47 protein-coding genes, 4 pseudogenes and 1 riboswitch (2 of these 52 only partly in view) are annotated in these 57,671 nt (G+C 41.7%); of the genes and pseudogenes, 29 read left to right on the forward strand and 22 right to left on the reverse strand.

Features of this window, described 5'->3' with window-relative positions; all coding sequences use genetic code 11:
* Positions 1 to 335, forward strand: the 3' portion of a protein-coding gene (locus A4H00_RS05120; RefSeq protein ID WP_067087889.1) for an ABC-2 family transporter permease. 322 nt of this gene lie to the left of the window's left edge; only the last 335 of its 657 coding nucleotides appear in the window; its start codon lies off the left edge, out of view; it ends in the stop codon at positions 333 to 335.
* 147 nt (positions 336 to 482) lie between these two features.
* Here A4H00_RS05120 and A4H00_RS05125 read toward each other — a convergent pair whose 3' ends face one another.
* Positions 483 to 1,268: an L-threonylcarbamoyladenylate synthase gene (locus A4H00_RS05125; protein WP_067087891.1), complete on the reverse strand. Its 786-nt coding sequence runs from the start codon at positions 1,266 to 1,268 to the stop codon at positions 483 to 485.
* Positions 1,269 to 2,654: 1,386 nt separating this feature from the next.
* Here A4H00_RS05125 and A4H00_RS05135 point away from each other — a divergent pair.
* Complete coding sequence (locus tag A4H00_RS05135) at positions 2,655 to 3,215, forward strand: DUF2892 domain-containing protein (protein ID WP_206281837.1); 561 nt, start codon at positions 2,655 to 2,657, stop codon at positions 3,213 to 3,215.
* Positions 3,216 to 3,219: 4 nt separating this feature from the next.
* On the opposite strand, the gene A4H00_RS12285 is transcribed toward A4H00_RS05135, so the two are convergent.
* Positions 3,220 to 3,348 carry a hypothetical protein gene (locus A4H00_RS12285; protein ID WP_257721993.1) on the reverse strand — a complete coding sequence of 43 codons (129 nt, stop codon included), beginning with the start codon at positions 3,346 to 3,348 and terminating at the stop codon, positions 3,220 to 3,222.
* A gap of 221 nt (positions 3,349 to 3,569) precedes the next feature.
* Between A4H00_RS12285 and A4H00_RS05140 the strand changes: the two genes are divergently transcribed.
* Entirely contained in the window at positions 3,570 to 4,712 is a 1,143-nt protein-coding gene (locus tag A4H00_RS05140) for a YfgM family protein (RefSeq protein ID WP_067087895.1), read from the forward strand.
* Between the two features lie 336 nt (positions 4,713 to 5,048).
* Here A4H00_RS05140 and A4H00_RS05145 read toward each other — a convergent pair whose 3' ends face one another.
* Positions 5,049 to 5,348, reverse strand: a complete 300-nt coding sequence (locus tag A4H00_RS05145) for a YbaB/EbfC family nucleoid-associated protein (protein WP_067087896.1) — start codon at positions 5,346 to 5,348, stop codon at positions 5,049 to 5,051.
* A 464-nt stretch (positions 5,349 to 5,812) separates the two neighbouring features.
* Here A4H00_RS05145 and A4H00_RS05150 point away from each other — a divergent pair, with 464 nt between their 5' ends.
* Together A4H00_RS05150 and A4H00_RS05155 are read left to right on the forward strand one after the other, a co-directional pair.
* Positions 5,813 to 6,979: an SIS domain-containing protein gene (locus A4H00_RS05150; protein ID WP_067087898.1), complete on the forward strand. Its 1,167-nt coding sequence runs from the start codon at positions 5,813 to 5,815 to the stop codon at positions 6,977 to 6,979.
* Between the two features lie 303 nt (positions 6,980 to 7,282).
* Positions 7,283 to 8,539: an ISL3 family transposase gene (locus A4H00_RS05155; RefSeq protein ID WP_067085967.1), complete on the forward strand. Its 1,257-nt coding sequence runs from the start codon at positions 7,283 to 7,285 to the stop codon at positions 8,537 to 8,539.
* 91 nt (positions 8,540 to 8,630) lie between these two features.
* Here the strand turns inward: A4H00_RS05155 and A4H00_RS05160 are convergent, their stop codons facing one another.
* Positions 8,631 to 10,901, reverse strand: a complete 2,271-nt coding sequence (locus A4H00_RS05160; RefSeq protein WP_067087900.1) for a Xaa-Pro dipeptidyl-peptidase — start codon at positions 10,899 to 10,901, stop codon at positions 8,631 to 8,633.
* A gap of 92 nt (positions 10,902 to 10,993) precedes the next feature.
* On the opposite strand from A4H00_RS05160, the gene gla reads away from it, so the two are divergent.
* The 3 genes from gla to A4H00_RS05175 all read left to right on the forward strand — a co-directional run bounded on the left by gla (position 10,994) and on the right by A4H00_RS05175 (position 13,639).
* Positions 10,994 to 11,845 (forward strand): aquaglyceroporin Gla, encoded by an 852-nt coding sequence (gene gla / locus A4H00_RS05165; protein ID WP_067087902.1) that lies wholly within the window; start codon positions 10,994 to 10,996, stop codon positions 11,843 to 11,845.
* A 133-nt stretch (positions 11,846 to 11,978) separates the two neighbouring features.
* Entirely contained in the window at positions 11,979 to 12,710 is a 732-nt protein-coding gene (locus A4H00_RS05170) for a CppA N-terminal domain-containing protein (RefSeq protein ID WP_237334217.1), read from the forward strand.
* Positions 12,707 to 13,639, forward strand: a complete 933-nt coding sequence (locus tag A4H00_RS05175; RefSeq protein WP_067087904.1) for a serine hydrolase domain-containing protein — start codon at positions 12,707 to 12,709, stop codon at positions 13,637 to 13,639. Before A4H00_RS05170 ends, A4H00_RS05175 begins: the two co-directional genes overlap by 4 nt.
* 139 nt (positions 13,640 to 13,778) lie before the next feature.
* Here the strand turns inward: A4H00_RS05175 and pflB are convergent, their stop codons facing one another.
* On the reverse strand, positions 13,779 to 16,121 hold the full coding sequence (gene pflB / locus A4H00_RS05180; protein WP_067087906.1) for a formate C-acetyltransferase: 2,343 nt from the start codon (positions 16,119 to 16,121) through the stop codon (positions 13,779 to 13,781).
* 212 nt (positions 16,122 to 16,333) lie between these two features.
* Here pflB and dinB point away from each other — a divergent pair, with 212 nt between their 5' ends.
* The 3 genes from dinB (at position 16,334) to A4H00_RS05195 (ending at position 18,718) form a co-directional block, all read left to right on the forward strand.
* The gene (gene dinB / locus A4H00_RS05185; protein WP_067091490.1) at positions 16,334 to 17,413 is read left to right on the forward strand and encodes a DNA polymerase IV; all 1,080 of its coding nucleotides are present in this window, start codon (positions 16,334 to 16,336) and stop codon (positions 17,411 to 17,413) included.
* 112 nt (positions 17,414 to 17,525) lie between these two features.
* Positions 17,526 to 18,446 carry a 1-phosphofructokinase family hexose kinase gene (locus A4H00_RS05190; RefSeq protein ID WP_067087908.1) on the forward strand — a complete coding sequence of 307 codons (921 nt, stop codon included), beginning with the start codon at positions 17,526 to 17,528 and terminating at the stop codon, positions 18,444 to 18,446.
* A 20-nt stretch (positions 18,447 to 18,466) separates the two neighbouring features.
* On the forward strand, positions 18,467 to 18,718 hold the full coding sequence (locus A4H00_RS05195) for a DUF4177 domain-containing protein (RefSeq protein ID WP_067087910.1): 252 nt from the start codon (positions 18,467 to 18,469) through the stop codon (positions 18,716 to 18,718).
* Positions 18,719 to 18,779: 61 nt separating this feature from the next.
* On the opposite strand, the gene A4H00_RS05200 is transcribed toward A4H00_RS05195, so the two are convergent.
* The 6 genes from A4H00_RS05200 to rnhC all read right to left on the reverse strand — a co-directional run bounded on the left by A4H00_RS05200 (position 18,780) and on the right by rnhC (position 24,890).
* Positions 18,780 to 19,865, reverse strand: a complete 1,086-nt coding sequence (locus tag A4H00_RS05200; RefSeq protein ID WP_067087912.1) for a DUF4097 family beta strand repeat-containing protein — start codon at positions 19,863 to 19,865, stop codon at positions 18,780 to 18,782.
* Positions 19,862 to 20,449: a DUF1700 domain-containing protein gene (locus A4H00_RS05205; RefSeq protein WP_067087914.1), complete on the reverse strand. Its 588-nt coding sequence runs from the start codon at positions 20,447 to 20,449 to the stop codon at positions 19,862 to 19,864. The genes A4H00_RS05200 and A4H00_RS05205 overlap by 4 nt, the downstream gene beginning before the upstream one ends.
* Positions 20,436 to 20,762 (reverse strand): PadR family transcriptional regulator, encoded by a 327-nt coding sequence (locus A4H00_RS05210; RefSeq protein WP_067087916.1) that lies wholly within the window; start codon positions 20,760 to 20,762, stop codon positions 20,436 to 20,438. Before A4H00_RS05210 ends, A4H00_RS05205 begins: the two co-directional genes overlap by 14 nt.
* Positions 20,763 to 20,934: 172 nt before the next feature.
* On the reverse strand, positions 20,935 to 23,298 hold the full coding sequence (recD2, locus tag A4H00_RS05215; RefSeq protein ID WP_067087918.1) for an SF1B family DNA helicase RecD2: 2,364 nt from the start codon (positions 23,296 to 23,298) through the stop codon (positions 20,935 to 20,937).
* Between the two features lie 88 nt (positions 23,299 to 23,386).
* Positions 23,387 to 23,980: a signal peptidase I gene (lepB, locus tag A4H00_RS05220; protein WP_067087920.1), complete on the reverse strand. Its 594-nt coding sequence runs from the start codon at positions 23,978 to 23,980 to the stop codon at positions 23,387 to 23,389.
* Between the two features lie 10 nt (positions 23,981 to 23,990).
* Positions 23,991 to 24,890 carry a ribonuclease HIII gene (gene rnhC, locus A4H00_RS05225; protein ID WP_067087923.1) on the reverse strand — a complete coding sequence of 300 codons (900 nt, stop codon included), beginning with the start codon at positions 24,888 to 24,890 and terminating at the stop codon, positions 23,991 to 23,993.
* 413 nt (positions 24,891 to 25,303) lie between these two features.
* On the opposite strand from rnhC, the gene A4H00_RS05230 reads away from it, so the two are divergent.
* The 7 genes and pseudogenes from A4H00_RS05230 to trxA all read left to right on the forward strand — a co-directional run bounded on the left by A4H00_RS05230 (position 25,304) and on the right by trxA (position 33,282).
* Positions 25,304 to 25,615, forward strand: coding sequence for a cell division protein ZapA (locus A4H00_RS05230; RefSeq protein WP_067087925.1), 312 nt, complete (start codon positions 25,304 to 25,306; stop codon positions 25,613 to 25,615).
* Complete coding sequence (locus tag A4H00_RS05235; RefSeq protein ID WP_067087926.1) at positions 25,612 to 26,157, forward strand: CvpA family protein; 546 nt, start codon at positions 25,612 to 25,614, stop codon at positions 26,155 to 26,157. Before A4H00_RS05230 ends, A4H00_RS05235 begins: the two co-directional genes overlap by 4 nt.
* A gap of 145 nt (positions 26,158 to 26,302) precedes the next feature.
* Positions 26,303 to 28,636: an endonuclease MutS2 gene (locus tag A4H00_RS05240; protein WP_067087928.1), complete on the forward strand. Its 2,334-nt coding sequence runs from the start codon at positions 26,303 to 26,305 to the stop codon at positions 28,634 to 28,636.
* Positions 28,637 to 29,139: 503 nt separating this feature from the next.
* Positions 29,140 to 31,968, forward strand: coding sequence for a G5 domain-containing protein (locus tag A4H00_RS05245; protein ID WP_067087931.1), 2,829 nt, complete (start codon positions 29,140 to 29,142; stop codon positions 31,966 to 31,968).
* A gap of 39 nt (positions 31,969 to 32,007) precedes the next feature.
* A pseudogene (locus A4H00_RS12440) lies at positions 32,008 to 32,172 on the forward strand (Smr/MutS family protein); the annotation flags it as partial.
* 78 nt (positions 32,173 to 32,250) lie between these two features.
* The gene (locus A4H00_RS05250; protein ID WP_067087933.1) at positions 32,251 to 32,901 is read left to right on the forward strand and encodes a GNAT family N-acetyltransferase; all 651 of its coding nucleotides are present in this window, start codon (positions 32,251 to 32,253) and stop codon (positions 32,899 to 32,901) included.
* A gap of 66 nt (positions 32,902 to 32,967) precedes the next feature.
* On the forward strand, positions 32,968 to 33,282 hold the full coding sequence (gene trxA, locus A4H00_RS05255) for a thioredoxin (RefSeq protein ID WP_067087935.1): 315 nt from the start codon (positions 32,968 to 32,970) through the stop codon (positions 33,280 to 33,282).
* Between the two features lie 198 nt (positions 33,283 to 33,480).
* Here the strand turns inward: trxA and A4H00_RS05260 are convergent.
* Positions 33,481 to 34,360, reverse strand: a pseudogene (locus A4H00_RS05260) (helix-turn-helix domain-containing protein).
* 131 nt (positions 34,361 to 34,491) lie between these two features.
* A pseudogene (locus tag A4H00_RS05265) lies at positions 34,492 to 35,717 on the reverse strand (L-lactate MFS transporter).
* A gap of 223 nt (positions 35,718 to 35,940) precedes the next feature.
* On the opposite strand from A4H00_RS05265, the gene A4H00_RS05270 reads away from it, so the two are divergent.
* Positions 35,941 to 36,543, forward strand: a complete 603-nt coding sequence (locus tag A4H00_RS05270) for an NADPH-dependent FMN reductase (protein ID WP_067087938.1) — start codon at positions 35,941 to 35,943, stop codon at positions 36,541 to 36,543.
* A gap of 12 nt (positions 36,544 to 36,555) precedes the next feature.
* On the forward strand, positions 36,556 to 38,970 hold the full coding sequence (locus tag A4H00_RS05275) for a flavocytochrome c (RefSeq protein WP_067087939.1): 2,415 nt from the start codon (positions 36,556 to 36,558) through the stop codon (positions 38,968 to 38,970).
* Positions 38,971 to 39,234: 264 nt separating this feature from the next.
* On the opposite strand, the pseudogene msrA reads toward A4H00_RS05275, so the two are convergent.
* From msrA to A4H00_RS05295, 4 genes and pseudogenes are all read right to left on the reverse strand, one after another.
* Positions 39,235 to 39,720, reverse strand: a pseudogene (gene msrA / locus A4H00_RS05280) (peptide-methionine (S)-S-oxide reductase MsrA); the annotation flags it as partial.
* A gap of 39 nt (positions 39,721 to 39,759) precedes the next feature.
* A complete protein-coding gene (msrB, locus tag A4H00_RS05285; protein WP_067087943.1) occupies positions 39,760 to 40,197 on the reverse strand; it encodes a peptide-methionine (R)-S-oxide reductase MsrB in 438 nt (145 codons plus the stop codon).
* A 313-nt stretch (positions 40,198 to 40,510) separates the two neighbouring features.
* Positions 40,511 to 40,870, reverse strand: coding sequence for a class Ib ribonucleoside-diphosphate reductase assembly flavoprotein NrdI (locus A4H00_RS05290; protein WP_067087944.1), 360 nt, complete (start codon positions 40,868 to 40,870; stop codon positions 40,511 to 40,513).
* Between the two features lie 6 nt (positions 40,871 to 40,876).
* Positions 40,877 to 41,359: a MarR family winged helix-turn-helix transcriptional regulator gene (locus tag A4H00_RS05295; protein ID WP_067087945.1), complete on the reverse strand. Its 483-nt coding sequence runs from the start codon at positions 41,357 to 41,359 to the stop codon at positions 40,877 to 40,879.
* Positions 41,360 to 41,724: 365 nt separating this feature from the next.
* Positions 41,725 to 41,821: riboswitch (glycine riboswitch) on the forward strand.
* 150 nt (positions 41,822 to 41,971) lie between these two features.
* On the opposite strand from A4H00_RS05295, the gene A4H00_RS05300 reads away from it, so the two are divergent.
* From A4H00_RS05300 to A4H00_RS05310, 3 genes are read left to right on the forward strand one after another with little or no spacing between them, the layout of a single operon-like run.
* On the forward strand, positions 41,972 to 43,303 hold the full coding sequence (locus A4H00_RS05300) for an alanine/glycine:cation symporter family protein (protein ID WP_067087946.1): 1,332 nt from the start codon (positions 41,972 to 41,974) through the stop codon (positions 43,301 to 43,303).
* 56 nt (positions 43,304 to 43,359) lie between these two features.
* Positions 43,360 to 44,190, forward strand: coding sequence for a mechanosensitive ion channel family protein (locus tag A4H00_RS05305; RefSeq protein WP_067087947.1), 831 nt, complete (start codon positions 43,360 to 43,362; stop codon positions 44,188 to 44,190).
* A gap of 14 nt (positions 44,191 to 44,204) precedes the next feature.
* On the forward strand, positions 44,205 to 44,810 hold the full coding sequence (locus A4H00_RS05310) for a DUF4352 domain-containing protein (protein WP_067087948.1): 606 nt from the start codon (positions 44,205 to 44,207) through the stop codon (positions 44,808 to 44,810).
* 60 nt (positions 44,811 to 44,870) lie between these two features.
* On the opposite strand, the gene A4H00_RS05315 is transcribed toward A4H00_RS05310, so the two are convergent.
* Positions 44,871 to 45,770, reverse strand: a complete 900-nt coding sequence (locus A4H00_RS05315) for a cation transporter (RefSeq protein WP_067087950.1) — start codon at positions 45,768 to 45,770, stop codon at positions 44,871 to 44,873.
* Between the two features lie 509 nt (positions 45,771 to 46,279).
* Positions 46,280 to 47,626 (reverse strand): NADP-specific glutamate dehydrogenase, encoded by a 1,347-nt coding sequence (gdhA, locus tag A4H00_RS05320; RefSeq protein WP_067087952.1) that lies wholly within the window; start codon positions 47,624 to 47,626, stop codon positions 46,280 to 46,282.
* Between the two features lie 281 nt (positions 47,627 to 47,907).
* Here gdhA and A4H00_RS05325 point away from each other — a divergent pair, with 281 nt between their 5' ends.
* The 4 genes from A4H00_RS05325 (at position 47,908) to A4H00_RS05340 (ending at position 52,038) form a co-directional block, all read left to right on the forward strand.
* Complete coding sequence (locus tag A4H00_RS05325; protein WP_067087953.1) at positions 47,908 to 48,843, forward strand: dihydroorotate oxidase; 936 nt, start codon at positions 47,908 to 47,910, stop codon at positions 48,841 to 48,843.
* A gap of 102 nt (positions 48,844 to 48,945) precedes the next feature.
* A complete protein-coding gene (locus tag A4H00_RS05330; RefSeq protein WP_067087955.1) occupies positions 48,946 to 50,205 on the forward strand; it encodes a CapA family protein in 1,260 nt (419 codons plus the stop codon).
* A gap of 68 nt (positions 50,206 to 50,273) precedes the next feature.
* Positions 50,274 to 51,119 (forward strand): Cof-type HAD-IIB family hydrolase, encoded by an 846-nt coding sequence (locus tag A4H00_RS05335; protein ID WP_067087957.1) that lies wholly within the window; start codon positions 50,274 to 50,276, stop codon positions 51,117 to 51,119.
* Positions 51,120 to 51,216: 97 nt separating this feature from the next.
* Positions 51,217 to 52,038 (forward strand): alpha/beta hydrolase, encoded by an 822-nt coding sequence (locus A4H00_RS05340; RefSeq protein WP_237334225.1) that lies wholly within the window; start codon positions 51,217 to 51,219, stop codon positions 52,036 to 52,038.
* Positions 52,039 to 53,328: 1,290 nt separating this feature from the next.
* On the opposite strand, the gene A4H00_RS05345 is transcribed toward A4H00_RS05340, so the two are convergent.
* From A4H00_RS05345 to A4H00_RS05355, 3 genes are read right to left on the reverse strand one after another with little or no spacing between them, the layout of a single operon-like run.
* Positions 53,329 to 54,111, reverse strand: a complete 783-nt coding sequence (locus A4H00_RS05345) for an ABC transporter permease (protein WP_067087959.1) — start codon at positions 54,109 to 54,111, stop codon at positions 53,329 to 53,331.
* 1 nt (position 54,112) lies between these two features.
* On the reverse strand, positions 54,113 to 54,892 hold the full coding sequence (locus A4H00_RS05350; protein WP_067087961.1) for an ABC transporter permease: 780 nt from the start codon (positions 54,890 to 54,892) through the stop codon (positions 54,113 to 54,115).
* On the reverse strand, positions 54,885 to 55,868 hold the full coding sequence (locus A4H00_RS05355) for an ABC transporter ATP-binding protein (RefSeq protein ID WP_067087963.1): 984 nt from the start codon (positions 55,866 to 55,868) through the stop codon (positions 54,885 to 54,887). Before A4H00_RS05355 ends, A4H00_RS05350 begins: the two co-directional genes overlap by 8 nt.
* A 276-nt stretch (positions 55,869 to 56,144) precedes the next feature.
* Here A4H00_RS05355 and A4H00_RS05360 point away from each other — a divergent pair, with 276 nt between their 5' ends.
* Complete coding sequence (locus A4H00_RS05360; protein ID WP_067087965.1) at positions 56,145 to 56,276, forward strand: teichoic acid D-Ala incorporation-associated protein DltX; 132 nt, start codon at positions 56,145 to 56,147, stop codon at positions 56,274 to 56,276.
* A gap of 21 nt (positions 56,277 to 56,297) precedes the next feature.
* On the forward strand, positions 56,298 to 57,671 hold the 5' portion of the coding sequence (dltA, locus tag A4H00_RS05365; protein ID WP_067091498.1) for a D-alanine--poly(phosphoribitol) ligase subunit DltA. It continues 162 nt past the right edge of the window; the window shows 1,374 of its 1,536 coding nt (coding positions 1-1,374); the start codon lies at positions 56,298 to 56,300; its stop codon lies beyond the right edge, outside the window.

Below are 57,671 nucleotides of genomic sequence, written 5' to 3' on the forward strand. Positions count from 1 at the left end.
GGTATTTTATTGGTGTCTTTGTCTACAAAGATATACCGTATTTGCTGATTGGTCTTGCGAGTTGGAGTTTGACGATCCTCGTCTATCACGTTCATCTACTGCTCAGTTTATTTCTAGCAAAGGGGATAAATTTTGCATTTGCTTTCCTTGAATGTTTGTTGCTCCTTTTTGCCAGTAATCGAACATTTTTAGGGCACTATTGGTGTCCAATAGTTCTGCCTGCTAACGCCATTATAACCTTGGATTGGTCTTATTTACTAACCTTATGGTGCTGGATCGTAGTGATAACTTGTATTGAACTCTATTTCATGCATTTCAACCGTTACCGCGTTTAGGAGGTGTCTTATGAAATAGAGAAAGGTCCTATTTCTGATTGTTGTGTACCCCTATGGGCAGAAAAGAGAGATGCTGTTTTGTTCGCAATAAAAGTATAAAACCCAGCTCATTTCCAGAGCTGGGTTGACTTGTTTTTATGAAAAAACTTAGTAATACTCACCTTGGCGGTAGTCCCATGAGTTGAAGTGGTCAGACAGGTGCATCATGATTTTATCAATATCAAGACCTTTACGAATGACGACAGGGCATGGAGAGATTGAGCGGCTGTCCTTTCCTTGCTCTGGGATGAGTTTGCCGTCAGCGTCTACCATAGAGACCATGACCCCTTGCTCATAACGGGTTTCAATAGTCTTATCGGGCTGGATAGAGGCCACATAATCGTCTGCTTCGATGACAAGATCAACTTTTGATGCGATACGCTCACCGATACCTTCGACCTTTCCGCGGTTACCTTTACCAGACGGGTTAGCAGAAGAAGCATAGACCATACGACCTTCTTTTTCCCACATTTCTTTAGCAATTTGCTCGCCGGCAACACCAAATTTAATGACAAAGCAGGAAGTCCCACGACTATCTGTCATCAATTCTTCACGGCCGTCACCGTAGGCTTTGAGTTTTGCATAGGCCTCTTCACGCCAAGGAAGGATACAACCGAGCAAAATATCTTCGTCCCAATGCTTTTGGTAGAAGGCTTCAATCTCGGGAGTCATTTGCGCTAATTCACGGAGTTCATCCATGCTGCCACATAGGACAACCCCAGGCTTATTGCGTTTGCGTTCCTTGGCATCAAATTTTCGTTCCAAACCAGCCTTATCAGCGGTCATGATAATATAGCCAACCTTGGTAGGGCAGACAATCACGCCCCCTTCTCCTTTGATAATGTCAAGTCCTTCTTGTGACAGTTGTCCGTCCCAGTGGATTTGTTTTGTCATACAATTAATCTCCTTGTCTAAATTTTCAGATAATTCAATTATATCAGAATTTTTCTGAAAATCAAGGATATTTTTCAAACTTATCCACCAGTCTTATCTGCGAGTAAAATTCAAAGTAGTTTATATGAAAGAGGTTGAGATAAACCAGGATGAGCGGGGCTCGCTCATCCACAAAAAATGTAGTTTGGAAAATTACGTATAAAAAGTGTCTGTCCTTGCTTCTTTTATAGCTTTAGCAGTTTGACGCATATCAATAGTCAGGGGAGTGACTATTGATACCTGAACCTAGAAATAAAGAAGTGAGGGTTGTCTGGTTTTTAAAACGTTGATAAATCAACATTCTAGTAGAGGAGGCTAGCGAACATTTCGCTAGCTCTATTTCCAACCTTTTACAATTCTCAATTGCAAGGGGCGAGCTGCGCTCGTTCTATTTCCAGCCTTCCACAATTCTCAATTGTGAAAGTTAGTCAACTTCTGGGGGTGGGAGTAAACGAATCCAGTGGATTCGTTTAGCCCGAACCTAGAAATAAAGAAGTGAGGTAAATCGATTCCTGCGAAATATCGATTTTTGTTCTGACTCCATTTTTTTATAGGCAGAAACTGCCTTTCCTTATAATTTGTTTTTCTTATCAAATGAGGAACAGTAGCTCTGGTTTTAGAAAAAAATTTTAAAAAAGAGAGCAAAAACTTGACAAATCGCTTGTTATACTACATATAACAAGGCTTGACTTTCCAGCCAAGCCTCTCTAAAAAGCTACAAAAAGGAGAAAAATGATATGAAGCAAAGATAAAGTTGTGAAATCCTTGCTTGAGCTACCGTCATAACGCTAGCTGTTATTTTTGCAACAATAGAAAGCGCTTACTAGATTGTTCGCTCAGCTACATAGCCAGAAACAGCGAAAATGATTCACTTGTTACTTTTCTAGTTATAAGTTGGCAGCGGACACAAAGTCAAGAACGACCAAAACTTGTGATGCCAGTGGCTAAAGCGCCCAAAGCTACTATGCTAGTATCTAAAAAAGCCAATGAGCAGAACAGGGACTATTGCTCAAATAGCTACTGTAAGTGTGGTGACAATGACAACTGCAGAAGGTCAAATAGTCGCTTACTCACGTGTAGGAGGCGCTAAATCCTACCAAACATTGGTTTACAAGATTCGTACTTGGCGGCATGCTCACAGGGGCAAAAAGATGGAGAGATTAGAGAGGATGAAAAGCAGGAAGATACCTATCTTAGTAGCACTTCGGTTTGGTATCTGAATCTTATCAGCTCAAAACTCATGTAGTGGCATATTTCCTGAGCGACTATCTATAAAATCATCGGCAGATAGGACTGAGGAGATGGAATAATGTTTGGATAACACATGGAATATTTAGGAGAAAGAAAATGGAAGTAACAAAAGAAATCGAGAAAAAATTTGCCGTAGCTGTCGTAACACCATGGATTAAAGGAAAAATGGATGTAGATAATTATAATATTATGATTGACATCCCTAATACTATCATTTTTGGTTTAGTTCCAGCAGGTCGTCGGAAATATACAACGCCACTGGGAAACGTTTCAAATGTTTATACAAGTTCTTCTTATAAATTAGGAAAAATCTTTATTGGCCTACTATTAGGATTATTTGGCTTGAATATGCTGAGAGAAAGTTTCTTAGCTGCTTTAGTCGTTTTAGCAGTTGCAGCACTTGTGATTGCTTCAGGTATTTTGACTGTTTTCAGCTATGAGAATAGCGGTAATTCTGTAACTATTCCACTCCCATTTTTCGAAGCGCATCATGCTCAAGAATTTGAAGAAAAAGTTATCGCTAAAATTAATAAATACAATGATGATCGCAATGGATTGCTCAACGCTCAATTAAATGCTCAGTTGATTAATAATCAGCAAGCTCAATCTACTCAACAGCTTGTCGATGCTTTGAAAAATCAAAACAACCAAGAATAGATTTTCAACGACTCTTTACAACTAGTCGTTGTGCAACAGAGTTAATGAAAATCGTTTCTTTCATCAACAACCGATTCGGAAATGTAAGGTAGGCGACGGCTAAGAAGCGACTTTTCAATGCCTGAAATGCCATTTGCCACCTCCTATATCATTTGAACTATTCGCTATAAAAATCAAAATCTGATTTGGCAACGAAACGATAGGCAATCTGGAAATAAGAAAAGTAGTTGCTTTTTCAACAATTCAGCAAGGTAAGTTAACGACAGAAGAAGCTGATTCTTGATGAGTAGTAGCCCAAAATGCAGCCGAAAGGTTTACTATCTGTCTAATAAATATATAAAGGAGATTTGTTTTATGGATACAAATCAAGTTGGAAACCTTTTTGAACAAATAAAGGCATTTGTTCAAAAAAATAAGGTAGCAGCTATCTCAATCGTAGTAGCAGTCATTGCAGTAGGTGGCGGCTACAATTTTTACCAGTCTCAACCCAAAAGTGTTGCCACTGCTGTTAACGTGGAATTTAGTGGTTATGACGGCTATGGCCAATTGGAGTACGATTCGCAAGAGATTAATGTGGAGATTCAGAGAGTTGCGTATCGCAGCGTAGGATTCAATAAAAATCAAGTTGAAGATTTGATAAACCGAGATCCATTGATTCTAGCGGAAATTTCTGCAAGCTCATCGTTGAACAGCAAATATAAGAAGGCAAACGCCATTATTTCAAGTGTTTCATACAATTTTGATAAGACTTCTGAATTAAGCAACGGGGATACCGTAACCTTATCAATTAGTCCGAAATCTAGTAAATCTCCGATTAAGAAAGAGACTAAGAAATTTAAAGTGGAAGGACTTGAAAAAACAGAGACAATCTCGACAAAAGCTTTGCTAGAAGAATATCCAGTTACATTCATTGGCTTTAATAACTATGGAAAAATCAAATTACCAACGGATAAAGATGGAAACCAGCTTTTTACCATTTCTGATACGAAGGAAAATTATAAAAATGGAGAGACAGTCCGCTTAGATGTTGCCCAATCCTATATATCAGGTTTAGAAAAAGAAGGTAAGAAACTAGAATCAAGTGAGATTGAAGTTGAAGTAAAAGACTTGAAGGAGATTTCTGATATTTCCAACATTACAGAAGCTCTCACCAAAAATGACAGCTATGCCAAATCAAAGTATGAAAATTCAGACTATGCAACCTATACTTTGGAAAAGCAATCAGATCATATTTCCTATAATGTTGCTTCATACAGCGATGCAGCTTCTGGTCAAATTTACCTAGTCTCTATTTATAAGATTTCAAAACAAGGTAAATACGATAACAGTGTACAGTATGCTTACTATGGCTATCGCTATTACGTAAATACTGATAATAGTTTGGACTTGGAGACTTCTAACAAGGTATATGGATATGAAACACAAGACCTTGAAAAACTTCGAGCAGAGCTGGAGACAGAGGGTTATAAAGAATATAAAGCATCTAGTGATAAGTAAAGCAGCTTGTCTAATCTTGTGCTAGACTCGAGTCACAATACCAAATTACTGTGCTGAACAACTTCCTTTATGAAACAATAAGGGGAGTTGTTCTGTGTCAAAATGCAGTTCAATATTCGTAAAAGGAGGTAGCGTTTGGAGTTATACTCGTCAGGAATCAACATCTGACGTTGTTAACTCACCTTACTGGCTCACGCTTCTATCTGCGGTTTCGTTACCTAGTCAGGTAATTTTTGGCCCAGTCTCGTTGATTTATCTCGTATCTATCGGAGCCAGACTGGCTTTTAAAGCCACATAATAAACGAAAAACGCGACCAAACGTCGCGTTTACACTTTTTAAAATGGTAATTTTCCAGCGAAAGCGCCCAATTTTTTCTGGGTTGTTTCATCGATTTTGGTGAGGGCTTGATTGACGGCTTGGATGGTCATTTCTTGCAAAGTTTCCAGATCGTCGGCATCTACCACCTCAGGCTTAAAATCAATGGTTATCAGCTTCTTATCACCTGTAAAGGTCACAGAGACCAAGTCTTGGGCAGATGTGCCTGTAAATTCTGTTGCCGCAAGCTCAGCTTGGCTTTTCTCCATTTGTTTTTGTAATTTTTGCGCTTGCTTCATCATCTGTTGCATGTTCATCATAGCTTTTTCTTCCTTTCCTTGTTTGCCTATTTCTTATTATACCATGTCAGACAGGGAATTCAAAAAAGAAATGCAGTTTTGTTAGTGGGGCTCTACAATATAAATCCTTTATTTTGTTGAGGTTTTCAATAGAATGGCCCATGACAGACGCATGAAGAAAATTTTTCCAAATTATTTCTAAAATATGATTTTTATTCTGAAATATTGAAAAACCAGACCCGTAATTGCCGAAAGCGAAACTTTCATGTAGTATTAAAGGATGAAAAACTAGAGAATTTCTCGAAAATCCTTCGAATTTTTTTAAATAAGGTTATCAAAGTAGGCGTTTTGTTGTTTTCACAACTTTTTCAACGAATGATTTTCTTCATGCGTCTGTCGTGAGAATAGCCTATTTTATATTGACGAAAGCGTTTTTATAGGGTATAATAAAAGAAACTGGTTATAACCACCAAGGAGGAAAAGCAATGTTTCATCTACCAAAAGAAGAATTAGAAAGATTTGGGGCTAGTATTACTGTCGCTGAGATTTATCAGCAACCAGATTTGTGGAAGGAAGCCTATCAACTCTACCATGACAAATTAGAGATCATTACAGCCTTTTTAAAGGATATTAAGGCTAAACATGATTTTATTCAGGTTATTTTTACAGGTGCAGGGACCTCCGATTTTGTTGGACAAACGATTGCCAATTATTTGAATCAAGTCAATGATACCAAGCAGATTCGGTTTATTACTATTGGATCCGTTGAGATTGTGGCTCGTCCACATGATTATCTACAAGCAGATATTCCAACGATTCTTGTGTCCTTTGCACGTAGTGGAAATTCTCCAGAGAGTTTAGCAGCTGTCGAAATTGCCAAACAATTAGTGGATACCTTATATCAAGTGACCATCACCTGTGCACCAGAAGGCAAATTGGCACAAGCGGCTGAAGGAGATGCTGCAAATCTTCTCTTACTCCAGCCGGCATTATCAAATGACAAAGGTTTTGCTATGACTGGTAGTTATAGTTGTATGTCTCTGACCGCCTTACTCGTCTTCTCACCAGAAACAGTAGAAGTGAAAGCAAGTTGGGTGGATACCATTGTGGCTCTTGGTCAAGATGTATTAGACAGAGAAGACGATGTGCAAGACTTGGTTGAACTTGATTTTGAGCGTGTCATCTATCTAGGTTCTGGTGGTTTCTATGGTCTAGCTCATGAAGCGCAGTTAAAAATTTTGGAATTGACAGCTGGAAAGATTGCAACCATGTATGAATCTCCACTTGGATTCCGTCATGGGCCAAAATCGTTGATTAATGAGAAGACTGTTGTCATCCTCTTTGCATCAAATGATGCCTACACTAGGCAGTATGATGTGGACTTAGTCAATGAAGTATACGGTGATCAAATCGCAACGCGTATTGTGGTACTTTCTGCTGACAAACTTGCAGGTACGGATGCTCCAAACTTTGTTCTTGCAGAAGGCGGTGTTGACTTGCCTGATGTATTCTTGAGTTTCCCATATATTTTATTTGGTCAAACTTTTGCGACTATGACAGCCTTGAAATGTAAGAATCTCCCAGATACTCCATCACCAACAGGAACAGTGAACCGTGTGGTACAGGGAGTGACAATCCATCCGTTATCATAAAATAAAAGACACACTATTGTTATCTGGATTGCGTACAGCTTCTGTGGTCATCAATAGTGTTTTTCTATCGTAATCTTTATTATTTTTGCTCACTACATGTTATGACATAAGAAAGACAATTAGAGTTGCAGAATTCAATAGAAAAAGTAGGAAACAGAATGTGTTTACCTACTTTTTTTGGCTCTATAATATCTGTAGTGGGTACGCCCGCCACAGAGATTATGGAGCCTTTTTCAGTGTAGAAAAAAAGTTCCATATGACCTATAATGAAAAGCGACAAAACTATCATTTAGAAAGACTCATATGGAACAACTAAATCTTATCACAAATTTTCTCAAAATGAAAGACAAAAATATCACTATCACTAATGAATGCGACATGGGAACACACTTAGAACTCCACGGTCACTTGGATTACACAGCCCCTAAATGCCCTTCCTGCAAGGGACAAATGGCTAAGTACGACTTCCAGAAAGCCTCTAAAATCCCCTACTTAGAAACTGCTGGCTACCCGCTACTTATCCGCCTTCGAAAGCGTCGTTTCAAGTGCAAAGACTGTGGGAAAATAGCGGTCGCTGAAACTCCTATTGTTAAGAAGAACCATCAAATCTCTGTCGCTGTCAACCAGAAAATCGCACAATTACTCATCGAAAAGCAAGCAATGACACATATCGCACACAGACTCTCCATTTCTACATCTACAGTTATTCGAAAACTCAATGAGTTTAAATTTGAAACGGATTGGGATAAGCTTCCAGAAGTCATGTCCTGGGATGAGTATGCCTTCAAGAAAGGGAAAATGAGCTTTATCGCTCAAGATTTTGACACAAATAACATCATCGCTATCCTTGATGGAAGAACGCAAGCAACCATCCGAAATCACTTTCTGAGATACCCTAGAAAGGTCAGAAACCGCGTTAAAATCATCACTATGGACATGTTTAGCCCTTACTATCAACTAGCCAAACAACTTTTTCCTCATGCTAAAATCGTGCTGGATCGCTTCCACGTTGTGCAACATCTCAGCCGTGCTATGAACCGTGTCCGTACCCAAATCATGAATGCTTTTGACCGCAAATCGCATGAATACAAGACGCTCAAACGCTACTGGAAACTGGTACAACAAGATAGCCGTAAACTCAGTGACAAGCGGTTTTATCGCCCTACTTTTCGCATGCATTTGACCAATAAGGAAATCTTAGACAAGCTCCTATCCTACTCAGATGAGTTACGACAACATTATGAACTCTATCAACTTCTTTTATTCCATTTCCAAGAGAAAAACTCAGATCATTTCTTTGACCTAATTGAGCAAGAAATAGCCACTGTTAACCCTATTTTCCAGACGGTATTTAAGACGTTTCTAAAGGATAAGGACAAGGTTTTAAACGCCTTGGAATTGCCTTATTCCAACGCTAAATTGGAAGCTACCAATAATCTTATCAAAGTCATCAAGCGTAATGCCTTTGGATTTCGGAACTTTGAAAACTTCAAAAAGCGGATTTTGATTGCCATCAATATCAAAAAAGAGAAGACCAACTTGGTCCTCTCTAGATGTTAGCTGACATCTACCCACTACAGTTGACAAAGAGCCCTTTTTTTATCTAGTTGTTTTGGAAAACAATCATCTTTTTTAGCTAGTAGATGCGGTTTTATTCATGCGGTAGAGTCAAAGTTGACTGTTCTAAGTCGACGGCTATTTGCCAGTCGCTGTTGTCACGAATGGTGCACTCAAAGTCTGTTGTGTATAGCACCAGTCGTAGTGTGCTATCTTTGCTGAATTTGTAAATGGTTGGCTGCAATTCCCATTCAATGTCCATCCATTCGTCAGCAGGTACTGCTTCGATGGTCAAGAGATCCGTACGGTTTTGTAAGTTTAGGTAGCCCTTGCTGACCACACGGTAGAGGCTTTCTACAAATGGAAGTTCCATTAGATTTTCAGCAGCATAGAAGCGACCATTATCAAGGCTAGCACGGACTTTCATACTAGGGATAGGTGCGAATCGCTTGTTGGCTCCAAAGTCTAGCAATTGAGCAGAAAGAAGTCCTTTTGCTACGCTTGATTTGACGCGGAGATGAAGGCATGCTCGACCATTTAGCTGTAGCTCTTCTGTGATAGGGATGTCAATTGTAATTTGCTGGGCCTTATCGTCAAAGAGGTCTTGTAGGAAGCTCGGATAGGCCTTGCCGTATTTGGTAAATTGCTCCTCAGGATATTGGTTGGAAATGGTGTTCATTCCTTTTCCAAGAGGGAATAATTCTTCCTTTTGTCCCCCAAATTGCTCTAGTTCTACCCAACTTTGCTCTGCACTGTTATCTTGCCAAATGACCTTAGGAAGCTGATAGTGATTCTCTTGGTCGAGCAATCTTTTTGTGAGCAGAGCATTCATCGACTCTCTAAAATCAATAGACTGCCAATTGTTCATGTAGACATGTGCCCCATTGTGGAAAAAGAGGTGTTTGGCCACATGGTCTGGCAGAGCATGGAACATATTCCACACATGAATAGGTTTCACATTCCAATCTTGTGAGCCGTGGGTAAAGACGACCTCGCATTGGACCTTATCTGCATGGAGGAGATAATTTCGGTCATGCCAATATTGATTATAGTCGCCTGATGTGCGATCAAGTGCCTGTATTTCAGCTTCAAATGCAGTTTGGTATTGGGATTTGCTACGTAAGAAATCACCTGCTTGTAGGCTCCGAGAATAGGTGAGAGCTGTTAAACTATCCAAGTCTTCACCAGGATACCCTCCAGGACTTGTCACCAATCCGTTTTCACGATAATAGTCATACCAGGAAGAAATCCCAGCTTCAGCAATGATGACCTCGAGACCTTCTACACCTGTTGTCGCAAGGGCATTTGACAGGGTACCCAAATAAGATAAGCCAGTCGTTGCCACCTTTCCATTTGCCCAGTCAGCCTTCACAATTTGTGAGCGAGTGTGATCTGTATAGGCTCTTGCACGACCATTTAACCAATCAATGACAGCCTTAAAGCTATAAACTTGCTGGTAATCACCGGATGTCATCATACCTGTTGAACCGAGAGTTCCAACACCTGATACATGGATACTCGCAAAGCCACGAGCTAAGAAATAGTCATTGAGTGAGTAAGAGCTGATATGGCCGACCTTCTCAGTTGCAGTGCTAGTAGGAAGCGGGCGCTCATCAGCAGGGAGAGTTTCGATATCGGTTGGCGTAACTGTAATGGTGTGGGGCGCTTTGGTAGCTAATTGGCCTTCCATGTTGTGAAGAGCCTTGTCGCTGGCTTGGTCGTTGACTCCTTGATGATAGGGACTATTGGTGATGACAGCAGGAACTTTTCCTGAAAAAGCAGGGCGTAAAATAGATACCTTGACAATATCTGTCTGTCCGGATTTGGTCGTATCAACGGGTGTTTCAACATACACGACTTCACGGATAATCTGATTTGTTGCAAAAGTTGCTAAGGATTTTCCGTTGAAAAAATGGTAGGTTTGATCCTCTGGGATTAGACCGTCGCTGATTAGTTGATCAATGAGGGTATTGCCAGACTTGGTGCGTGTTGCGAGTAATTGGTAGAGATTTTCAATCAGATTGCCGTAGGTAATCGGAAATTGCGTTCTTGACACAAAGTCCATGACGTCTAGATAGTCGACTCCAGGGACAAAGCCCAATAACTGGAAAGCCACCTGATAAAAAATCTGAGGATCTAATTCGCTCTCTGATTGAAAGAAGGTCAAGAGGTCCGTCTCCCAGTCAGCGATGTGATTGGACAAGGTGATATCCGTATTGGTCGTCAAAAAGAAAACCTTACGGACAAAGTGTTCCAAATTTTCCTTGTTGCTCACTTCAGGTTGGAAGGCAAATCCTAGGCTTTCTAACTCTGCTAGCATGTCTTTTTGGGATGTTTGGATATAAGAAAATTGATTAAAACGCATACATTCTCCTAAATGTTAAAATAGTCTTTACATTACCTATTATAGCTGATACAATAGTGTTTGTCTAAAACTTAATGGAGGAAACGAAAAAAATGGACGTAGCGGTACATGTAAAGTACATTACAGAATTTCTTGCGACAGCGCTCATGATTATTATAGGGAACGGGACTGTAGCAAATGTTGATTTAAAGGGCACAAAAGGAAACAACTCAGGTTGGATCTTGATTGCTATTGGTTATGGGTTAGCGGTCATGATGCCGGCCTTGATGTTTGGGAACGTTTCTGGTAACCACATCAACCCAGCCTTTACAATTGGTTTAGCCGTATCAGGTTATTTTGATTGGGCCTTGGTTCCAGGTTATATTGCAGCACAGTTTCTTGGTGCGATGGCAGGTCAAGCAGTGGTTGTTGGCGTTTACCGCCCTTACTTCTTGAAGACTGAAAATTCAAATCATGTCTTGGGATCATTCTCAACGATTTCAGCATTAGATGACGGCACGACAGCTAGCCGTAAAGCATCATGGGTCAACGGATTCTTGAATGAGTTCTTCGGGTCATTTGTCTTGTTTTTTGGTGCGATGTCGATTACAAAGCACTACTTTGGTGCAGAACTTCTTGGCTTCTTAGCAGAACAAGGTGCAGATTTATCAGATGCAGCAGCAAAAATGCAAATCACACATTACTTGAACCCAGGATTGAACGTAGCTCATATGGGACTAGGTTTCTTGGTAATGGCGCTTGTAGCAGCAGTCGGTGGCCCAACTGGACCAGCGCTTAACCCAGCTCGTGACTTGGGTCCACGTATCTTGCACCAATTATTGCCACAAGCTGTTCTTGGTCAAGCAAAAGCAGATTCAAAATGGTGGTATGCCTGGGTACCCGTTGTTGCACCAATCGCAGCAGGTATCAGCGCTATTGCACTTTATAAACTAATCTACGGATAAAACAAATGAGGTCTTTAGGACCTCTTTTTGTATGCAAAACAATGGAAAATTTGCCTAGATTTACAGTCAATTATTTGTAAAATTTATCGTTTTCCTTTACAATAGAGAAGTATCGAAGTAAGGGAAATGGGGAATGATGAAAGAGAAAAATATGATTCCTGCGATTCGAATTAACAATCGTAGGATAAATCAAGCATTTTTAGAAGGCCATCTAGGTTTTAAGACCCATCTGGAAGATGGCGCCTTTGTTGAACTAGGTGCGACTGCAAGTGCAGTAACCAAGTTGGTCTTGATTGAGTCGCCAAGTATGCGGACAAGGGCTGTTGTGGGCTTGAAAAAGCTCCATAAAGTCGTAATTCAGGTAGTAAATCCGTTAGAAATTGAAGCCTTGCTAGCACGTGGTAGTCGCTTTACCAAACTCTATAAAGGGGCTAATGGCTATGCCTTTGAAAGTATATCGCCAGAAAATGACACTTTTTTGCTTCATGCAGAAGAAGATGTAACAAAACTTGTGGAGATCTTGCCACCAGTAGCCTTTCGCTCCATGGAGGATTTTGAGAAGTTAACAGATTTCTCTGTTGAAAAAATTATTCTCAATACTCCTCAGCCTGAGGTCAGTCGTGCTTTCTATCAAAATATCTTACCAGGACAGGAAGTAGTAGCCTTTCGTGAAGCTGTTGGACAGGACTTATTGGCGGAAGCAGGAAAAACATGGGATATCGATAGTTTGCGGATTCCAGTTGCTGCTGATATGGATTGGTCAAGGTTGGAGGAGAAACTGCAAGTTCCTTTCTTTAAAGACAAGAAAGAGCGCTTTTTACAGACCAGCGATGGAAGCAATATTGAACTGTGGTTTGAAAAATGAAGGCTATCTTAGAAAAAATTGAGCAGCAGATGGCTGAGCGTTTATATCGTGGTGCTAGTTTAGCCCTCTATCACCACGATAGCTGGCACGATTACTATATCGGCCATAGCGAAGAAAATGTCGTGACTCAAGCAGGATTGATCTATGATTTGGCATCTGTTTCCAAGGTTGTCGGAGTAGGCACAGTCCTGATTTTTTTGCTAGAAGAAGGAATTATTGCGCTGGATAAGCCATTAAAAACCTACTATCCACCATTTCATGATGCCAGTATTACCCTTCGCCAACTGGTCACTCATACGACAGGGATTGATCCCTATATTGCCAATCGAGATAGTTTAAGTTTTGAAGAGCTGAAAGCGGCAATTGACCAGATTCAGGTGACGGCTGATAAGGATTTTCACTATACTGACATCAACCTAATTTTGCTTGGCTTTATGTTGGAAGAATTACTGGGGCAGCCCCTTGATAGAATCTTACAGGAGCGTGTTTTTACACCATGGAGCATGGCAGAAACACAATTTGGACCAGTTCAGTCGGCTGTGCCAACGGTCAAGGGAGAGCAGGCAGGTTTGGTACATGATCCCAAAGCTAGGTTGCTAGGGCTTCATTGTGGCTCAGCAGGTCTCTTTTCGACATTGGCAGACTTGAAAAGCTTTCTCAACCATTATTTGAAAGGGAAATTTGCGAGGAATTTGGCTCAGAATATCAGTTTCTCAAAACCCCGTTCAATCGTTTGGAATCTTGAAAATGGCGGTTGGCTAGACCATACAGGTTATACAGGTCCTTTTATCATGGTCAATCCTGAAAAGCAATTGGCAGCCATTTTTCTCACCAATCGCACCTATGATGAAGATAATCGTCCCTTGTGGATTGAGAAGCGAAAAGAGCTGTATCAAGTGATTGTCGAGACCTTGGAGCAAAGTCTCTAGCATAGGATTGACCCCGGTAGCATGAAATAGAAAGAAGAGCAAGAGGGAATTTACAAGCACTCTTGCTCTTTTATATAGATATCACTTACAATGTGAAACACAAAAAGCAGTCCTGAGCAATCAGGGCTGCTTTTTTATATTAGTTACCTGAAATTTCGCGAGCAGCATCGTCCATTGAAAGAACTTCGTGGAAGACACGTTGTGTCAATTCAGTTTTTTGTTCCTTAGTGAGGTACTTGGTGTTTACACAGTAACCAGAGATACGTACGATAACGTCTTCACCGTTCATAATCTTGTCATAAACATCTTGAAGGTCCATAACGTTCAAGTTAACGTGTTGTCCACCATTTTCAAAGTAACCATCAAGGATTGTTACCAAGTTGTTGACTTGCTCATCGAATGTCTTACCGAGTGCTTTTGGTGATACTTGAGTTGTCAATGAAATTCCGTCATTTGCATGTTTGAAGTTCAATTTAGACAATGAGTTCAAGTTTTGTAACCAACCACCGCGAGATTTAGATGTTGGGTTTGCACCTGGTGGGAAGAATTCCACTTTAGAAGTGTTAACAGAACCATCTTCATTGAGGAATACTCCACGGTGAACAGGTGAGTTAGCGGTTTGTTTAGAGTAAGCAACGTTAGAAGTGATAGTCAAGATAGAAACAGTTGCTTCTGCGTTCTTGTACAATTTATGTTTGTTCAAGCGTGAGAAGAATGCTTCCATGAGCCATTTTGCAATGTCATCTACACGGTCATCATCTTCACCGTAACGTGGGAAGTCACCAGTTACTTCGTAGTCGTAGATGAAGCCATCTTCGTCACGGATTGGTTTTACTTGTGCGTATTTAATCGCAGAAAGTGAGTCAACTGTATTGGCAAATCCACAGATACCGAATCCCATGTTTGCACGAAGGAAGGTTGGCAAGAATGCCATTTGTACTGCTTCGTAGTTGTACTTGTCTGTCATGTAGTGGATGATGTTCATCGCATCTACATAGGTATCAGTCAACCAGTCAAGTGCTTTTTCAAAGTTTTTGATAACTTCGTCGTATTCGAAGACTTCAGAATTGTTTGGCTCTACACAGTCAAATACTTTGTAGTCTTTGTGTACATCGTCATAACCGTTGTTCCAGCTTGAAAGAAGGGCTTTAAGAACGTTTACGCGAGCTCCGAAGTATTGGATATTGTGGCGTTTGTCTTCGCTTTCTGGATCAAGTGGTGATACACAGCATGAGATACAGCTCATTTCGCCGTATCCGTCTTTGGCCATTGTTGTTACACCTTCGTATTGGATAGAAGAGTGTTTGTGGCTCATTGACATACAGTAGCGACGGAATGAATATGGAAGTTGGTCAGACCAAAGAACAGTCAAGTTTGGTTCTGGAGAGTTACCGATGTTGTCAAGCGTGTTCAAGAAACGGTAGTCCATTTTTGTAACACGGTGACGGCCGTCGTTACCCATACCTGCCATAGAAGTTGTAAGGAAAGTTGGGTCTCCTGAGTAGATTTCGTCAAATGCTTTTGTACGTGCAAATTTAACAGTACGGAGTTTCAATACGAAATCATCTACGAATTCTTGGATTTCTGATTCAGTAAAGGTACCGCGAGCCAAGTCACGTTCTGCATAGATGTCAAGTACGATTGGCACACGTCCAAGTGAGGTTGCAGCACCGTTAATCACACGACATACTGCCATGAAGGCGATGTTTACCCATTGGATAGCTTCTTTTGTATTCAAAGCAGGACGGCGTACATCTACACCATAGTGGTCACCCAAGCGAACAACTTGTTGCAATGCTTGGTATTGCATGTTGATTTCTTCACGAAGACGGATTGATTCTTCGTCGATTTCATTGATAGAGTTCCAGTCTGCAACTTTTTCTTCCATCAAGTAGTCAGCTCCATAAAGGGCAAGACGAGCGTACATACCGATGATACGTCCACGTGAGTAAGCATCTGGAAGACCAGAAACGTGGTGAGAGTGGCGCGCACGGCGAATGTCAGCAGTGTAAGCACGGAAGATACCATCGTTTACAGTTGTGGCATGTTTTGTGTAAATTTCATGAAGAAGTGGGTCAGGAGTATAGCCGTTTTCAATCAATGTTGTTTCAGCCATACGGATACCACCACGAGGCATGAAGTTCAATTTGAACAACTCATCGTTTTGGATACCGAAGATTACTTCATTATCTTTATCGATGAAACCAGCTGGGATATCGGCGATAGAAGTCGCACGGTCAATATCCATTGGGAAACGAGTGTCTTCGTATCCTGCTTTTGTTTCTTCGATGATTTTCTTGATGTGGAGAGAGCGTTCCGTTGGACCTGCAAGGAAACTTTCGTCTCCATCGTATGGAGTGTAGTTAGCTTGAACGAAGCGAGTTACACTAGCTTTATCTTGCCAGTCAGTACCTTTGAAACCTTCCCAAGCTTGGGCAAAAATGTCTTCAGTTACATTTTTTGTTTTAACTTTTGTTGACATGAGGGTTCTCCTTTTAAATTTAGGCGCCATGCGTCTTTATGCCTATTATTATACCACTTGAGACCACTTTCTACAAGGCTAAAATACTTGAAAATAAATGAAAAGAATTGCAATAGTCTTACATTTTTTCACACCTATTTTCATTTAGTGTATAGCGAATTTTAGCGGAAATAAAAAAGATGCGGTATACTAGAGAAAAGGTGGTAGACGGTATGCTTATTTTTCCTTTAATCAATGATACTTCTCGAAAAATTATCCACATTGATATGGATGCTTTTTTTGCTGCCATTGAAGTACGAGACAATCCTAGCTTGAAAGGAAAGCCAGTGATCATCGGCCATGATCCTCGTTTGTCTGGAGGTCGTGGAGTTGTTTCAACCTGCAATTATGAAGCCAGAAAGTTTGGCGTCCATTCGGCTATGAGTAGTAAAGAAGCCTATGAGCGTTGTCCACAGGCGATCTTTATTGCGGGAAATTATGAAAAGTACCAAGCAGTAGGACAGCAAGTGCGGGAGATTTTTCATCGTTACACAGACTTAGTAGAGCCGATGAGTATTGATGAAGCCTATTTGGATGTGACAGAAAACAAAAAAGGTATTAAATCTGCGGTAAAAATTGCAAAGCTCATCCAGCATGATATCTGGAATGAACTACGCTTAACTGCTTCAGCAGGTGTATCTTATAATAAATTTCTAGCTAAAATCGCTTCAGATATGGAAAAACCGCATGGCTTGACCCTTATTTTGCCAGATGAGGCAGTCGCTATTCTATCCTCCTTACCTGTCGAGAAATTTCATGGGGTGGGTAAGAAAACAGTCGCAAAGTTACATGAGATGGGAGTTTATACAGGTAAGGATCTTCTTGACATTTCAGAGATGACCTTGATTGATACCTTTGGTCGTTTTGGCTATGATTTATACCGCAAGGCGAGAGGGATTTCCAATTCTCCTGTCAAGGTTAATCGTGTTCGCAAGTCAATCGGCAAGGAACGAACTTACCGTAAGCTCTTGTATGTGGAAGCCGATGCTAAAAAGGAGTTAGCAAGTCTAGCTAATCGAGTAGCGGATAGCTTGCAACGCCAGCGGAAAAAAGGAAGGACCATTGTCTTGAAAATCCGTTATGGAGACTTTACAACCCTCACCAAGCGAGTGAGTATGGCTGAAGCAACTGATCAAGCCGAAGTCATCCATCAGCAAGTGGAAAAAATACTGGAGCATATCGCTGATTGGAGTAAGGGGATTCGTCTGCTAGGAGTGACAGTTACGAATTTTCATGAGCAGGTGGAAGACTAGAGAAGCAATTCTTTCTTCCTATTTATATCTATTTTAAATCAGTATAATGATATATACAAACAATGTCAAAGGTGGTACAATAAAAGAAAATGCCTAAGGAGGCTGTTGTGTCATGATTCATTTAGTTTGTCCGAATCCTGCTTTAGATCGAACGCTGTTAGTGGAGCGAATTGAGAAAAATATTCCGCTTCGTCCGAGTGAAGTAAGGGAATACCCTGGTGGAAAAAGTTTCAATGTTGCGTATGCTCTCAAGGAAAATGGGGAATCAGCGTATGTGATTCATACCATTTTGGGAGGCCGAATCGGTCAGTATATTCAAGACTTGAACGCAGATAAGGGCAATGCCTTACAGGTTGTAGAAAATTCGCAAAATACCCGTACCTGTAACATTTATATGGAAACAGAGACAGGCGATGTGACCCTATTTTATGAGAAGGGCTTGGATTTGACAGAAGACCTGCTAGCCCAATTTACCAAGCAATTAGAAGATTGTCTTTCAGAGGGAGATTGGTTGGTCTTTTCAGGCAGTTTAATGAAGGGCATGCCAGATGATTATATCAAGCAATTGATTGACCGCCACCCAGGAGTTCATACGATTGTGGATACCAGCGGAGCAGCTTTGCGAGCAGCCTATCAATCAAAACCTAGTTTGGTCAAGATTAACAATGAGGAACTCAAGGATATTTACCCAGAATTGGATGAGAAAGATCCAGAGCAGATTTTAGCGATTTTAAAAGAAAAAACACCGCATGAAAATATGATTGTCACCATGGGGGCTAAGGGAAGTTTAGCCAAGATAGGGGATCGTTTTTTCCGAGTAGCTCCTCTGCGGGTTGAGGCATTGAATCCGATTGCGTCTGGCGATTTCTACTTGGGAGTCTTGGTCAAGGGCTTGAGCCGCAAAGAAGCCCCTGAGCGCTATCTTAGTGAGGCAGCGGCTTTTTCAGCAGCCAACTGCTTGCAGTATTTCCCAGAGGTGGACAAAGAGCAGTACAAGGCATTACTCGAAAAAGTAACGGTTGAGGAATTGTAGAATAGGAAGAGTCGTATGGGATGAAGGACCAGAGTTCTTTTTCTACAGCTTCTGGCACAGATACCTTACATTACGTGGTTCTTCAGGTGACGCTAAAAGAGAAATTTTTGGGAACAGGTTCTGGGAATTTAACGGAATTAGAAGACGTCATCAATCGGCAAGTTCAAAAAGGCTACAGGCTTCATACGATTACAACAGCTAATGGTGGAAGCAAAGGCTTGGGTGGGGGAGATCGTATCCAGGCTACCATGGTCTTTGAAAAGATTGTCTAAACCAGATAAATAAAAAGTAGCCGGATTTAAGACCGGCTATTCTTTATATCGTTTGACTATCCTATTTGGTCACTGTTCCAACAGTTACTTTTCCGTTGATCGTTTTGATGATGAGTTTATTTTGGGCGTTTTGTGGACCAGATTTTGCTGTTTCACCGTCTTTGTTTTTTTCTATTTTGAGGTCTTTATACTTTGTTCCGACTTCGATCCCCATTTGGTCGAGGTGTTCTGTTTGAAATTCTTTTTCTCGAAGCTTTGCTTCCTCATCTTGTTCGTCTGTTTCAGAGTTGTTATAGTGACCGGGATAGTAGTAAGTGTCGTGTAGCTTTTCCCAGTCATAGGTAACTGTCACATCGAGTTGGGTGTCTTTTTGACTCTTGTCAGATAGTTCGACATTGACTTCAGAGTGGTCGAGGTCTGTTGTTTCTAGGTTCGTTGTACCGAGAATGCTTGTATTTTGCAGATGAACTGTACGGGCTTGGCGTAGGGTGACATTTTCCAGAGTGCTATCTGTATAAAATTGTGTTGCAGTGGCTGCATCAATCGTCATGCCTTTCAAATGCGAATTGCGAAAGGAGATTGCTGCGCCACTAAACGCGTTAAGTTGCCCATTTTCCAGTTTGACATTCTCAGCCTCGATAAAGCCACCCCAGTTAAGGTTTTTGATGTGGACCTTATGGAGCAATAAAGAATCCATATAGTTCCAGCCGCTTAATTTTTCAAGTGTTTTTCCTTTGGGAACAAGGATAGTCAATTCTCTGAGTTCGTGATTGCGTCTCATATTGATAGCCAATTCTTGTCCTAAAAATTGCATGATACCTTGGATATGGAATTTGGGATCTTTTCCCTGGATAGTGAGGGTATGATTGTCCTGTTGCAAAGAGAGGGACCGGTAACGGAAATTATCAAAATTGGCATAGCGGACATGGAATTGATTATCTGGGGATTCGTCTATCTGAACTGTCCGCGTTTGGGCATCAATCGTGATTTCGTTGATGTCTTTGTAGGTTTCTTCTGTTAAGCTAGGAGTAGCAATGGCTTGGATATCTTCAATACCTCCCATAAAGTAGCCAACACCGCAAAGAATTAAGCCTGAAATTAAAGCAATAAAGCCGGTTAATAGGGTGATCGTAACTTTCTTTTTCATGCTGTTTTACCTCGCTTTAAAATCCAGTGAAAGAGGAATCTGACTAGGCGACCTGACCAGTAGGCAAAGAGTCCTGTGATAATGTAGAGAATAGCTGCGCCACCGATAAGGCCAATTCCTGTACCAAAGCCCATGAGAAAAGCTGGGAGGGATTGACCAAGGAGACTAAAGGCTTCCCAGATAAAGTAGCCACCTGTCACGATGAGCCCAAGTCCTAACAGAAAGGCTGAGAGGATGAGTCCTGCAACTCCTGCGATTATCAGAAAGAGTATACCGATTAAAAGGAGCAGCAAAGGAATAGCAACAGGAAGTGACAAGAGTGCAACTACCGCGAGCCAAATGGTTTTGGTTTTGCTTTTTCGTTCTGCGGTCATTTCTTCTTCGATATGACGGTCAAGGATGTTGTTGATAATGTCGCTCGCGGCTTCTTTTGGAGAGCCTAATTCTTCAATCAAGGCTGCTTCACCTTCTGGACCTGCATCGTCAAAGTACTCCTTAAAATAGTTGACGGCTGCCTGATATTCTTTGTGGGGCAATTTTTTCAGGTGTTTTTCTAACTGCTCCATGTATTCAGTTCTTGTCATGACGAATGCTCCCTTCTATAATGCCATTGATTGTAGCTGTGTATATATCCCAATCTTCCTTGAGTTTGACTAGTTGCTCGTGTCCTAATTGGGTTAAACCGTAGTATTTGCGCGTGCGTCCCTGGTATTCTTGGGAATAGGTAGCCAAATAATCATTCTGTTCCATTTTTTTTAAAATGGGATAAAGGGCAGATTCCTTGATATTGGCAATGAGCTTAATTGTCTGACTGATTTCATAACCATAAGAATCCTTGGATTCTAGAATCGCTAGGATGAGAAACTCTGTCAGCACAGCGGGGACAGGAAAGTACATTTCAAGACCTCCTTTGCTTTGGTCTATTTTAAGCATGAATTGTTATTTGATATATATCGAATTTTATTATATATCAAATATACACCTATAAATTAAAAATGTCAATAGATTTTATATGAAAAACAGTAAAAAGAAACTGAAGAAACGGAATGGTCTCTTCAGTTGGGATTAGCTATTTCTTAAAAAATGCCTGAATATCTTCTTCTGTAAGGCCAATCATGGGATCGATGGTCAGGAGATTTTCTTCGGTGAGAAGATAGGCTTCAGGTTTATCTTCTTCTTCGGTGGATATTGGTGCAGTTTCGTGAGGTAATTCTGCATGCCCAGTATCAAAGCGTTCTTTGAGGTAGGTTTTCCGAGTTGTTCCCGCATTTTTAACAGCATAGTCAAAGGCGCTGTAATCTCCCAAGAGAATGAGTTTGCTTTTTGAACGAGTGATGGCGGTGTAGAGGAGGTTTCGTTGGAGCATGCGGTAGCTAGTTCGTGTGATGGGTAAAATAACTACCTGAAACTCGCTCCCCTGTGATTTGTGGATAGACATGGCGTAGGCCAACGTGATTTTGTACCATTCATTTCGTGGATAGACTACCTCGCTACCGTCAAAGTTAATGGTCAGTTCATCTTGCTTGGAATCCGTATACTTGGCAGGCAGGAGATCGGTAATGTACCCCAAGTCTCCATTAAAGACATTGGCTTCGGTATCGTTGACCAAGTGAATGACCCGATCACCCTGACGAAAGTGGACATCGTTTTGGAGAAATTCAATTTGGCCTTCCTTCAAGGGATTGAGGAGAGCTTGAGTGGTGATATTGAGCTGGTCAATGCCTGCCTGACCTCGGTACATAGGGGCTAGGATTTGTACTTCTTGGGCCTTGATTCCTGACTGGACGGCTGCGCTGACAATGCGATCAATCAAGGCAGGAATTTGCTCGTTTTGGGCTTCAAAATAGGAACGATCAGCTTTTTTCTCTCGGAAATCAACAGGAAGTTGTCCTTGGCGGATATGGTTGGCCAAGGTGACAATCGTTGAATCGTCTGACTGGCGAAATATTTTTTCGAGAGTAATGCTCGGAATAGCAGGAATTTTCAGCAAATCAGCCAAGACTTGACCGGGGCTGACAGAGGGTAATTGCTCAGCATCCCCCACAATTAAGACCTGAGTATTGGAAGAAATATGCTGAAAGAGCTGATTGGCGAGCCAGGTATCCACCATGGAAAATTCATCAATAATGATAAATTCAGCGTCTAGATACTCGTCGCGGTAGCTTTCTTCTTGCCCTTCTGTCAAGCCAAGATGCCGGTGAATGGTCGCACTCGGTAGGCCTGTTAACTCATTCATGCGCCTAGCTGCTCGACCGGTTGGTGCAGCTAGTAAAATTGGACAATCCCCTGTTATCTTGGTCAGATTGATACCATGTAGCATGGCGTAAATGGAAATAATGCCATTGATGACCGTTGTTTTTCCAGTCCCTGGTCCTCCTGTTAGGATAAAGAGGGGATTGTTGAGAGCTTGGTGAATGGCCTGTTTCTGAATGGTATCGTATTGAAAGCTAGACTGCTCCTCGACTTCTGCAATGGCTTGGTCAATCTTTTCTGCAGAAAAGGTCTGGACTTCTTGTTTTTCGAGTAAACGATTGAGTTGCTTGTGGATACCTTGTTCTGCAAAGAAGAGGGAATTATCGAAGATTTTGGTGTCAATCTGTTGGACCTTACCGTCTTGAATGAGTCCTGTCAATTCTTGAGCAACCAGAGCTGGGTCAAGTTCAATCTGGCGTGCTGTTTCAAGCACCTCTAGGGTGTGTTCCAGTAAATCGCGTGCTTCCACATAGGTGTCACCCGTCTCCATGGACTGATGAAGCAAACTAAAGAGCATAGCAGCTCGGAAGCGCTGGGGAGAATCGTTTGCAATTCCTAAGTTTTCGGCAATTCTATCGGCAATCGTGAAACCGAGTCCCTGAATATCTTCAACCAGTTGATAAGGATTTTCAGTAATAGCATCTAGTGTTTTTTCCTTGTAGTGGTCCTGGATTTGAAAGGCTAGTTTGTTAGGAATACCGTATTCAGCTAGTTTTGCGAGGGTCACTTCCGTTCCATAGTTGAAGTGTAATTTTTCCAGAAAGGCCTGACGGTGTTTGGCAGAAAGTCCCGTAATTTGCGTTAATTTCTCGGGCTCAGCAAGAATATGATCAATGGTATTTTCACCGTAGAGTTCGACAATTTTTTCAGCTGTTTTCCGACCGATCCCCTTGAATTGTTCGCTTGAAAAATATTTGATTAGCCCTGCAGCAGTTGGTTTGCTTCGTTCATAGCGGGTGATTTGGAGCTGCTGACCATACTTGGGGTGGGTGACGAGGTGACCATAAAACTGATAATCTTCCCCTTCAATGACATCAGCGATTGTACCTGTAACGATGATGTCATAATCTTCGTAGTCACTATCGGTGTCGTCGATTTCAAGCAGGAGAATCTTATAAAAATTGGAGGGATTTTCAAAAATAATCCGATCGATGGTTCCTGTAAAATAGAATTCGCTCATAGTATTTCCTTATGGTATCTGGGTAATGAAAATCCCAAGCTCAGACGTCAGATAAGAAAGAATGCAACGTTTAGCTTGGGAGTTCTAATTAGAATGATTTGATGCGTTTGATAGGCCAGATGCGGAAAACAATTTTCCCTTTAATATTCGTCCGCTTAAATGTGCCGACACTACGACTGTCTAAGGACACGAGACGGTCATCACCTAGCAGATAATACTGTCCGTCTGGTACCTGTGTCGTAAATGTTGGATTGAAGTGTTCATCTTGGGTGAAGGCTTGAGCGGCTTGCGCCCGCTCTTGGAATGATTTATTGTAGGAGTAAGTTGATTGCAATTTATCTTGGGCAAAGGCAGCCTTGTACTCATCAAGATACGGCTCAGGGACTTGTTCGCCATTGATATAGAGCGTGTCATTTTCATAGTGAATCGTATCACCTGGCAGGCCAATAATCCGCTTGACAATGAGCTTTTCCTTACCGCTATCGTCTGTTTCGCTGGCTACGACGATGTCAAATCGGTTGACATCTCCGACTTTGAGCAACACTAATTGTTCATTATCATAGAGTGTCGGATCCATTGAATGCCCCTCCACGCTAACAAGATTCCAGAGAAAGATCTTGGAAAGGATAATGAATATAGTAACAAGGGAGAACAGTCCCCATTCTTTCAAAAAACGTTTCATAGTTGATACCTCATTTACGATGTGATAAAAGCGCCTGTGCCTTTTGAGTATTGGCAAAGTGCAATTTGGCGGTTTGCTCAAGTCCAGCCATGCCAAATTGAGACAGAATATCTCGAGCAACGTGGTCTGATTGTTTTCCTGCACCCGATGGTAGCTTGCGCCCAACTGTTTGACCTAACTGAGCTAGATTTTCCAAAAACATGGCGCGTGCGATAATCGATGATACAGCGACAGCTAGGTATTTTCCTTCGGCTTTTTCTTCTAAGGTGACAGGATTTAGGAAATGATTGCTTTCCTGCGCCAGGTAGCGGTTGTAGTTTTTCTTGCTAGTAAAAGCATCGATAACAATTTCTTGTGGCTGCACCCCTTTTTGTAGGAGCAAGAAGATAGCCTGATTATGTAGCGCAACCTTGACAGAAACTGCATTGTAGCCCTTCTCGATGACTTCATTGTATTTCTTTGGAGTCAATAGCAGAGCTTGGTGCGTGATCTTTTCCTTTAATACCGGTGCGATTTGGCAGATTTTCTGGTCTGTTAGCCGTTTGGAATCATCCACACCGAGCGACTTGAGAAAAGCATGGTCACTTGTTGTCACAAAGCTTGCGACAACAGCCAGTCCTCCGAAATAAGAGCCGTTTCCTACCTCATCTGTCCCAATCATTGGAACCTGTTGGGATTGTGTTTGCGGACGAGGTGGCTCTTTTTCTTGATAGCCCCAGTTCTGCGCCAAAGAGCCAGCCTTTTCCCCTTGAAACATCAGTTTACCTGATTGGTATAGGGTGATACTGACACCATCTACCTTGAAAAAGGCTTCGACATAAGGATTATTATTGGGCAGTTGGTAGTTGGCATACTGCGCTTGTAGCTGTTGCTTTTGGTAGTTATCTATTGTTATCACAAGATTGTTCATCATCTTATTGTACCATAAAAGGGCAAAACTGTGGAAGGAAAGATTAGGAAAGTTAAAAAACAAGAGAGCTAGGCAGAACCTCCGTTCCTACTTGGAGGTAGCAGTTCATCACGGCTTTTCATAAATTGCTATTCGTTAAAAAATAAGAAACTGAGCATAGGTGTCTCAGTTTCTCAAGGAGATTTTATGAAAAAGAAAATTTTTAGGATAGATAAAGTATAACTTGAGAACCTTATATTTTTCTTAACTAGGTAGTTTAATAGGGAGGTTTTGTGTCTTAAAAGATTGTTGAGACAGAAGAGAAAGTATTTCCTAGCGCTGACAAACCTTGTTTTACTAATTGAGGTAGTGGCAGTATGATTTGATTGGATAATATCATTTATTTACGGTATAATATGAGTCGAGGTAATTTTATGGCAAACTTAAATCGATACAAATTTACATTTGGAGAAAAACAGTTAACGCTCACGACAGAGCATGATAATCTCTTTATGGAAGAGATTGAACGCATTGCACAGGAAAAATACCAGGCAATCAAGGAAAAAATGCCGACAGCAGATTCTGAAACTCTGGCCTTGTTGCTGGCTATCAATGCCTTGTCTGTTCAACTAAAGCGAGAGTTGGAGCATGAAAAGGTAGAAGCAGAATTGGCTAGTGTAAAAGAAAAAGTGCTCAAGAAAAATGTAACTCTCTTAGACTTAGATGAGCTTGAGGATCCATCATGATAACATTGCTCTTGTTTGTTATTTTAGCTTGGAGTTTTTATATTGGCTATAGTCGTGGGCTAGTGTTGCAGAGTTATTATACTTTTGCCAGTATCCTTTCCCTTATTATTGCGGCGAGTCAGTACAAAAAATTAGTTAGTCTGTTGTATTTATGGGTACCGTTTGCAACGGCAGGTCAGGGCGCTAGTACCTATTATTTTGACAGCAAGTATTTATTTAGTCTCGATAAGATTTTTTATGCTGGTTTAGCCTTTTTCCTTATCTATGCTGTAGTCTATCTTTTTATGCGGATACTGGGACTGTTGGTGCACTTGCTTCGTTTTGTCGATCCTGATACGACGGTGACCAATGTAATCAGCGGTGTTTTAGCGATGGTTGTGACCGTTATTTCGTTGCAGCTGCTGTTGACCATTGCTGGCACTATTCCCCTAGCAGTGGTACAAGATGCATTGCATAAAAGTTGGTTGGCCAATGCAATTATTCAGCACACACCGATTATGACTGGCTTGTTAAGAAAATTATGGCTTGCTGGTCTAGGTTAATCAGGCAATGTTATTAAGAAAAGGGGTTGAGCACGTGTTGCCCAGTCCCTCTGTTTTTACTTGAAAGAAACCCATCCTTAAAGTTACCAGTACAAACAAGCGACGAAGGTGTCGCATGAAAGAGGATGGAGCTTGGAGAAAGAAAATGAACCAGAAAATTATGGAAACCTTGGAGTTTCACAAGGTCAAGGCCTTGTTGGAACCCTTTATTGTAACAGAACAGGGAATGTTTGAACTACGAGACCTTGCGCCTATGACAGATGCGGTGAAAATTCAGCAAGCCTTTGATGAGATGGCAGATATGGCTCAACTCTTTGTTGAGTATCCGCATTTTAGCATGGGAGCAACAGTTGATATTGCACCGGCCATGAAGCGGTTGGACTTGGAGGCAGATCTCAATATTCCTGAAATCTTAGCCGTTAAAAAGGTGTTAGAAGTCTCAAAAGAATTAGCAGATTTTTACCAGCAATTGGAAAATGTCCAGTTGAGTCAATTGCCGTCCTTGTTTGAAAAAATTGAGCTATTTCCCCATATCCAAGGCAGTTTACAAGCTATTAACAATGCGGGGTTTGTAGAGGATTTTGCTAGTGAGAAATTAGCCAAGATTCGCAGGAATATTCGGGAATCAGAAGATCAAATTAGACAGATTTTACAGGATATGCTGAAAACCAAGAGCGATATGCTGACAGATACCGTTCTAGCTAGTCGGAATGGTCGCAATGTTTTGCCAGTTAAAAATACCTACCGCAATCGTATTTCAGGTGTGGTGCATGATATTTCTGCTTCTGGATCGACCGTTTATATTGAACCTCGTGCGGTCGTTTCCTTGAATGAGGAAATGACCCATGCCAAGGCAGAAGAACGCCATGAAATCAGTCGTATTTTGCAAGAATTATCTGCTATCCTTCGGCCAAATAGCCGCGTCATTCGCAACAATGCTTGGATTATTGGACACCTTGATCTAATCCGTGCCAAGCATGTATTTGCTAGGACATATCAGGCGAGCATTCCTAATCTATCCTTGTCAAAAGATATTGCCCTATTAAATGTTCGGCATCCACTTCTCGCTCATCCTGTTTCCAATGACCTGTATTTCAAAGAAGATTTGACAGCGATTGTCATTACTGGTCCCAACACAGGTGGTAAGACGATTATGTTGAAAACGCTAGGTCTAACTCATCTCATGGCCCAGTCTGGTTTGCCAATCTTAGCAGATAAGGGCAGTCGAGTTGGTTTGTTCCATGAAATGTTTGCGGATATTGGTGATGAGCAATCGATTGAGCAGAGTTTATCAACCTTCTCCAGTCATATGACCCATACGGTTGATATTTTAGCACGGGCTGACCAAGATTCTCTTATCTTATTTGACGAATTGGGAGCAGGAACGGACCCACAGGAGGGAGCGTCGCTTGCCATGGCCATTTTAGAAGATTTGCGCTTACGAGGCATTAAAACAATGGCAACAACCCATTATCCTGAGTTAAAAGCCTACGGGATTGAGACAATTGGTGTGGAAAATGCCAGCATGGAATTTGATAGCCAGAGCCTGCGGCCAACTTACAAATTTATGCAGGGTGTTCCAGGACGTTCCAATGCCTTTGAGATTGCAAAGCGTCTCGGCTTATCAACAGCTATTATCAGGGATGCGGAAAACATGACCAGCACCGATAGTGATGTGAATCACATTATTGAAAAGCTAGAAGCGCAAACAGTAGAAAGTCGTAAGCGTTTAGATACCATTCGTGAAGTCGAGCAGGAAAATCTCAAGATGAACCGAGCCTTGAAGAAACTCTATCACGAATTTTCACGAGAAAAAGAAACAGAGTTAAATAAGGCACGTTTAGAGGCACAAGAGATTGTGACCATGGCGCTAGCAGAAAGTGATGAGATTCTGAAAAATCTTCACAGCCAGGCTAGCTTGAAGCCACACCAAATCATTGAAGCCAAAAGCAAGCTGAAAAAATTAGCACCAGAAGTGGTTGACCTTTCTAAAAACAAGGTCTTGAAAAAAGCGAAAAAAGAAAAGGCTGCGCGCGTGGGAGATGATATTTTAGTGACCAGCTATGGACAGCGAGGCACTTTGACCAAGCAGTTAAAAGACGGACGTTGGGAAGCCCAAGTTGGTTTGATTAAGATGACCCTAAAAGCAGATGAATTTACCCTTGTTAAGGCTGAAAAAGAAGAAAAGCTAAAACAAAAACAGGTCCATGTGGTCAAACGAACGGCTGGTAAAGGGCCAAAGGCCCGTCTTGATTTACGTGGCAAACGCTATGAAGAAGCCATGCAGGAATTGGATGAATTTATTGATCAGGCCTTGCTGAACAATCTGTCTCAGGTTGATATTATCCACGGTATCGGGACAGGTGTCATCCGTGAGGGAGTGACCAAGTATCTTCGCCGCAACAAGCAGGTTAAAGAATTTGGCTATGCCCCGCAGAATGCTGGAGGCAGCGGTGCTACCATTGTGACCTTTAAATAGGACAGAGACTGAGACAGAAGTGTCTAGCCTCAACTCCTTTATAGGTTTAACAGTTTGACTTATATCAATAGTCAGGGGAGTGACTATTGATACCTGAGCCTAGAAATAAGAAAGCGAAATTGACAAAATCGATTTCTGTGAAATACCGATTTTGTCTTACTCCCCAAATTTCTACTCTTGAGAATGAGGCTGGACGCAAGTCCAGCTTTTCTTATGAGAGTTGTCAAAACATTTTGAGTGGCATCTGGTTTTCAGGAAATTTGTTTTAAAACGCCAAAGATAGTTTATACTTAATGAAAATTAAAGTTAGCTTTTTTGCGACCTACTTAGACGGTTCGGACGTATTTTGGTCTGTCTCCCCCTCAACATCTTTTTTCAATGAATTTTAGTTCATTTCATCCCTGGTGAGGGGGTAGAAAACTTGTTGATTTAAGTTGACTTTTTAAAGTGCAAAGTGCTATAATTAAATATAATTGCAAACGATATAATAGGAGGGATATACTATGAATAATCAATTTCATAAGTATGCAATTCGCACACTTGCGGTTGGAGTGGCATCGGTTACAATAGGTTTAACAGGTGTTTCTCATGTATCAGCTGATACAGAGCCAGCTAATTCGGTAACAATGGAGGATACAGTCGAGACGAGGATTCCGATTCCGTATACGACTGAATATATAACGGATTTTAATTTATTAAGCGGTGAAGAGATCATAGAACAAGCTGGGGTTGATGGTTATAAGGATGCGGCGACAGGTGAGATTCTTCAAGAACCTGTGACAAAAATTATTCGACAGGGAATGGCTCAAAAGATTGGGTTAGAAGTTACACCTGTTCATGTTGTAGGGTATGGAGAAAATAATGATGCACTTTTAGATCCTGAGAAGGCGGCAGATCCATTTGCATACGATGAACTTTATGATGAACAGAGATATTTTCATGGACTTTCGGGTGATCTTAGACCTATAGAGTTGAAAGATATGAATGGGAAACCTGTTGTTGCCACCTTGGATAAAGAAGTTCCCTTCCCTCAGTATGAGACTCGAACCGTGACCTTGCCTAAATTTGCAGTAGATGCAGATGGAAAAGAGTATATATTAGCAACGTTTGATGCTTCAGAATACGGTACTGGAACAGATGAGTCATATTTTATTCCTTCATCTTACTACCCGACGTGGAGTTTTGAGAATATAGAAAAATATGCACGGAATATAAATGAGGGGATTGAAAATAAATTACCAAGTGATATAACGTATAATTTTTATAGCGGTGGAAAAGTGGAATTTGATGCGTCGGCGTCTGATACTGTTGCTATCAAACTTAACCTCTTGGGTGAAAATTATTATCGTGATGGTCAAATATTTAGAATTTTACCAATTTATTCTAGACTTTTCGATATACCATTTGGTACGGTATACGCAGAAGATAGAAATTTAGATGCTGGTGAATCGCGTGTAGTTGATGGTCGTTTAGGAAAGACTGCAATTACTCATGGTGTAACCGGAGATGCTACATTTTATGGTGTCGGTTATACCGTCTTTAAACCAGTGGATAGTGTTATTTACAGAGGTGTAAGACCGAAAGTTGTAGAGGAGGAACTTCCTTTTGATACGGTTCGTCGTCCAAATCCGAACTTAGCTGAAGGCATTGAGCGTGTGGTGACTGAAGGCGTAGCTGGCCACAAGAAAACAACCACTACTTACGTGTTGAACGTGGAAACTGGTGAAGTAACCCCAAACGAACCAGTTGTTGAAGTGACAGAAAAAGTAGATAAGATTGTTGAGTATGGTACAGGTCGTAGAGAAGTACCAGGTAATTTCCCAACAGTCAAATTACCAGTCTCTCCAATCTCAGATGACGTTATTCAGCAGGTTTTACATCCGAAAGTTGAAGAGGAGGAACTTCCTTTTGACACGATTCGTCGTCCCAATCCGAACTTAGCTGAAGGTACTGAGCGTGTGGTGACTGAAGGCGTAGCTGGCCACAAGAAAACGACAACCACCTACACATTCAATATTGAAACAGGCGAAGCGATAGCAAACGAACCGGTTGTTGAGGTGACAGAAAAAGTAGATAAGATTGTTGAGTATGGTACAGGTCGTAGAGAAGTGCCAGGTAATTTCCCGACAGTCAAATTACCAGTCTCTCCAATCTCAGATGACGTTATTCAGCAGGTTTTACATCCGAAAGTTGAAGAGGAGGAACTTCCTTTTGACACGATTCGTCGTCCCAATCCGAACTTAGCTGAAGGTACTGAGCGTGTGGTGACTGAAGGCGTAGCTGGCCACAAGAAAACGACAACCACTTATACATTCAATATTGAAACAGGCGAAGCGATAGCAAACGAACCAGTTGTTGAGGTGACAGAAAAAGTAGATAAGATTGTTGAGTATGGTACAGGTCGTAGAGAAGTGCCAGGTAATTTCCCAACAGTCAAATTACCAGTCTCTCCAATCTCAGATGACGTTATTCAGCAGGATTTACATCCGAAAGTTGAAGAGGAGGAACTTCCTTTTGACACGATTCGTCGTCCCAATCCGAACTTAGCTGAAGGTACTGAGCGTGTGGTGACTGAAGGCGTAGCTGGCCACAAGAAAACGACAACCACTTATACATTCAATATTGAAACAGGCGAAGCGATAGCAAACGAACCAGTTGTTGAGGTGACAGAAAAAGTAGATAAGATTGTTGAGTATGGTACAGGTCGTAGAGAAGTACCAGGTAATTTCCCAACAGTCAAATTACCAGTCTCTCCAATCTCAGATGACGTTATTCAGCAGGATTTACATCCGAAAGTTGAAGAGGAGGAACTTCCTTTTGACACGATTCGTCGTCCCAATCCGAACCTAGCTGAAGGCATTGAGCGTGTGGTGACTGAAGGCGTAGCTGGCCACAAGAAAACGACAACCACCTACACATTCAATATTGAAACAGGTGAAGCGATAGCAAACGAACCAGTTGTTGAGGTGACAGAAAAAGTAGATAAGATTGTTGAGTATGGTACAGGTCGTAGAGAAGTACCAGGTAATTTCCCGACAGTCAAATTACCAGTAGCCACTATCCCAAGTAAGCCTGAACCCCACCGACCTCAGCAGGGAGGGGCGATTCAGATTTCCGAAAGGCCGGTAACTAGTAAAAACAAGGAGATGGAATCAGCTCCGATGAAACAGACAAGCACTATCAAGCAAACGTCTCCAGCAGTAACGACTAAAGAAGAAAAGGTCTCTCTGCCAAAAACAGGTACCAAGCATTCTAGTCTAGCGTTATACGGTTTAAGTCTATTGGGCATGACTAGTTTAGTATCCTTCGGTGGTAAGCGTCGCAAAAAATAATACTCGTTAAAAATTAACTTCTTCCGTTGTTAACGCATCTTGCTGAACAATCTGTCGCAGGTTGATACTATCCACGGTATCGGGACAGGTGTCATCCGTGAGGGAGTGACCAAGTATCTTCGCCGTAACAAGCAGGTCAAGGAATTTGGCTATGCCCCGCAGAATGCTGGGGGCAGCGGTGCAACCATTGTGACCTTTAAATAATATATCCCTTGACAAACTTGATTTTTTTTGGGGGGGGGGGTAAAATAGTGGTATCTTTTAAAGCAAGGAGTAGGAAATATGCTTATCAGGAAATACAAGTCGAGTGATGAAAAAGGTTGGGTCTATACTAAGGCACTTAGCTATCTCTTTTCTCCCTTTTTTGATGATAGAGAGACAACCAAGCCTACCTTGAATAGGGATATCTATGATGACCGCATTGAGTGGGTAGCAGAAAAAGATGGTCAGATTGTTGGTTTGCTAGATATAGACATTTACAATCAAGAATGTAGCCAGTCCTATCTGTATGCACCCGCAGACAAAGTGGCCTATTTTACCAATCTAGCAGTTCATCCAGACTATCAAGGACAGGGAATCGCTCAAGCTCTCTACGCTCAAGCCTTGAGCGAATTGCGGGAGTATCGGGTGGAAAAGCTAGCGATTTTCACACGTGAGGGAGATGTGGCTAATCATCTCTATCAAAAATGGGGTGGCAAGTTGGTATGTAGCGATTACTTAGTCGTCGGTCAGCCAAAGGATACGCCTACTTTCCGTTTCGGTGTTGATGTAGAAAAGGCTAGCCTATCTTTGACAGACATGGCTGGACAGCCACTGCCTTACTACCTCAGAGAGGGGATTTATATAGTTGCTAATCAGGCGGATTTGGACTTGTTTGACATTGAGGAATGCTACCAAGAATTCACCTATGTCATAGATATTTGCCTTGCGTAGCAAATATTTTGAAAAAGCTTTCTTTTGGTGTAGAATAACAGTACCAATAAAAAAAGGAGAACAATAATGGTTCAAGCAGTTACTGATGCAAACTTTGTCGAAGAAACCAAAGAAGGTCTTGTTTTGATTGATTTTTGGGCAACTTGGTGTGGTCCATGCCGCATGCAAGCACCTATTTTGGAGCAATTAGCAGAAGAAATTCATGAAGATGAATTGAAAATTTTGAAAATGGATGTGGATGAAAATCCAAATACAGCTCGTGAATTTGGCATTATGTCCATTCCAACTCTTCTCTTTAAAAAAGATGGAGAAGTTGTCAAGCAAGTTGCTGGTGTCCACAGCAAAGACCAAATCAAAGCAATTATTGCTGAGTTTGCATAATAAAAATAGACCGAGAACAGCTCATGTTCTCGGTCTATTTTGTGGCTCTATAATTTTTGTAGTGGGTAACTCCACCGCAGAGGTTATAGAGCTTTTTCAGTAAATGCAACGGATAGTAAAAATAGCTAGCTTCTGTTCAAACTATCTAAGTAAGTTGCAAAAATGCCAACTTTAATCTTCATTGAGTATAAAATGAAGTTATACTTGAGCCCTATTCCCCTTTTGTTTGCGGTACTGTCTAGGAGTTACTTGAAAGTGTTTCTTGAAATGTCGATTAAAATTTGATAAATTATCAAAACCGATAAGGGGAGCAATTTCAGCAATCGGTAAGCTGGTCTGGAGTAAGAGCTCACAGGCCTTATTGAGTCGTTTTTGCAAAATAAACTCCCCGCAGGAACTCCCGGTGTGCTTTTTGAAAATACTCATAAAATGATTTCGACTGTACCCGAAGTAATCCGCCAGTAAATCAATCGTGAGTGGTTCAGCTAAATGCTCCTCTATATATTGGATTAAATCACGTAATTTCTCATATTTGTGATACGTGTCATCCGTATAATGGCGATTGACATGTCGATACTTAAACAAAAGATAAAAGAGTTCATACAGTTTTGATTTTAGTAACATATCGTAATAGAGACGCTGATCATAAATCAATGAAAAAATGGATAGGAGACAGGTTTTGATTTCCTCATAGCCGTCCATACTGGGTTGAATCCGTGGGGTCAGATAGAAGTGCCCGGTGTGAATCGGTTGAATATAGCGCTGACTGAACAATTCAATTTGTGATCGACCTAGATGATCTAAATGGATTTGAAATGTTTGATACTGTTGTTCTTTTCCGACGATAGGCTTTATAGCATAAAAATGTTGGTTGAATGAGGATGATATCACCTGGGGAACTGATAAAGGATTCGGTGTGGATATGGTAGTGGGCACTTCCTTTTTGGACATAAATTAATTCCAATTCTGGGTGCCAATGATACATGTTATCAGGATCGTGAAGTGTCAGGTAGGCATTTTCATAATAATAGGGAAAACCAGACGGATTATCCTTGATATATCGCGAGTATCTTGCCATATTCCCTCCTTAAGTTCTTTTTTTCATTAGGGTCGTTCGGAAATCTTCCATTTTGAAACACAAGCAGTTCAAAAGCTCCTCTATATTGATCGGTTTAAAATGAAGCGAACAAGTCTATTATATCAAAAATGCTAGGTTTGAACAGAAGTGGTCAGTTTATTTTTATGCATTTTCATATAGAGAAGATTTAAGGCAAGTCCTACCACTGCAAAGGCAATAGAGAGATAAAAGGCCTTACCGTAGTTTCCGTTGTTGGCATTGGCTAATTGAATCGCTAGGCGAGGAGCAAAAAAGGCTGCTAAAGAATAGCCGGTAAAGATAATACCGTAGTTGACTCCTTGGTTGGCTGGTCCGTAGTTTTCCATGACAATAGATGGAAAGACCCCCATAACCCCTCCGAAAAAATTCCAAGCCCGATGATTCCCATTGAGAAACCGACTTGACCAGGTATGAGAGTAAGAATAAGAAGGGAGACAATGACGACAGAGAAAATAATCAGAAGAGTCTGGCTACGGCCGATTTTATCAGACAGGCTTCCCCAAATAAAACGACCACTTGAATTACTAATAGAATACAGGCTGACATAAAGTGCCGCTGTTCCAGCTGAGAGTCCAAACATAGTTTGACCAATTGGCGAAGCTTGTGAAGCAATCATTAAGCCTGAAAATGCACCAACAAAGAACATAGAAAGAATAACATAGAAGATAGGGGTTGTAAGCATTTCTTTCCAAGTTTTGTTTACAACAGCATTTCCAGTCCGTACGGGAGGATTCCACCCCTCTGGTTTGTAGTCAGCTGGGGCTGCTTTGATAAAGAAACTAGCGATTAGTACGATGATGAGGTAAACGAACCCAAGTGCTTTGAAAGCAAAGCTAGCGCTATGGTGCTGGATAAGATAGCTGGCAATTGGAGACGCAATGACGGCAGCAAACCCCATACCTGCTGTTAAAATGCCAGATGCCAACCCTCTTTTATCAGGAAAGAGGCGAATGGTATTGCTAAGAGCGCCAGAATAAGCAAATCCCTGTCCTAAGCCTGCTAGCAAACCGTAACTGAAATAGAGCATACCGGGAGTAGTGGACAATCCTGTCAGTATAAAGCCGACTGCAAAAAGGAGAGCACCACAAGCAATTGTCCATTTGACATAACCCTTATCGACTAAGTAACCTCCTAAAATCATTGGGATTGGGCCAATAGCGGAGTTGATAGCAAAGGCCAACATAATTTGCGGCATGGACCAGCCCGTCTCGAGGCTTAAAGGTTTTGCAAAGACACTAAAGGAATAGATGGCGCCTGTACATAGTAAGATAGCAGTGGAAGCTAGAATGACTTGCCAACGATTGAGTGAACGATTCATAGCGAACCTCCTTTTGAGATTGTTTATTTTTTCACAAACACTATAACAAAAAGTAAATATCGGTGTCAATATTTCTTTGAAAAATTCCTTATATTTTTCATGAGAATGATAGAATTATCAGCAAAACCAATACAATAACACTGAAAACAAGAGAAAAACGTTTACAAATCCGTGCTAAATAGTATAATGGTATCATCAAAAAGATTGTGAAAGGAGTAACAATATGAAGTTGGTAGCTATTGTTGGGACGAATTCAGCTCGTTCAACCAATCGAAAATTGTTGCAGTTTATGTCAAAGCATTTTCGCGATAAGGCGGAAATTGAGGTGTTGGAAATCAAGGATCTTCCTGCTTTCAATGAGCCAGCAGATAAGATAGCACCGGCAGCGGTAGCGGATTTTTCACAGAAAATTTTGGGGGCAGAAGGAGTGATTATTGCGACACCTGAGTATGACCATACGATTCCCGCACCATTGGCCTCAGCCTTAGAATGGATTGCCTACACCAGTCGTGCCCTCATCAATAAGCCAACGATGATTGTAGGAGCTTCCCTTGGTTCCTTGGGAACTTCTCGTGCTCAAGCTCATTTGCGTCAAATCTTAGATGCGCCTGAATTAAAAGCACGCGTCATGCCAGGGACGGAGTTCTTTTTAGGACACTCAGAACAAGTTCTGGATGACGAATATCACTTGCACAATGAAGAGAAGGTACTCGAGTTAGAAGAGCATTTTGCAGAATTTCAACAATTTGTCCTGCTGACGAATCAACTAGTGCAACAGGCAGATACAGATAGCAAACGAGCTTTTGCTTGGGAGACAGAAGAATAGGAGGTATGTTTGATGAAATTAATAGGTATCGTAGGTACAAATGCTGAAAAATCATTGAATCGTCAGCTTTTACAGTTCATGCGGACTCATTTTGCCAATAAGGCGGAGATTGAGATTTTGGAAATCAAAGATGTTCCTATGTTCAATGAAACAGATGATCAGACAGACTCTCCTGTCATTCAACTGTTTCATACAAAGATTACAGCAGCAGATGGAGTGATTATTGCAACACCTGAGCATAATCATACGATTCCATCTAGTTTAAATAGCTTAATTGAATGGCTGTCGTTTAACGTGCATCCGCTTGATGGGAAGCCGGTAATGATTGTCGGAGCATCGTACAATATTCAAGGTTCCTCACGTGCGCAGCTCCATCTTCGTCAAATTTTGGATGCTCCTGGAGTCAATGCATTAGTCATGCCAGGAAGTGAATTTTTACTTGGTAGAGCTCATCAGGCATTTGATGAAAATGGTCGTTTAAAATCTGAAGGAACTATTGACTTTTTAGAATCGTGTTTTTACCGCTTTTTACGCTTTGTTACCGTTGCCAGTCAATTAAGCATTCCGGAAGAAATCCGCTTTGAACCAGGGACCTACTCGGTGACCACCCAAGGGCATAATGGTCAATTACCAATGTTGGTCACTTTATCAGAAGAAAAGATTGAAAAAATTGACATTGATTCCTCAGGTGAATCTTCAGGAATTGCGGATATTGTCTTTACTCGGATTCCAAATGAAATCATTGAAGGGCAGACCTTGAACGTGGACACCATTTCAGGTGCTTCTGTCACGTCTCAAGGGGTATTAGATGGTGTGGCGCGTGCAGTTAAGCTAGCAGGTGCTAATCCAGATATTTTACGGAAACGCAGTAAGGCGCCATCTGCTTTGGATAAAGAAGACAAGGAATATGAAACTGATGTCGTTGTCGTTGGTGGTGGTGGTGCTGGTCTTGCGGCGGCCGCTGCTGTATTGCAAGAGGGCAAGCAAGTGATAGTCGTTGAGAAGTTCCCAGCGATTGGTGGAAATACTGTGCGGGCAGGTGGGCCAATGAATGCCCCGGATCCTCAGTGGCAAAAAGGTTTCGCAGCTCATCCAGGTGAAGATCACAATTTGAGAGATTTAATCAATCTTGATGAGACAGAAATTGATCCTGAATTTCTGGAAGATTTCCGTGCTTTGAAGCTAGAGGTAGAGCAGTATCTGCAAAATCCAAGTTATCTGTTTGACTCAACACTCTTATATCGTATTCAGACCTATATTGGAGGCAAGCGACGTGATTTACAAGGGCAAGAAATTCATGGAGACTATGATCTCTTGAAAATCTTGACAGAAAAAGCCTTGGAATCTGTACGCTGGTTAGAAGATATTGGGGTTGAATTTGATCATTCAGATGTCACAATGCCTGTTGGAGCTCTTTGGCGCCGTGGTCATAAACCGGTTCAGCCGATGGGCTATGCCTTCATCTCTGTTTTGGAACGCTTTGTTAAGGAGCAAGGCGGCCAGATTTTAACAGACTCTCCAGTGAAGGAGCTTATTGTTGAAGATGGTATTGTACGGGGAGTAATTGCCACAGGTCGAAATGGTCAAACGGTGACAATCCGTTCGAAAGCAGTTGTATTGGCCTCTGGTGGATTTGGTGCTAATACTAAAATGTTGCAAGAATACAACACTTATTGGACGAAGATTGATGACGATATTGCAACCTCTAATACCCCTGCGGTAACAGGCGACGGTATTATTCTTGGTCAGTCTGTCGGTGCAGACGTGGTTGGCATGGGCTTTAGCCAAATGATGCCCGTCTCTGATCCAGTGACAGGAGCCCTCTTTTCTGGTCTGCAAGTTCCTCCAGCTAACTTTATCATGGTCAATCAAGAAGGGAAACGCTTCGTAGATGAATACGGTAGCCGCGATAAATTATCACAGGCAGCGATTGACAATGGAGGTCTCTTCTATCTAATTGCAGATGATCGCATCAAGGAAACGGCTTATAATACCAGCCAAGAAAAGATAGATGCCCAGGTAGCGGCAGGGACACTTTTCCGTGCAGATACGTTGGAAGCATTAGCTGAGCAGATCAATATCGATCCCGCAACCTTGGTGGAGACAATCCGTCGATACAATCAATACGTAGAAGATGGTTACGATCCAGAGTTTCACAAAGGCGGTTTCGATCTCAAATGTGTGCAGGCACCGTATTATGCTACCCCTCGGAAACCAGCCGTTCACCATACCATGGGTGGATTGAAAATCGATCCGAGTACGCATGTGCTTGATACCCAGTCACAAGTGATTGCAGGCCTGTATGCGGCAGGTGAGGTGGCCGGAGGTCTTCATGCCGGAAACCGATTAGGTGGAAATTCATTGACAGATATCTTTACATTTGGCCGCATTGCAGGTCAAACAGCTGTCAAAGAACAGTGTCAATAACCTTTTAAACAGTCTGGACAAAGCAGTTTGTCTAGGCTGTTATTTTTAGCTTAGTGACGGTAAAAAGATAGTTCATCAAACCTTATCTAGATACTGTTTAAAAAGTTTTAAATCGGTATTTGGTAACAAGGCTGAGCTAATCGCTATTAAAAGTGCACTTCTACAGCAAAATAAAAAGAACTTAACCTGCGCAATACATACAGGATAAAGTTCTTTCTTAGAATAGATTGAGTAACAAGTAAGTAAATCTTTATTTTACTTCTGTAAAGGTACTCTAGCCAAAGTCAAATCAATATGGCAATAGCCTGTTGGGTTTTTCTTGAGATAGTCTTGATGATAGTCTTCGGCATCCAGAAAATGGCGTAAGGATTCGAGCTCAACAGCTAGAGGACGTCCATCATGTTCTTGACTAACAACCTGCATCATCTCTTGTGCCATTGCCTTGTCACTCTCATCGGTATAATAAATGCCCGTACGGTACTGACGGCCAATATCATTTCCTTGTTGATTGATGGAGAAAGGGTTGATAATGCGGAAATAGTGTTGAAGTAACTCACGTAATGTGATACGTTCTGGGTCGTAGGTGACAGCAACAGTTTCTGCATGATCTGTCGCATCAATTAAGGCATAGGCAGTCACTTCAGATTGGCCGTTGGCATATCCTACACGGGTTTCGACTACTCCGTCAATCAAGTCAAAGTAGCCTTCGACACCCCAAAAGCAGCCACCAGCTAGATAAATTGTTTTCATATGCTTACCTCCAATTTCTAAAATGAGATGCTTGTATCTTTATTGAACTAGAGCCATATAATCTTTGTAGCCTTCTTTTTCCATATCTTCATAAGGAATAAACCTGAGCGCAGCAGAATTGATACAGTAGCGCAGCCCGCCTTGATCAACTGGACCGTCAGTAAAGACATGGCCCAAGTGCGAATCTGCTTCCTTGCTACGCACTTCGACACGCCGCATCCCAAAAGAATGGTCTTCGTGGTTGGTTACTCGATGTTGCTCAATCGGTTTTGTAAAGGCTGGCCAGCCGCAGCCAGAGTTATATTTATCCGTAGAAGCAAACAGGGGTTCTCCACTGACAATATCAACATAAATCCCTTTTTCGAAAAACTCATCGTATTCTCCAGTGAAAGCGCGCTCAGTAGCGGCATTTTGCGTCACTTCATACGCCAAGTCACCGATACGCTCACGCAATGCTTTTTTATTTTCTTGTACCATGTACGGTTCTCCTTTATAAAATCTTTTTACTGCTGCCGCTGAGAAGAAATAACTGTATTCTTGACTATTTCGTTTTTAAAAGCTCTGTTCGTGTTGACCTTAGCATATAGACCATAATCATACTGTTAAGCTCTAGCGCGTGAACTCTTTTCTTGGGATATTGAGCTTAGAATCGGTATTCATCGCTAGTTATTCAACCCATCTAAAAACTCAAATGGCCGTCTAACAGAATGCTAGTACACAGCCATTTCCGATAAAGGTCACATCAGAGCACATTCTCTTTGCTCACTCTTTTGATAAATCGTTTGTTTGATTACAGAGTTTCTAAGATTTTAGCCAAATCTTCTATCTCTTGAGGAGTACCTGCTCCATCTAATTTGGCTAGGATGGGCACTTGATAGGCTTGAGCAATGTTTTCTGCTGCAAAGTTAAAGGTTTCAGCATGTTTGGCCATTGATCCACTCCCAACAACGGCCTTGATGCCTGGATTATTGGCTAAAAACTGTTCAACGATCTTCGGTGTTTTTCCTTTTCCTGTAGAATAGGTAAAAATCACATAGTTCCCATCAATTTTCTCACTCCCTGTCTCTATTTTTAAGGTATCTGTCAGATTAAGCTGATTCACGATTTTTTCAACATGGCCCGTACGGCTTGCATAAACGATTTTTGTCATCTCTATTTATTTTTCCTTTCGTTCCTGTCTGAATGTCTCTAGCATTATTTGTAATAATTGTAAAAGGTTGTCGTTATTCATACTCCCCTTAAAGCTTTTAGCAATGTCCGCTTGAATAGCCAAGGCCTCCTGCTTTAGGTTGTCGCCTTTTTGAGTGAGGGTAACAGTTAAGTCCCGAGCATCTGTTTGTGAGCGTTCCCTAGTGACAAATCCTTTCTCCTCTAATTTCTTTAGGACAGGTGTTAGGGTACCACTATCTAGGAAGACCCTATCCCTTAGCTCACGAGTGATGATGCTGTGCTCTTCCCAAAGAACCATCATGACGACATATTGGGTATAAGTCAGTCCGATGTCAGCTAAAAAAGGCGTATAGCGATTGATAAACTCTCTCGAAGCAACATACAAAGAAAAACAGAGGTTGTGTTCTAAAAGGAGGCTTTGTGACTGTTCTTCAATTTGATTACCAATTACTTGTTGTATCTGTGGCACTTTAACCTCCTTAAAATCAATTTTATCAAATCAATTGTTTAAAATTAGTTTAACAAAATCAACTAAATCTGCCAAAGATTTTGCTTGTAATTTTTAAGACAATTGGCTATTCAGTATGGTTGGTTAGATTTTATATCCTGTTCAAGAGGGTTTTTAATATTTTCATGAAGAATAAACTGTATTTATGAAATTTTTCAACAAATGTTCTTGCCTTTTTTCATTTTTTCGTTATACTAGTAAGTAACTCAATTGTCTGTTTGGTTCATTTTCGTAGGAAGTAACGAAGTCGTATGGTGGATTAGATAGATGATATAAACAAATACCGGTTGACGTTTCATAGGAGGATTTTACTCCAACTGTGGGAAAGACGGAACTCTGGAGAGACCGTAATGGCGCCGAAGGGGCAAGGTGGTGTGTCAGTACATCACTCAAACTCTCAGGCAAAAGGACAGAGCATAGGAATGTGGAAATAAATTTCCCCTAGGCTAGTGGATAGAATGACTGCTGATGAGACAAAAAATGCAGTATCCTTCTCATTATGGTTGAAACAGAGTTTGACAGTCGTGGTCAGGCTCTTTTGTTTATCCTAGATTAGAATATGGAGGAGATAGGATGGTAGAAATCTTACAACGTGTCAATGGTTTGGTTTGGGGTGCCCCGTTACTGATGTTGTTGGTAGGAACAGGAATCTATTTTAGTTTTCGATTAGGGCTTTTTCAGGTCAGAAAACTGCCGCAGGCTCTTAGGCTTGTCTTAGCAGATGATGGGAGTGGGCAGGGAGATGTCTCTAGCTTTGCAGCCCTTTGTACGGCTCTTGCAGCAACGGTAGGAACAGGAAATATTGTCGGAGTAGCAACCGCCATTAAAATGGGTGGACCAGGAGCCCTCTTTTGGATGTGGGTAGCAGCCTTTTTTGGAATGGCAACTAAGTATGCAGAAGGTTTTTTGGCGATCAAATATCGGACAAAAGATGCTAACGGTCAGGTAGCTGGAGGCCCTATGCACTACATCACAATTGGGATGGGTGAAAAATGGAAGCCTTTGGCGATCTTCTTTGCGATTTCAGGCGTTTTAGTGGCCTTTCTTGGTATCGGTACCTTTACACAGGTCAATTCGATTACCTCTTCCTTGGAAAATAGCTTTGCCTTTTCTCCTCAGGTTGTGAGTATCATTTTGGCGGTTCTTGTAGGGGTCATTATCTTTGGGGGGATTGAGGCTATCTCCAATGTCTCTACGAAGGTTGTCCCTTTTATGGCTCTTTTGTATATTGCAGCAACGGTGACAGTGTTAGCTGTGAATGCGCATCAATTACTGCCCACCCTTGTTTTAGTCGCAAAAAGTGCCTTTACACCAAGTGCGGCTCTAGGTGGTTTTGCGGGAGCTAGCGTACGTGCGGCGATTCAAAACGGGATTGCTCGAGGCGTTTTTTCAAATGAATCAGGGCTCGGTTCAGCCCCGATTGCAGCAGCGGCTGCTAAGTCCAATCAGCCGGTTGAACAGGGCTTGATTTCGATGGTTGGGACTTTTATTGATACCATTATTATTTGTAGCTTGACTGGCTTGTCCATTTTGGTGACTGGTCAGTGGACGGTGGAAGGGCTAGAAGGTGCGCCGTTGACACAAGCAGCATTTGCAACTTTTTTTGGAAACCCAGGAGCCCTTGCCCTGACCTTTAGCCTAGTTCTTTTTGCCTTTACAACCATTTTAGGGTGGAGTTATTATGGGGAGCGGTGTTTTGAATTTCTCTTTGGGACACGGTTTATCCTGCTGTATCGCCTTATCTTTATTGCCATGGTCGCCTTGGGTGGCTTTCTCCAATTAGAAGTGATTTGGATGATTGCGGATATTGTCAATGGCCTAATGGCTCTGCCGAATCTGATTGCCTTACTAGCTTTATCGCCCATCATTATTCGTGAGACAAGACAGTACTTTAAGGAAAGATAGATCAAAAGGCTGCCCATCTACCAAAATATGACCTCTTCTTGTTAGAAAGGAAGAATATGATACGATTTTTTGAAAACTATATGGCACGATTTGATATCGAAGCAATCTTGATGGAAGCTGTCAGTAAAATAGCCTCGCTGGTACTTTTAGTGCTTGTGTTTTATCTTATAAAAAACGTGATTCGCATTTCGATCTCTAAGTTGTTTTTGCCTTCCATACGTGTCTCGACGCAAGATATTGGCCGGCAAAAGACCATTGCTCGCTTGCTAGAAAGTGCTTTGAATTATGTATTGTATTTTCTGTTGCTTTACTCCGTCTTGTCGCTTCTAGGGTTGCCGGTTTCTAGTTTGCTTGCCGGAGCGGGAATTGCAGGGGTTGCGATTGGGATGGGAGCGCAGGGGTTTTTATCCGACTTGGTGAATGGGTTCTTCATTTTGCTCGAAAGACAGTTTGATGTCGGTGATATCGTTGGCTTGACCAATGGTCCGATAAAGATAAAAGGGACAGTTGCCAGCGTGGGCATACGGACAACTCAGATTCGAGATGGGGATGGCACGCTTCATTTCATCCCTAATCGGAATATTCTGGTGGTAAGCAACCAATCACGAGGCGATATGCGTGTTCAAGTGGATATTCCGCTGAGTCTGACAGCTGATTTGGCTAAGGCTTGGCAGATTATTGAACGTGTAAATCAACAAGAATTGGCTTCACAACCTGCCATCAAGGGTGCGAAAATGGTGGGGCCTCAGACATTGGATAGTGGTTCGTTTGTTTTTCGAGTCCAATTTTTTGTAGTAAACGGGAAACAAAATCAGATGTATCAGCACTTCTACATGCTCTATCAAGAAGCCTTGCTTTCTGAGGGTATAGAGCTTGGACATTCGTAAAGAAAGGGGAAAATGTGATTCCAAAAGAATGGATTAGTGAAAATGGTTATGTCTATTATCGGAAAAAGCCGCTCTACAGGCAGTCCTTATTTTGGACAACGATTGCTGGGGCACTTATCAGTTGCTTGTTAGGACTTGCGCTAGTGCTTGCTTTGGTGGCTGGTCGGGCATCGTCCTGGACCGATACAGCTCCGAACGGTCGTGATGTTTCTTTGGAAAGTGACTACTACAGAGAGCAAGCAATCGGTCAAAAGGTCGAGTTGCTAAACGAGTTGATGCTGACAGTTGATTCGATGGAGATTGATACCGAGACTACTTTGGTGGGGATGTACCATACACATGCATTGGTGGTGAATATAACAATTGAAAATCCAACTAAGATTGCCGAATATTTTGAAGAGCACGATGCTATAGTAGAAGGTACAGGGGTCAAGGATAATGATGCAATAGGAAACCAGTACTGGCTGGACAATCGGACCTATGATGTACCGTTGAAAAAGAAGATTGACCCAGGAGAAAAGGTCCAGTTTAGATTAGTGTACGGAGTCAATCCAGATACACAGTACCGTTTTATTTATGATGGTAATGTATGGAGCCTTACCCAAGGTGAAAGCCTGTGAGAAATCATAAAAAGAGTGGCGCAGAGGAATCCAGTGGATTGTTCTACGTCACTCTTTTGGCTAGATATAGATAATCGAGGCTCGAGCATTGGGATAGAGGGCTTGTAATTCTTCTAAAAAATGAGGTCGAATAGAAAGAATGCGCAAGAGTAACTCCGCATCATGGTTTTCAACATAGATTTTGACTGATAGTGCCATCCCAATTTTGACAATCTGGTAATTGATATGGGGCAGGACATGTTTGAAATGGTGTAGAATCAAATCATCAATCGGCTCAGTAATTTCTTGGTCAGTCGCAATGCCGTGTGACAGTTCGATAAAAGCGGCGTGGAGCATTTTAACAGGCTCTGGTAGGAGGCAGATAACGGAAATGCTGGTGATGAAGAAGTCGGCAGTGTAGTGTAAAAAGCCGAATGTGCCATTGAGATTAATAAAGTAGAGAAGGCAAAAAGCGAGACCTGCTCCTAATGATTGCAATCCGTCAATCATGCTCCCCTTGGTTTCAGCCTTTAAAATGGTACTTAGGAAATTGATTTTTCGATTTTGGTAGTGATTATAAAAGCTAAGCGCAAGGCAGAGCGTCACAACAAAGAGGGTATAGGGTAAGATTGGTCCGACAAGAAGCGGTTCCCCTTCACCAGCAAGGAAATAATGTAGAGCAGTCTCAGAAGCATTGATAACAGCCAATAGCAACAATAGCAAAATCAAAATAGACTTGAAAATAGCATAGAGTGGCTCTAAGAAATGAAGACCATGTGGATAGCGCGTGGTCTTTTTGTGACTAATTCGTGAGATATAAATCCCAACCATTGCAGACAAAAAGCTGATAAATGAGAAAAATCCATCCAGTAGAAGGGCCTGTATATCGGTAATAAAATAGACGATAATTCCAGCAACCGATACAATAAACGTGATGATGAAATTGACAGTTAATGATCGCTGTTCGATGCTTTTTTGCACTGAATAGTCCTCCTTTTATACTAATTTACCACTCTATTATACCAAAAATGTGCATTTTTCACAAATGCCTGCTGATAAAGAACCTTTTCTGCTGAAGCGATACTCTATGAGGATCAGCATCTGACTATACAACGAAACCGCAGGGGTAACGTAAGTTAGCTGAGGGAGTGGGACTCAATCGTGATTCCGTAGAAAGAGATTAAACTCACTCCTTTATTTCTAGGTTCCACAACTCTCAATTGTGGAAGGTTGGAAATAGGACTAGCGAAGAACGGTTTGCTATCCTCCTCTAATAGAATGTTGATTTATAAACGTTTTACAAACCAGATAGATTTCCAAAATAGTGCGCTCGCAAGCAATCTTGTATTTCCTTGCTTCAACAGTCCACTAGACTGTTGAAGCAAGGAGCATAAAATAAAGGAGGAAGAGGAACTCTGTACTATGTTTGAGTTCTTCTTCCTCCGACGGAGTAAAAAATGAATAACGAAAAATAAGAGAGACCTGTGCCCCTATACTAAACCTTGTGCAATCATCGCATCTGCGATTTGTTCAAAGGCAGCGATGTTGGCACCAGCAAGGTAGTCTTGGCCGAGGTTGTATTTTTCAGCCGTTTCTTTTGCAGTGTTGAAGATATTGGCCATGATGTCTTTCAAGCGGTTGTCTACTTCTTCGGCAGTCCATGAAAGGCGAAGGCTGTTCTGGCTCATTTCAAGCGCTGATACGGCAACACCACCAGCGTTGGCAGCTTTTGCGAGTCCATAAAGGACACCATTTTCTTGGTAAGTGTGGATGGCTTCTAAGTTCGAAGGCATATTCGCTCCCTCAGCTACACAGTAGACACCATTTTTTACAAGGCGCGCAGCTGCTGCACCATCAATCTCGTTTTGAGTAGCACATGGAAGGGCGATATCTGCTTTTCCTTCGTAGGTCCAGACAGAACCTTCGTGATACGTTGCAGTTGGTTTTTCAGCAGCGTATTCGGTCAAACGAGCGCGGCGGTTATTTTTGATTTCGCAAAGAAGGTCAAAGTCTATTCCAGTTTCATCGATGATATAACCATTTGAATCAGAGACAGAAATGACAGTTGCACCGAGTTCAGTTGCTTTTTGAACAGCAAATTGTGCTACATTTCCAGAACCAGAAACAAGGACAGTTTGACCATTGAAGGATTTACCGTTTGCTTGTAGCATATTGTCAGTGAAGTAGACAAGGCCGTAACCAGTTGCTTCTGGACGAATCAAGCTACCACCAAAACCGAGTGGTTTACCTGTCAAGACACCTGCATCAAATTGGCGAAGACGCTTGTATTGACCGTACATGTAACCAATTTCACGACCACCGACACCGATGTCACCAGCTGGTACATCAAGAGAAGGACCGATATGTTTTTGCAATTCTGTCATGAAACTTTGGCAGAAACGCATGATTTCAGCATCAGTCTTACCTTTAGGATCAAAGTCTGATCCACCTTTACCACCGCCGATTGGCAGACCTGTCAAGACATTTTTAAAGATTTGCTCAAAACCAAGGAATTTCAAGATAGACTGGTTAACAGTTGGGTGGAAGCGAAGACCGCCTTTGTATGGTCCAACAGCTGAGTTAAATTGTACGCGGTAGCCACGGTTGACTTGGACATTTCCGTCTTTATCTGTCCATGGTACACGGAAGCTGATAATGCGCTCAGGCTCAACGATGCGAGCCAAGATATTTTCAGTAATATATTCTGGGTGTGCTTCAAAGACAGGCTCAAGCGTGTTGAACAACTCTTCAACGGCTTGTAAAAATTCTGTTTCGTGTGGGTTGCGTGCTTTCACAGCTTCAAATGATTGTTGGATATAGTCTTTGGCAGTTGTCATAGGATTTCGTCACCTTTTCTAATAGAATCATGCTTGGAAACAGCTGCTCTTTTCTTATCACTTCTTTTACAATGTGAGAACTGATTCGAGCCTTGTTTCTAGCAAGGATAGGTCTGAATATTAAATTTTCAGACAATTTAATATTTACGGTTGCTATTATAGCACCAAGTTTTCCAATTGTAAAGTGAAAAATGAAATATTCTGACAATTTTTGTGAGAATGATAGGTGTTTTCTCGTTTTTTGTGATAAAATGAAAAAAAGAAAGATTTTGGAGGATAATATGCCATCAACCAAGACACAGATTGCTGGTTTTCCATTTGAAAACTGCTTGATGAATGCCGCGGGGGTTGCCTGTATGACGATTGCAGAGTTAGAGGAAGTAAGACTGTCCCAAGCTGGAACCTTTGTGACCAAGACCGCTACCTTAGAAGCGCGTGTTGGAAATCCTGAACCCCGTTATCAGGATGTTCCGCTTGGCTCGATTAACTCGATGGGATTGCCAAATCAAGGTTTGGATTATTATTTGGATTATCTTTTGGAATTGCAGGCAAAAGAACCGAATCAAACCTTCTTCCTTTCCTTGGTCGGACTGTCTCAGGAAGAAACTCATAGGCTGTTAAAACAAGTGGAAGAAAGTGAGTTTAAGGGCTTAACCGAGTTGAATTTGTCCTGCCCAAATGTGCCAGGTAAACCACAAATTGCCTATGATTTTGAAACAACAGAGGCCATTTTAAAAGAGGTATTTAGCTACTTTACCAAACCTCTTGGGATTAAGTTGCCTCCTTACTTTGATATGGTGCATTTTGATCAGGCAGCAGCGATTTTTAACCAATTTCCGCTCGCTTTTGTCAACTGTGTCAACTCCATTGGAAATGGTCTCTACATTGAAGATGAGTCGGTTGTCATTCGTCCTAAAAATGGATTTGGAGGAATTGGTGGCGAATATATCAAACCGACAGCCCTTGCAAATGTCCACGCTTTCTACCAGCGGTTAAAACCAGAAATCCAAATCATTGGAACTGGAGGAGTTCTGACAGGTCGTGATGCTTTTGAGCATATCCTTTGTGGAGCTAGTATGGTGCAAGTTGGGACAACTCTTCATAAGGAAGGGGTCGTAGCCTTTAAGCGGATTACGGCAGAATTGAAAGCCATTATGGCAGAAAAAGGCTATGAAAGTCTAGACGATTTCCGTGGGAAATTGCAGTATATGGAGTAAACCAGACAGTTGAAAATCAATCGATTTTCAACTGTTTTTTCATAGGAATTACCTAGCTTTTTCAGGGAGAATAGCGTATACTAAAGAAAGGAGGGTTGTATCATGAAGAGAAGACGAGATCGTATCGGAAAACGGAGACGGCAGCAGCGAAAAAGATGGATAAGACAGGCTTTGTTTCTGCTGTTATTGGCTTGCTTGGGCGTAGGATTGTTTTATGGTGGACAGGCGCTTTTGGCCTTGTTTTCTCGTAAGAGTGATACGACAATTCCGTCTTTGGAAACGCCGGCATCGTCAGTGCAGCAGGAGAAGGTTCAGACGGCAAGGATTATGGCCCATGGGGATTTGCTCTATCATGATATTATCTACTGGAGTGCACAACAAGCTGATGGTCAGTATGATTTTACAGAGAACTTTACCTATGTCAAACCTTGGATTGAGCAGGCTGATTTTGCCATAGCAGATTTTGAGGGAACCATTTCGCCAGACTACCCCTTGGGAGGCTATCCTTTGTTTAATGCCCCAGCCTCAGTTGCGAGGGCTATTCAGCAGACGGGATACGATTTGGTTGATTTGGCCCACAATCACATCCTTGATTCTCAGTTATCTGGTTTGCTATCAACCGTCGATACTTTTAGGCAGGTTGGTGTGGATACCGTAGGGGTGTATCGTGATGGCAATCGCTCAACAGCACCTCTTTATATCAAGGAAGTTAATGGAATTAAAATTGCTGTCCTTGCCTATGCCTACGGTTTTAATGGCATGGAGGCAAACCTCACGCAAGAAGAATATGAAAACTATTTATCTGACCTTAATGTAGACAAGATTAAATCTGAATTAGAACGAGCGGAAGCAGAAGCTGATATCACGATTGTCATGCCACAGATGGGGATTGAATACCAGTTAGAACCAACAGAAGAGCAGGTTACTCTCTATCGTCAAATGGTAGAATGGGGAGCAGACATCATTTTCGGAGGCCATCCACATGTAGCAGAGCCAACGGAAATCATTGAAAAAGATGGCGAGCGAAAGCTCATTGTTTATTCTATGGGGAATTTTTTGTCTAATCAGCGCATGGAAACCATGGAAGGAGTCAACAACTTCCAATGGACAGAACGTGGCGTTTTAATGGATGTTACCCTTGAAAAGAAAGAAGGAAAGACACGAATTCAGACGGCAAAAGCTCATCCGACCTGGGTCAGTCGTGTGCCAAAAGAAGGAACGGACTTGTTTACCTATCAAACCTTTGTACTAGAGGACTTTATAGAAGGCGGTCCACATCGTCATCAATTAGATGAAGAAACCAAGGCGCGAATTGATGTCGCCTATCAAGAGATGAACGACTTTATGGGATTAAACTGGTAATATTAAACGCGTTAGCTTGTTTGATGAGATGATAGGATATTTACCAAGAACAAAGGATGTATGTAGGAATGAAGATAAAAGCAGTTGTAACGGATATGGATGGGACCTTTTTAGATGATCGTGGAGGGTTTGATCGTACTCGCTTTGAGCGGGTTTTGGAGCAATTGGAAAAGCGAGGGATTCCCTTTATTGTCGCAAGTGGCAATGGTCTGGAACGCTTGCTCGATCTTTTTGTGGACTTTGAAGACCGGATTTTCTTTCTGGCGGAAAACGGTGGCCTCTTTTACCACAAGGGGCAAACGATTTTTCGTAAGACCTTGGACCGTCATCTAATAGAAGAATTGATTCGCCATTATCAACCAAGGGTAGCAGACTATTGTTTAATGGTTTCAAGTGATACGACGATGTATATTGATGAGCAGGCTCCCCAGCCTTTTGAGGAGACAGACTTAGCGATTACAGTAGAGCAACTTCAGGCCTTTTGGGATAAGATTGTCCGCCTGCCAAGTTTACTTGAACTGCCAGCTGATGCTGCGATTACGCATGCAGGTTTTTGGGTGCCAGAAGAGTTGGTTGCAGATTTGGTGACGGATTGCAATGAAGTTTTTGGAGAACACTTGCTTGCTGTTACGAGTGGTTATGGTTCGGTGAGTATTTTACCAAAGGGTGTCCATAAGGCTTGGGGCTTGGAGCAAATCTTGCAACCGCTTGGTATTGATGCTAGTGAAGTTCTGGCTTTTGGCGATAGTGACAATGACTTGGAACTGTTGGCCTATGCCGGCTATTCTTATGCCATGGAAAATGCGTCTGAGCGTGTTCAGACTACTGCTAAATTCTGTGCACCGTCGCATACAGAACAAGGTGTTCTACAGGTGATAGAGAATGTAGTCTTAGGGGCAAACTCGTTCTATTGAAGCTATTCCCATTTGAGAATAGTTTTTCATTTGTTGTCAGGAAAAATCGGGTATGTTATACTGGTCTATTATGATGAGAATAAAACAGTTAGATAAGATGCTTGCTATTGTCCTTCTTGTCCTTGTTTTTTTGAGTGCTGTCTTCCTACGTCCTAAACTGAATCAGACGAGCTATGTACAATCGACTATTCCCACCCTATTTTTTCATGGTTATGGTAGTAGTGCGAATGCGGAGAAGCATATGACTCAAGCAGCAAGGAAAGCTGGAGTGACGCAGACCATTATTCGAGCAAATGTGGATACAGAAGGGCAGGTTACCTTGCTAGGAGAGATTCCGACAGGCGCAATCAATCCGATTGTCGAAGTGAATTATCAAGATAATCGGAATGCGGACTATCATCAAGATGCTCGTTATGCCAAGGCCGTCGTGATGAAATTACAAGAAACGTATGGATTTAGAGAAATAAACATGGTTGGTCATTCGATGGGAAATATGTCTATTCTCTTTTATCTCTTGGATTATGCCCATGAACAGAACCTGCCTCAGTTGCAGAAGGTGGTCCATATTGCCAATCATGTCAATGGCTTAGAAGGACGGGATTTGCCGGCAGATCCTAGTTTAGATGAACAGACAGGCCAGCCTAAGAAGATGAGTACTAGCTATCAAGAGTTGCTTGCGCTACGTGACCGATATCCAAAGCAGCAAATAGATGTATTGAATGTCTATGGTGATCTAGAAGGTCAATCTGATGGTTCTGTTTTGAATGTCTCGTCAAAGAGTTTGAAATACTTAGTTTCTGAAAGAGCAACATCCTATACGGAAGAGAGGATAACTGGTAAAGGTGCCCAACATAGCCAATTACATGAGAATCCAGAAGTAGACAGACTATTGCTTGATTTTTTGTGGGGAGTAAATTAATCTATTGGATTGGTATAGTTTGAGCTGAGAAATATAGAAGCGAGGAATACGAAATCATCCTCGCTTTTTATTATTAGGTTTAGCTATCAACAGCTGATGAGATACCAACAAATTGATTATCCTATCAATTCCCTACTGCATCCCTCTCTGTTGATTCAATCGGATTCGCAAAAACAAGGAGTTTGTTTAGTCTAGTTATCTAGTCAGTCTTTCTTTGCTAAGAAAAGTTTATCTATCTTCTAAGTAAGCCTGTTTTTCACGGAAAAAATGTCGACTTATTTCTAAGTCCGTCGTTTTTTGGTAAAAAAGTTGAGCTTCATCTCCTAGAGAATCCGTCTTTCAACAAATTATTCGGGACTTGCTTTTAGGGAGGGCGTTTTTCAATGAAACGTTCGGGAATTACCGCTTAGAGAGGCTTTCTCTTGTTGAAAATCGCTTGTCTAACTTTCAAGTCTGGTTTCTTCTGATGAAAAAATTATTCCTAACGATTAAGTAAGGCTGTTCGTATCGAAAACAGCTTGTCCTCGTTTCAAAAGAAAGCCCTGACTAAGAAGTTACTCCTAGTCAGGGTCTTGTGTCTGATTGTATTATTATGTGGTTTCTAGGTTTGTATAAGTAGCCCCTTCCTATGTCGTCGCTTGTTTATTTTTGGTTCGGGGAGAAAAAGTCTTTTTATTGCCACCATCCTCATGTGCTTTCGGACATCAGCGACTTCCTTCGGAATTCCATGATTCATCTTCGAGTCTAAGGTCTCGAAGATGCCGAGTGACAGAAAACGTTCATATGATAACGTTTTCCGTCACTTTTAGCACGGCGGAGGTGGCGGTATTATGCTCGCTACGCTCGCAAATTTTCTAACCTTAAAACTACGGAAAATTAAATATCATTGTAATGTTTTTCTGAATTGTGAGGTTTGTCTACGTTCTGAAGCAATCCACTGGATTAACCTCGCTTTCTCATTTTTCGGCTCGGGTTAAAACAATCCACTGGATTAGCCTTGCTTTCTTATTTTTAGGCTCGGGTTAAAACAATCCACTGGATTAGCCTTGCTTTCTCATTTTTCGGCTCGGGTTAAAACAATCCACTGGATTAGCCTCGCTTTCATATTTTTAGGCTCGGGTTAAAACAATCCACTGGATTAGCCTCGCTTTCTCATTTTTCGGCTCGGGTTAAAACAATCCACTGGATTAGCCTCGCTTTTTCATTTTTCGGCTCGGGTTAAAACAATCCACTGGATTAACCTCGCTTTTTCATTTTTCGGCTTGGGTTAAAACAATCCACTGGATTGTTTTAATTCCCTACACTGCTGAATTTTTTCATGCCGTATCGAAATAGGGTGTAGTTTATGCTGAAGATGGTGAGGACGACGAGGGGGAGGAGGAGTCCGATGGAACTGATGTTTAGGAAATGAAGGGCAGGGAAGTAGGAGGTAAAGGCGTAAGGGAAGACGAGGGTAAGGAGAATTTGGATGGCGGTTGGGTAAATGCGAATCGGATATTGCGCCATTTGATTGAGTGAGAAAATTCCCATGGTAATGGGGAAGGATTCGACTGTCCAGAAGGCAAGAGCAGTTGGTCCTAGCTGAATGGCTGCGTAGAGCAGGCCGATACAGATACAACTTAGGGTAAACAAGAGATAATCTGTCACTTCCCAATGGAGTTGTAAGAGGTGATAGGCCTTGCTGGTTGCAATGATCCCGACCAGAGTTGTTCCGATTCCTTGCAATTGCACTCGTTCTGAAATCAGTTGAAAGAGGGGGTTGACAGGTAAAATCATCAATCGCTCAAATTCTCCTTCACGAATATAGCGGCTGCCAAACATCCATAAATTATCAAAGAAAATCAAATGAACAGACCGTCCAATGGTTGAAATACCGTAGATAAAGAGCATTTGGCCATAAGAAAAGCCTGCGATTTCCCTGATATTACCAAAAAGAACATTTAAGAAGATAAGATAGACAATTTGTTCGACGAGAGATGACAGTAGTCCGATAAAGAAATCCATCCGATAGGACATGGCAGCAATCAAAAAGGCCTTGACATTGTAATAGTAAAGTTTTACGTATCGTTTCATCCTACCCTCCAAAAATGACCAAGCGTTTTTTAGCTCCTTGCCAAAGGACATACATCAGTCCAGCTAGAAGAGGAGCCCAAATCAATTGTAGCCAGAAAAGGCTAGGATCCACTTCTTTTTCCAAGAGAATAGTAATCGGAAAATTAACTGCAAAACTATAAGGTAAAAAGCTGAGTAGTTTGGCAATTGGTGCTGGATAAAAACTTAAGGGTAATAGCACGCCTGCTGATAGGCTGAAAATACCTTCTCGCAAGATAAAGAGTCCCCATGTGTTGACGGTGTAAAAGGAGAGCAGTCCAAAGCCCAAATCCATCAATTGCACCATGAACATTCCAATCAGGCTAGTCAGAACAAAGATGCCTAAGGTTTTTATGTCCGGCAAATAAAAGTTAGGATTGACCATCGGAACGACCAGTAACACCAATATGAATTTTCCAGCTTCGATGATTTTCAGACCGAAATCTTGAAAGAAAAGGGCGGTAATGGGGGAGTAGGGATAGAGCAGTTCGCCTGTAATATCCCCTCTGACGATAGATCTAGCCAGATCGCGTCCGATTCCAAAATTATTGAGATTGTTCAAGAGATTGGCAAAGATAATATAGGTCGTAAAGGTTGCAAGGCTGTAACCATTGACCTCCGATTGACTAGCGAAAATCGTCTTCCACACAAATAGAGATACCAGTATTTTTAGCAACATGGAAATCAGGGTTGCTAGGAAAAAGGACTTGTACTGCAATTGAAGCAACAACATCTGTTTTGTGACATGAAGGTACTTAGTCATGTAAGCCCCCCTCGTAAATGCGCTTGACAATCTGTTCAATCGTGACTTCCTTCATGGTGACATCATCAATAGGATAATGGGTGAAAGCCAACTGAATAATGTGGGCATTGCTATGGTGTTCTGTCTGGTAATGAATCTCAAAATGATGTGAATCCACTTGTTCCCATTCAAGATAAGGAGCTTCTAGCGGTGTTTCAATCGCTGTATGGCTTGTAAAGGCAATGGTTTTGACCTTGGAAAAATTCTCTTTTAAATGGATGAGGCTGCCGTCATAGACTTTCTGCCCCTTATCAATGATGATAATGCGCTCGCAGAGGGTTTCGATGTCTTGCATATCATGAGAGGTAATCAGAAAAGTCGTTTGGTATTCCTCATTCATGGTGCGGATGAAGTTGCGAATCAACTCCTTGACACTGGCATCCAGTCCAATAGTTGGCTCATCTAAAAAGACGACAGCAGGTTGGTGGAGGAAAATAGCCGCAAATTCACACTTGACCCGCTGACCGAGTGAAAGATTGCGAATGGGCTGATGGAGAATACTCTCTAATTCCAAAAGTTTTGTCAGACGTGTGAGGCGTTCTTGGTAAAGTTGGTTTGGAACATCGTAAATCTTGGCATGAAGAAAGAAGGATTCGATGACAGGAATATCCCATTTGAGGTGGGATTTTTGGCCAAATAAGACACCGATTTGCCGATTGACAGCTGTTCGTTCCTTGGCTGATTCCAGACCGTTAATCAAGACCTGCCCGTGATCGGGATACAGCACTCCAGTTAGCATTTTGATGGTTGTCGATTTTCCGCTCCCATTTGAGCCGATATAGCCAATGATTTCTCCTTTTTGAACGGATAGGGAAATATCCTGAACTGCTGGAATATAGCGTTTTTTAGGCTGAAAGAAGGATTTTATTGAGCCTAGTAGGCCCGCTTCCTTATCAACAATCGTGTAAGTTTTTGATAAATGATGTGCTTCGATCATGATAACTCCTTGACTAGCATAAAATCAACTGAGAAAACGTTTGCGTAATCGATTATACCACATCCGACTTAGGTAGACAAGGAATTATCGGTTTGTTGGAAAGGGAAGAGAGCTTTTTTCGCTTTTTACTCTATCCTATCAGTGATTTTGAGCGAAAACGGGCAAACATCCCTAGATTATCTACGGAAGAGCTATTTTAAAAAGTTTTATATTGAATATTTCCTATAGAACATGGTAAAATAGAGTGATTATTTCTGGATAAATGAGTGAGATGAGATGAATAAGTATCAAACCATTTGTAAGTTTTTAGGGCAGACCTTGCTGTATTTCGTGATTTTTCTGGGCCTATTGTACTTTTTTTCCTACCTTGGACAAGGTCAAGGTGGCTTTATTTACAATGAATTTTAGAGGTGTATGGTGAGACAGTTGATGATAAAAGACATGATTGAAACAATTGAACAGTATGCGGCAGCTCAGCCTGATTTTCCTGTTTATAATATCTTGGGCGAGGTGCATAGCTACCGTGATTTAAAGCAAGATTCGGATAGCCTTGCGGCAAAGATTGACAGTCTAGGTTTGCCTGAAAAATCTCCTGTTGTGGTCTTTGGTGGACAAGAGTATGAGATGCTAGCGACCTTTGTCGCCTTGACCAAGTCGGGTCATGCCTATATCCCGATTGATAGCCATTCGGCCTTGGAGCGCGTGTCTGCGATCGTGGAAGTGGCAGAGCCGAGCTTGATTATCGGGATTGCAGATTTTCCAATGGAGGTGGCAACACCCCAGCTTACCTTGTCTGAAGTCAAGGATATTTTCGTTCAAAAAACGGCTTATGACATCACGCACTCAGTTAAGGGAGATGACAATTACTATATCATTTTCACCTCTGGCACTACTGGTAAGCCAAAGGGGGTGCAAATTTCCCATGAAAATCTTCTTAGTTTTACCAACTGGATGATTACCGATAAGGAGTTTGCGACACCAGAAAGACCGCAAATGCTAGCCCAGCCACCTTATTCTTTTGACTTGTCGGTCATGTACTGGGCACCAACTCTGGCTCTTGGTGGCACTCTTTTTGCATTGCCAAGTAGCTTAGCACAGGATTTCAAGAAATTATTTGCAACGATTTTGGAGTTGCCGATTGCGATTTGGACGTCAACCCCTTCTTTTGCTGATTTGGCGATGTTGTCTGAGGACTTCAACGCAGAGAAAATGCCGCAGATTACCCATTTCTACTTTGATGGTGAGGAATTGACGGTGAAGACAGCTCAAAAACTGCGTGATCGTTTCCCAAGTGTGCGGATTATCAATGCGTATGGTCCGACTGAAGCAACAGTAGCCTTATCAGCGGTTGCTGTGACAGACGAGATGTTACAGACCCTTAAACGCTTGCCAATCGGTTATACCAAGGCGGATTCGCCAACCTTTATCATTGATGAAGCAGGCAATAAACTTCCATTTGGTGAGCAGGGAGAGATTATCGTGTCAGGACCTGCTGTTTCAAAAGGCTACATGAATAATCCTGAAAAAACAGCAGAAGCCTTTTTTGAATTTGAAGGATTACCAGCCTATCATACAGGAGACGTTGGTTCGATGACAGCAGAGGGTCTTCTGCTTTACGGTGGTCGGATGGACTTCCAAATCAAGTTTAATGGCTACCGGATCGAGTTAGAAGATGTATCTCAAAATCTCAACAAATCCCAGTATATCAAGTCAGCAGTAGCGGTACCACGCTACAATAAGGACTACAAGGTACAGAATCTCTTGGCCTATGTCATTCTGAAAGAGGGTGTCCGTGAGCAATTT

The sequence above is a fragment of the Streptococcus marmotae genome, assembly GCF_001623565.1.
GTDB classification, from domain to species: domain Bacteria; phylum Bacillota; class Bacilli; order Lactobacillales; family Streptococcaceae; genus Streptococcus; species Streptococcus marmotae.

Bases quoted from the DNA above. Each gene is read 5' to 3' on its own strand.
- A4H00_RS05160 (WP_067087900.1), bottom strand. From the start codon at position 10,901: ATGCGTTTTAATCAATTTTCTTATATCCAAACATCCCAAAAAGACATG.
- A4H00_RS05205 (WP_067087914.1), bottom strand. From the start codon at position 20,449: ATGACAAGAACTGAATACATGGAGCAGTTAGAAAAACACCTGAAAAAA.
- A4H00_RS05230 (WP_067087925.1), top strand. From the start codon at position 25,304: ATGGCAAACTTAAATCGATACAAATTTACATTTGGAGAAAAACAGTTA.
- lepB (WP_067087920.1), bottom strand. From the start codon at position 23,980: ATGAAACGTTTTTTGAAAGAATGGGGACTGTTCTCCCTTGTTACTATA.
- A4H00_RS05235 (WP_067087926.1), top strand. From the start codon at position 25,612: ATGATAACATTGCTCTTGTTTGTTATTTTAGCTTGGAGTTTTTATATT.
- A4H00_RS05355 (WP_067087963.1), bottom strand. From the start codon at position 55,868: ATGATCGAAGCACATCATTTATCAAAAACTTACACGATTGTTGATAAG.
- A4H00_RS05135 (WP_206281837.1), top strand. From the start codon at position 2,655: ATGGAAGTAACAAAAGAAATCGAGAAAAAATTTGCCGTAGCTGTCGTA.
- A4H00_RS05140 (WP_067087895.1), top strand. From the start codon at position 3,570: ATGGATACAAATCAAGTTGGAAACCTTTTTGAACAAATAAAGGCATTT.
- gdhA (WP_067087952.1), bottom strand. From the start codon at position 47,626: ATGACAACTGCCAAAGACTATATCCAACAATCATTTGAAGCTGTGAAA.
- A4H00_RS05175 (WP_067087904.1), top strand. From the start codon at position 12,707: ATGAAGGCTATCTTAGAAAAAATTGAGCAGCAGATGGCTGAGCGTTTA.
- rnhC (WP_067087923.1), bottom strand. From the start codon at position 24,890: ATGAACAATCTTGTGATAACAATAGATAACTACCAAAAGCAACAGCTA.
- A4H00_RS05240 (WP_067087928.1), top strand. From the start codon at position 26,303: ATGAACCAGAAAATTATGGAAACCTTGGAGTTTCACAAGGTCAAGGCC.
- A4H00_RS05270 (WP_067087938.1), top strand. From the start codon at position 35,941: ATGAAGTTGGTAGCTATTGTTGGGACGAATTCAGCTCGTTCAACCAAT.
- A4H00_RS05305 (WP_067087947.1), top strand. From the start codon at position 43,360: ATGATACGATTTTTTGAAAACTATATGGCACGATTTGATATCGAAGCA.
- trxA (WP_067087935.1), top strand. From the start codon at position 32,968: ATGGTTCAAGCAGTTACTGATGCAAACTTTGTCGAAGAAACCAAAGAA.
- A4H00_RS05335 (WP_067087957.1), top strand. From the start codon at position 50,274: ATGAAGATAAAAGCAGTTGTAACGGATATGGATGGGACCTTTTTAGAT.
- A4H00_RS05300 (WP_067087946.1), top strand. From the start codon at position 41,972: ATGGTAGAAATCTTACAACGTGTCAATGGTTTGGTTTGGGGTGCCCCG.
- A4H00_RS05250 (WP_067087933.1), top strand. From the start codon at position 32,251: ATGCTTATCAGGAAATACAAGTCGAGTGATGAAAAAGGTTGGGTCTAT.
- A4H00_RS05210 (WP_067087916.1), bottom strand. From the start codon at position 20,762: ATGTACTTTCCTGTCCCCGCTGTGCTGACAGAGTTTCTCATCCTAGCG.
- pflB (WP_067087906.1), bottom strand. From the start codon at position 16,121: ATGTCAACAAAAGTTAAAACAAAAAATGTAACTGAAGACATTTTTGCC.
- A4H00_RS05275 (WP_067087939.1), top strand. From the start codon at position 36,556: ATGAAATTAATAGGTATCGTAGGTACAAATGCTGAAAAATCATTGAAT.
- A4H00_RS05155 (WP_067085967.1), top strand. From the start codon at position 7,283: ATGGAACAACTAAATCTTATCACAAATTTTCTCAAAATGAAAGACAAA.
- gla (WP_067087902.1), top strand. From the start codon at position 10,994: ATGGACGTAGCGGTACATGTAAAGTACATTACAGAATTTCTTGCGACA.
- A4H00_RS05330 (WP_067087955.1), top strand. From the start codon at position 48,946: ATGAAGAGAAGACGAGATCGTATCGGAAAACGGAGACGGCAGCAGCGA.
- A4H00_RS05340 (WP_237334225.1), top strand. From the start codon at position 51,217: ATGCTTGCTATTGTCCTTCTTGTCCTTGTTTTTTTGAGTGCTGTCTTC.
- A4H00_RS05200 (WP_067087912.1), bottom strand. From the start codon at position 19,865: ATGAAAAAGAAAGTTACGATCACCCTATTAACCGGCTTTATTGCTTTA.
- A4H00_RS05170 (WP_237334217.1), top strand. From the start codon at position 11,979: ATGATGAAAGAGAAAAATATGATTCCTGCGATTCGAATTAACAATCGT.
- dinB (WP_067091490.1), top strand. From the start codon at position 16,334: ATGCTTATTTTTCCTTTAATCAATGATACTTCTCGAAAAATTATCCAC.
- A4H00_RS05150 (WP_067087898.1), top strand. From the start codon at position 5,813: ATGTTTCATCTACCAAAAGAAGAATTAGAAAGATTTGGGGCTAGTATT.
- A4H00_RS12285 (WP_257721993.1), bottom strand. From the start codon at position 3,348: ATGGCATTTCAGGCATTGAAAAGTCGCTTCTTAGCCGTCGCCTACCTT.
- A4H00_RS05190 (WP_067087908.1), top strand. From the start codon at position 17,526: ATGATTCATTTAGTTTGTCCGAATCCTGCTTTAGATCGAACGCTGTTA.
- A4H00_RS05125 (WP_067087891.1), bottom strand. From the start codon at position 1,268: ATGACAAAACAAATCCACTGGGACGGACAACTGTCACAAGAAGGACTT.
- A4H00_RS05360 (WP_067087965.1), top strand. From the start codon at position 56,145: ATGAATAAGTATCAAACCATTTGTAAGTTTTTAGGGCAGACCTTGCTG.
- A4H00_RS05325 (WP_067087953.1), top strand. From the start codon at position 47,908: ATGCCATCAACCAAGACACAGATTGCTGGTTTTCCATTTGAAAACTGC.
- A4H00_RS05290 (WP_067087944.1), bottom strand. From the start codon at position 40,870: ATGACAAAAATCGTTTATGCAAGCCGTACGGGCCATGTTGAAAAAATC.
- A4H00_RS05245 (WP_067087931.1), top strand. From the start codon at position 29,140: ATGAATAATCAATTTCATAAGTATGCAATTCGCACACTTGCGGTTGGA.
- A4H00_RS05350 (WP_067087961.1), bottom strand. From the start codon at position 54,892: ATGACTAAGTACCTTCATGTCACAAAACAGATGTTGTTGCTTCAATTG.
- A4H00_RS05145 (WP_067087896.1), bottom strand. From the start codon at position 5,348: ATGATGAACATGCAACAGATGATGAAGCAAGCGCAAAAATTACAAAAA.
- recD2 (WP_067087918.1), bottom strand. From the start codon at position 23,298: ATGAGCGAATTCTATTTTACAGGAACCATCGATCGGATTATTTTTGAA.
- A4H00_RS05195 (WP_067087910.1), top strand. From the start codon at position 18,467: ATGAAGGACCAGAGTTCTTTTTCTACAGCTTCTGGCACAGATACCTTA.
- msrB (WP_067087943.1), bottom strand. From the start codon at position 40,197: ATGGTACAAGAAAATAAAAAAGCATTGCGTGAGCGTATCGGTGACTTG.
- A4H00_RS05345 (WP_067087959.1), bottom strand. From the start codon at position 54,111: ATGAAACGATACGTAAAACTTTACTATTACAATGTCAAGGCCTTTTTG.